General features: G+C 53.4%; 37 protein-coding genes (2 of these 37 cut by a window edge). 17 read left to right on the top strand and 20 right to left on the bottom strand.

The window, feature by feature from the left end; translation table 11 throughout:
* Positions 1 to 2,296 carry the 3' portion of a DUF7824 domain-containing protein gene (locus ABD971_RS13295; RefSeq protein ID WP_345322770.1) on the top strand. The gene continues 866 nt to the left of window position 1, outside the view, so the window shows 2,296 of its 3,162 coding nt (coding positions 867-3,162); the start codon falls outside the window, past its left edge; its stop codon occupies positions 2,294 to 2,296.
* Between the two features lie 155 nt (positions 2,297 to 2,451).
* Here the strand turns inward: ABD971_RS13295 and ABD971_RS13290 are convergent, their stop codons facing one another.
* Positions 2,452 to 3,777: a hypothetical protein gene (locus ABD971_RS13290; RefSeq protein ID WP_345322768.1), complete on the bottom strand. Its 1,326-nt coding sequence runs from the start codon at positions 3,775 to 3,777 to the stop codon at positions 2,452 to 2,454.
* Positions 3,778 to 4,120: 343 nt separating this feature from the next.
* Here ABD971_RS13290 and ABD971_RS13285 point away from each other — a divergent pair, with 343 nt between their 5' ends.
* Positions 4,121 to 4,579 carry a hypothetical protein gene (locus ABD971_RS13285; protein ID WP_345322766.1) on the top strand — a complete coding sequence of 153 codons (459 nt, stop codon included), beginning with the start codon at positions 4,121 to 4,123 and terminating at the stop codon, positions 4,577 to 4,579.
* Here the strand turns inward: ABD971_RS13285 and treZ are convergent.
* The gene (gene treZ, locus ABD971_RS13280; protein ID WP_345322764.1) at positions 4,544 to 6,454 is read right to left on the bottom strand and encodes a malto-oligosyltrehalose trehalohydrolase; all 1,911 of its coding nucleotides are present in this window, start codon (positions 6,452 to 6,454) and stop codon (positions 4,544 to 4,546) included. The genes ABD971_RS13285 and treZ overlap by 36 nt on opposite strands.
* 179 nt (positions 6,455 to 6,633) lie before the next feature.
* Here treZ and treY point away from each other — a divergent pair, with 179 nt between their 5' ends.
* Both treY and glgX read left to right on the top strand, forming a co-directional pair.
* On the top strand, positions 6,634 to 9,564 hold the full coding sequence (gene treY / locus ABD971_RS13275; RefSeq protein WP_345322763.1) for a malto-oligosyltrehalose synthase: 2,931 nt from the start codon (positions 6,634 to 6,636) through the stop codon (positions 9,562 to 9,564).
* Positions 9,565 to 9,568: 4 nt separating this feature from the next.
* The gene (gene glgX, locus ABD971_RS13270; RefSeq protein WP_345322762.1) at positions 9,569 to 11,719 is read left to right on the top strand and encodes a glycogen debranching protein GlgX; all 2,151 of its coding nucleotides are present in this window, start codon (positions 9,569 to 9,571) and stop codon (positions 11,717 to 11,719) included.
* Between the two features lie 366 nt (positions 11,720 to 12,085).
* On the opposite strand, the gene ABD971_RS13265 is transcribed toward glgX, so the two are convergent.
* Entirely contained in the window at positions 12,086 to 13,882 is a 1,797-nt protein-coding gene (locus tag ABD971_RS13265; RefSeq protein ID WP_345322761.1) for a glycoside hydrolase family 15 protein, read from the bottom strand.
* A 359-nt stretch (positions 13,883 to 14,241) separates the two neighbouring features.
* Between ABD971_RS13265 and ABD971_RS13260 the strand changes: the two genes are divergently transcribed.
* Positions 14,242 to 15,312, top strand: a complete 1,071-nt coding sequence (locus ABD971_RS13260) for a hypothetical protein (protein WP_345322760.1) — start codon at positions 14,242 to 14,244, stop codon at positions 15,310 to 15,312.
* Between the two features lie 540 nt (positions 15,313 to 15,852).
* Positions 15,853 to 16,344, top strand: coding sequence for a hypothetical protein (locus tag ABD971_RS13255; RefSeq protein WP_345322758.1), 492 nt, complete (start codon positions 15,853 to 15,855; stop codon positions 16,342 to 16,344).
* 297 nt (positions 16,345 to 16,641) lie between these two features.
* Here ABD971_RS13255 and ABD971_RS13250 read toward each other — a convergent pair whose 3' ends face one another.
* The gene (locus ABD971_RS13250; RefSeq protein ID WP_345322756.1) at positions 16,642 to 17,730 is read right to left on the bottom strand and encodes a sialate O-acetylesterase; all 1,089 of its coding nucleotides are present in this window, start codon (positions 17,728 to 17,730) and stop codon (positions 16,642 to 16,644) included.
* Positions 17,731 to 18,024: 294 nt separating this feature from the next.
* Between ABD971_RS13250 and ABD971_RS13245 the strand changes: the two genes are divergently transcribed.
* Positions 18,025 to 19,980, top strand: coding sequence for a trypsin-like peptidase domain-containing protein (locus ABD971_RS13245; RefSeq protein WP_345322754.1), 1,956 nt, complete (start codon positions 18,025 to 18,027; stop codon positions 19,978 to 19,980).
* 362 nt (positions 19,981 to 20,342) lie between these two features.
* Here ABD971_RS13245 and ABD971_RS13240 read toward each other — a convergent pair whose 3' ends face one another.
* Both ABD971_RS13240 and ABD971_RS13235 read right to left on the bottom strand, forming a co-directional pair.
* Positions 20,343 to 20,510 carry a hypothetical protein gene (locus ABD971_RS13240; protein WP_339939691.1) on the bottom strand — a complete coding sequence of 56 codons (168 nt, stop codon included), beginning with the start codon at positions 20,508 to 20,510 and terminating at the stop codon, positions 20,343 to 20,345.
* Between the two features lie 92 nt (positions 20,511 to 20,602).
* Entirely contained in the window at positions 20,603 to 21,808 is a 1,206-nt protein-coding gene (locus ABD971_RS13235) for a DUF1559 family PulG-like putative transporter (RefSeq protein ID WP_345322752.1), read from the bottom strand.
* A 1,998-nt stretch (positions 21,809 to 23,806) separates the two neighbouring features.
* On the opposite strand from ABD971_RS13235, the gene ABD971_RS13230 reads away from it, so the two are divergent.
* On the top strand, positions 23,807 to 24,802 hold the full coding sequence (locus ABD971_RS13230) for a nucleoside hydrolase (protein WP_345322750.1): 996 nt from the start codon (positions 23,807 to 23,809) through the stop codon (positions 24,800 to 24,802).
* 421 nt (positions 24,803 to 25,223) lie between these two features.
* Here the strand turns inward: ABD971_RS13230 and ABD971_RS13225 are convergent, their stop codons facing one another.
* From ABD971_RS13225 to zntB, 8 genes are all read right to left on the bottom strand, one after another.
* Positions 25,224 to 26,627: a polysaccharide lyase 6 family protein gene (locus ABD971_RS13225; RefSeq protein ID WP_345322748.1), complete on the bottom strand. Its 1,404-nt coding sequence runs from the start codon at positions 26,625 to 26,627 to the stop codon at positions 25,224 to 25,226.
* A 168-nt stretch (positions 26,628 to 26,795) separates the two neighbouring features.
* Positions 26,796 to 27,704, bottom strand: a complete 909-nt coding sequence (locus tag ABD971_RS13220; RefSeq protein WP_345322746.1) for a sugar phosphate isomerase/epimerase family protein — start codon at positions 27,702 to 27,704, stop codon at positions 26,796 to 26,798.
* Positions 27,705 to 27,805: 101 nt separating this feature from the next.
* Complete coding sequence (locus tag ABD971_RS13215; RefSeq protein ID WP_345322744.1) at positions 27,806 to 29,137, bottom strand: Gfo/Idh/MocA family protein; 1,332 nt, start codon at positions 29,135 to 29,137, stop codon at positions 27,806 to 27,808.
* 371 nt (positions 29,138 to 29,508) lie between these two features.
* The gene (locus ABD971_RS13210) at positions 29,509 to 30,777 is read right to left on the bottom strand and encodes a DUF1559 family PulG-like putative transporter (protein ID WP_345322742.1); all 1,269 of its coding nucleotides are present in this window, start codon (positions 30,775 to 30,777) and stop codon (positions 29,509 to 29,511) included.
* 87 nt (positions 30,778 to 30,864) lie between these two features.
* Positions 30,865 to 31,029: a hypothetical protein gene (locus ABD971_RS13205; protein ID WP_339939674.1), complete on the bottom strand. Its 165-nt coding sequence runs from the start codon at positions 31,027 to 31,029 to the stop codon at positions 30,865 to 30,867.
* Positions 31,030 to 31,432: 403 nt separating this feature from the next.
* Entirely contained in the window at positions 31,433 to 32,071 is a 639-nt protein-coding gene (locus ABD971_RS13200) for a response regulator (RefSeq protein ID WP_345322739.1), read from the bottom strand.
* 50 nt (positions 32,072 to 32,121) lie between these two features.
* Positions 32,122 to 34,185, bottom strand: a complete 2,064-nt coding sequence (locus tag ABD971_RS13195) for a sensor histidine kinase (protein WP_345322737.1) — start codon at positions 34,183 to 34,185, stop codon at positions 32,122 to 32,124.
* A 579-nt stretch (positions 34,186 to 34,764) separates the two neighbouring features.
* Positions 34,765 to 35,739 (bottom strand): zinc transporter ZntB, encoded by a 975-nt coding sequence (gene zntB, locus ABD971_RS13190; protein WP_345322735.1) that lies wholly within the window; start codon positions 35,737 to 35,739, stop codon positions 34,765 to 34,767.
* Between the two features lie 410 nt (positions 35,740 to 36,149).
* On the opposite strand from zntB, the gene ABD971_RS13185 reads away from it, so the two are divergent.
* Positions 36,150 to 37,202 (top strand): CvfB family protein, encoded by a 1,053-nt coding sequence (locus ABD971_RS13185; RefSeq protein ID WP_345322733.1) that lies wholly within the window; start codon positions 36,150 to 36,152, stop codon positions 37,200 to 37,202.
* Positions 37,203 to 37,591: 389 nt separating this feature from the next.
* A complete protein-coding gene (locus tag ABD971_RS13180; protein WP_345322731.1) occupies positions 37,592 to 38,908 on the top strand; it encodes a hypothetical protein in 1,317 nt (438 codons plus the stop codon).
* A gap of 614 nt (positions 38,909 to 39,522) precedes the next feature.
* Here ABD971_RS13180 and ABD971_RS13175 read toward each other — a convergent pair.
* Positions 39,523 to 39,681: a hypothetical protein gene (locus ABD971_RS13175; protein WP_339939662.1), complete on the bottom strand. Its 159-nt coding sequence runs from the start codon at positions 39,679 to 39,681 to the stop codon at positions 39,523 to 39,525.
* Positions 39,682 to 39,851: 170 nt separating this feature from the next.
* Between ABD971_RS13175 and ABD971_RS13170 the strand changes: the two genes are divergently transcribed.
* The 4 genes from ABD971_RS13170 (at position 39,852) to ABD971_RS13155 (ending at position 48,515) form a co-directional block, all read left to right on the top strand.
* Complete coding sequence (locus ABD971_RS13170; RefSeq protein WP_345322727.1) at positions 39,852 to 42,674, top strand: redoxin family protein; 2,823 nt, start codon at positions 39,852 to 39,854, stop codon at positions 42,672 to 42,674.
* Positions 42,675 to 42,709: 35 nt separating this feature from the next.
* Positions 42,710 to 43,084, top strand: coding sequence for a hypothetical protein (locus ABD971_RS13165; protein WP_345322725.1), 375 nt, complete (start codon positions 42,710 to 42,712; stop codon positions 43,082 to 43,084).
* A 165-nt stretch (positions 43,085 to 43,249) separates the two neighbouring features.
* Positions 43,250 to 43,804, top strand: coding sequence for a sigma-70 family RNA polymerase sigma factor (locus ABD971_RS13160; protein WP_345322723.1), 555 nt, complete (start codon positions 43,250 to 43,252; stop codon positions 43,802 to 43,804).
* A 175-nt stretch (positions 43,805 to 43,979) separates the two neighbouring features.
* Positions 43,980 to 48,515, top strand: coding sequence for a protein kinase domain-containing protein (locus ABD971_RS13155; RefSeq protein ID WP_345322721.1), 4,536 nt, complete (start codon positions 43,980 to 43,982; stop codon positions 48,513 to 48,515).
* A 704-nt stretch (positions 48,516 to 49,219) separates the two neighbouring features.
* On the opposite strand, the gene ABD971_RS13150 is transcribed toward ABD971_RS13155, so the two are convergent.
* From ABD971_RS13150 to ABD971_RS13140, 3 genes are all read right to left on the bottom strand, one after another.
* Complete coding sequence (locus ABD971_RS13150) at positions 49,220 to 50,368, bottom strand: C45 family autoproteolytic acyltransferase/hydrolase (RefSeq protein ID WP_345322719.1); 1,149 nt, start codon at positions 50,366 to 50,368, stop codon at positions 49,220 to 49,222.
* Between the two features lie 54 nt (positions 50,369 to 50,422).
* Positions 50,423 to 50,824 carry a hypothetical protein gene (locus ABD971_RS13145; protein ID WP_345322717.1) on the bottom strand — a complete coding sequence of 134 codons (402 nt, stop codon included), beginning with the start codon at positions 50,822 to 50,824 and terminating at the stop codon, positions 50,423 to 50,425.
* 114 nt (positions 50,825 to 50,938) lie between these two features.
* Positions 50,939 to 51,994, bottom strand: coding sequence for an amidohydrolase family protein (locus ABD971_RS13140; protein ID WP_345322715.1), 1,056 nt, complete (start codon positions 51,992 to 51,994; stop codon positions 50,939 to 50,941).
* A 562-nt stretch (positions 51,995 to 52,556) separates the two neighbouring features.
* Here ABD971_RS13140 and ABD971_RS13135 point away from each other — a divergent pair.
* Complete coding sequence (locus ABD971_RS13135) at positions 52,557 to 54,071, top strand: M20/M25/M40 family metallo-hydrolase (protein ID WP_345322713.1); 1,515 nt, start codon at positions 52,557 to 52,559, stop codon at positions 54,069 to 54,071.
* 30 nt (positions 54,072 to 54,101) lie between these two features.
* Here ABD971_RS13135 and ABD971_RS13130 read toward each other — a convergent pair whose 3' ends face one another.
* Complete coding sequence (locus tag ABD971_RS13130; RefSeq protein WP_345322711.1) at positions 54,102 to 54,245, bottom strand: hypothetical protein; 144 nt, start codon at positions 54,243 to 54,245, stop codon at positions 54,102 to 54,104.
* 221 nt (positions 54,246 to 54,466) lie between these two features.
* Positions 54,467 to 55,108, bottom strand: coding sequence for a DsbA family oxidoreductase (locus ABD971_RS13125; protein WP_345322709.1), 642 nt, complete (start codon positions 55,106 to 55,108; stop codon positions 54,467 to 54,469).
* 664 nt (positions 55,109 to 55,772) lie between these two features.
* Here ABD971_RS13125 and ABD971_RS13120 point away from each other — a divergent pair.
* Both ABD971_RS13120 and ABD971_RS13115 read left to right on the top strand, forming a co-directional pair.
* A complete protein-coding gene (locus ABD971_RS13120) occupies positions 55,773 to 55,943 on the top strand; it encodes a macro domain-containing protein (protein ID WP_345322707.1) in 171 nt (56 codons plus the stop codon).
* A gap of 445 nt (positions 55,944 to 56,388) precedes the next feature.
* Positions 56,389 to 57,671, top strand: the 5' portion of a protein-coding gene (locus tag ABD971_RS13115; protein ID WP_345322705.1) for a sulfatase family protein. Its footprint extends 55 nt past the window's final position; only the first 1,283 of its 1,338 coding nucleotides appear in the window; its start codon is at positions 56,389 to 56,391; its stop codon lies off the right edge, out of view.

Genomic DNA, 57,671 nt, shown 5'->3' with positions numbered 1-57,671 from the left:
CGCCGATCCGCAGGCGGTGGTCGCTGGCTTTGCCCTCGATCAACTTATTACGCTTGAGAAACACGGTTTACTCGACGCCAAGCGAGCCCTCCCCAAAATACCGGCCATTTTCCAGCTCAAACCCAAAGGGCACGCACTAAAAGCGGTGCAACTACTGAGCCGAATTGCCGTTAATAGTAGTCACCGCGAACAGGCCGTCGAAGGTCTCTGCGAAGCGCTCACGCATGCGAACAAAGACGTCCAGTCCGCTGCGATCGACGCGATCGCCGAGCGAATCACTTCTGAAGACGAATCGGTCATCCAAAAGCTGCAACATTGCGAAGCTGTGGTACCCGCAACGCTCAAACCCAAACTATTGCAATTGATTGCTTCGTTATCACCAGGGTCAGAACCTCCATCGACAATGGCAGTGCTCGATTCCCAGGCCCCCGTCGACCTCGACGAATTGCGACAACGAGCAAGCCGAATCGCTCCCTCGATCGTGCATCGATTTCAAATCGACGAAGCCCTTCAATCCGCTGCCAAAAAACGCTGGGAACCTCGCGACCATTGGCAAATGACGGAACTTTGCGTCACTAATATCCGCGAACCCATCGAACCCATTGATTCCGTCGAAACGTTAATCGAAGCGGCATCCCAAGCGGTCGAACACTGCGATTGTGGCGACACCCCCGATCAAATTGTCGATGCGATCGTTCGTCTGCATGCGGAACGGGATGACCACTTTGACGCAAAGACCGATTCGCTTCGATCGAGAGCTTGTGCCCACATTTTTGATCGTCCCAATCGTGGCTTGGTCGGAGGCATCCTGGGTGACGCTTTCTCGGATTTGATCGCCGCGTGGCTGGGCGTTTCCCCCGAGGACGAGTATGATGACATGGTCATCCCCGAGCGCTACCCGACGGGTGTGTTTCTACGACAACTGGCCAATCGTGTTCGCTCCGGAACCACTTACCCGCTGCTCTCGACGCCGACGCACCAAGGTGGCTGGATCGCTCCGGTGACATGGGTGCAGCGACTTCAGCATATTGACAGCGAACAAATCGATTTTATCGAAGACGACCTGACTCGCAGCATGCTGCGAATTGCTCCCGACGGACGTGACGAAGCGTGGCGACTGGCTTCGAGATCCGAGACACCGCTGTCGCCAAGGTTTTTAAAACTCGCCCAGTTCGTGCTCGACATGACGACGTCCAACACAGATTTGGCGCTGGACGATTCTTGGCCGCTGCAAGTTTGGATCGTCGCAATACGTGCTCGCGATCCCTGGGTGAACTTGGGCGACTATCTTCCCGACGGTGAACGGGCGCAGGTCCCCGACGAAATATGGCATTTGCCGGACGTCTTTCAGCCGGCAAATTACCAGTGGTCAGTCGTCTCGGCAAAAGACAAACGGTATCAACGCGGACTGGTTCACAGCAGCCCGATGCCCGAAGATCAGCCTAGCGATGCCTCGGATGAGCAAAACTTTTTATCGCAAATTCTGGGCGACGCTCCGCTGGAAGACAACTTCGAACAACTGTTTCAACTGATGACCAGCGGACAAAACTATAAGTTCAATGACGCGGGATTCTACACTGCCAAACTGAATCACCTTCACAGCTATCCCGCCCCAGCCTACGTCTATCCTTACTTGGCCACCCATTGGCCTGCGAAACTGACATGGTATTGGAGCGTGGCCAGCCATGCACTGTCGCAACGAGTGAATAGTGGCTCGTCGGTCGACGAGCGATACGATCACTACTTACTGCCACTGCTGGCGACGGACCAATGCGTCGATCGAATGGCCGCTCGCGCGTTATGGATTGCGACAACCAGCAAGGACGCGAACGCCAAATCGATGGCAATCGAGGTTTGGATCGCAATCATTGCCGAAGATCGCTGTAATGTCGAGACGATGACCGACGCTTGGCGGGACATCCTTGTTGGCGATTGGATGAAGATGAATCGCATCTCAGAATGTTTCGCCGAAGTCGCCGCGGTGTCGAGCCAGCATGCGCTGCTGATTGCCTTGTTGATCGAGTCTTTTCTGTCCACCCACGACTTGGGTAGCGACCTACCACGCGACACCGCCAAGCTGCTCGAGATCCTTGACGAGTGCAACGAACGATTGGGCAGAAAAGTCTGCGAGACGACGGAAACGGTGTTACAGACAATCAAAAGCGGAAAGGCAAAAAGTTTTGCAAAGTCGTTGCTTGCCCGACAAGACGTCCCGGATGGACCGCGTCAGGCTGCGATCCTTGCGGCGTTGGACGCCCGAATCACGCGAGCCGAGCGTCACGGTTCAGCATGCTGAGCGGACGAAACGTAGCCTAGGCTTCGAGCCTGGGAATCACAACAAACCCAGGCTGGAAGCCTAGGCTACGTTAAATTCAAAAATCCTTCCGTAGTACAAACGACGCCCTTGCAATCCTCGGTGAGAACGAAAGCCTTCCCAACCGGCCCCGCTCGCTATCCCGGCGAATCCACCAAGATCCTCGCCGCCAATATATGTTTGCACGGGCCTCGCTGGCCTTGATGTCGCGTGTACCAGACACAGGTGCATCGATCGCCGTCAGGGCGGAGTCGGACAAATTGAGTTGCTGTGCTTCCAGTGACTTCGATGTCGTGGCCGTCGCTGGTCGAACTCACGATCCTGGCCTGGCCTGTGTCAATCAGCTTTCTGGCACTTTTCAGTCGTGGCTGATCACGCTCGGCCAGCACGCCCCGGAAGGGAAGCTCGCGATGAAAATAATATCCCGTCGCGGCATCGAAACCCGCGATCCCGCGAGTGGACAGGATGGCCAGACTTGCCGCGGCATCTTCGGTGCGACAACCAAGTTGCACCGCCAACTCGGCCGGATGCAGTTCAGATTGCCAGCCAAGCAGGTCGTACATCTCGTCCGCAATTTGAACGGCATGTTCGCGGGTCAACGTTTGCAACAATTGACCTTCCCCTGAAAACCCTCGGTGCATCGCGGGACTTAACACGAACCAAAATCGTCCCACTTCCATTTCAATAGACACTGCGAACACACCTGAATCTTCATCGCTCCACAACCCAACTTCGCGTGCCTGCAGCAACAGCGGCGCAAGCGGTTTGAGTCGCTCGGCACCCCCGATGGTTAGACTGCCGGGGGTTTGCCGTCGACTCAGTCTGACCGCCGATCCACGTACCGTCAGGTGTTCGATGCCACGCGACACGGTGCCAAGGCTTTGAAGTAACCGCGACACAGCAACGGGATGCAATGTGTGCCGTAGTTTCAGCTTCGTCTGATATGCCTGTACTTCGCTCAGCCCCTTAATCCAACGCCGTGGCAGTGGCACCTTCCGCTCGACCACCTCCGCCTCGCCCGTGCTCAGCACGACCGCCTCGTTTGAAATCGAGAGTCGTGTTTCATCGTGTCGCCCGACTTTGGACAACTGGCTGATCATCTCGGAATTGAAATCGACATTGGTTGTCCCAAAGGTCTGTTCAGCATCTTGGAATGCACGCTGATCAAGATCGACCCTGGCGTACACTCCGCAGCAACCGCTGAATCCTTCCCATCGCACCAACTTGGGACTGCTCGTGACGATGGGGTCACGTTGGGGTGGTCGCGCATCAAAGAAATGCGTCCGTACAATACGATTAAGTACGAGCAGTGATTGCGACACCAAATCAGGCCGCTGCAATCCGCCTTGAAAGAACGTCGCGTGCTTATCGTGGATCGTAGTGCCGGCCAGATTCCAGCGTGAAGTATCCACCGCAGACGCAAACGGATACTGGTACGTGTACTCGATCGTCGATGCAGCCAACGGATTACTCCCTGATCCGACCGGCACGACTGGATGGACCGGGGGATCGCACGAGTGCGTTTGCGAAGGGGGCGGACGGAATCAGTTGCTTCGGTATCGATCCCGGTCCATTACGAGTCCGATTCTAACAGGTCACCAGGTCGCGTTGTTTACGGGGCCGATTCTAGCCAAATTCGCTATGATGAACTCGTCACAACAATGAGCGTTTTCTTATGTTTTCGCCGGTTTATTGGCTCATTCCGCGGCAGCCGACTGGATATATTTTCAGTGTAGGACCTGAGACATAGATTCATATCATGTTGTCGCTTGAATAAATACATTGCTCCATCGCTTGCAGATAGCCATGTCCAACGCCGACACGCGATTCACGATTCGCGACTTGCTTCATGTGACCACAAGCGTTGCGGTTTTCTTTTGTTTGGTTCCGCTCATTGATGCCCATTCGATGTTCAGTCCGTCGCCGACGCTAAGCGGTAGCATCGTTATGCTGCTGGCATGGAACATGATCATGCTACGCAAAAATCAGGAACGGGGATTTTGGATTGGCTTCTTCATGGCTGGGACGTGCTCACTGATGACAGCTCCGAGCCTATGGAAAGTGATTGCCCGTAACACCGATTTGATGGCCATGGGGCGTTCTTGGGGCATATTTGCTGAGTCAGAACTTGCCTTCGTCGCGTGGGCCGGATACTTGTTGGTCGTATCTGCCCTATCAATCATTGGCGGGTTGGCCGGAAAACACATGTGGGGATACGACGTGTCGCCACTACTTTCTCGGCTTCTGGACCGCGGTCGGGGTTAGCAAGATTGCAGAGTGGCCGGGGATGTGCCAGTTGGTTGTGTTCAGCAGTGCGGTACCCGATCCACCATACTCGGGATCTTCGCTCGAAAACTTGATTTGCCAATGAGTATGGATCGCGGGTGCAACCAGGGGTTCAGCCGAGGGACTCCAATGACAATCACGCCCCAAATTCACAAGCAGCAATCGATCCAGCTCGCCTTGCTCGTCCTGCGGGTTGTGCCAACGGATTAGCAGACAGTCCGCGTTGATCACCGCCCCCTGGATCATATTTTTGTCTTGTTTGGAAAACGTAGGGTCTTCACTGCGAAGTCGCAGAAGATCGCGATGTAACCGCAAATCTTGACAATCATCGTGACATTTTGACCAGTCCAATTTGCAAGCTGCAAAGGTCGACTCGTCGGCCGGATCCGGTAACGAAATCACGCGACCATCATGCCCAGCGATGCGAGGGAATTGACGCAGTGATTCCCAGCGTCCTTCACGCACCAATGTGGCCAACTCGACGTCGTGATCAGCAAAAAAACGGAACGGAGTGTGGGTTCCAAATTCTTGCCCCATGAAAAACATGGGGGTTCCCGGTCCGAGCAACCATAGCGTGGTGAGCGCGCGGTAGGTTCCCGGTGACGTCAATTCGGGCAACCGCGAACCATGGGCGGAATTTGCAACTTGATCATGATTCTGCAAATAGGTCACGAACCGCCAACCAGGAACATGCCATGCCGGTGTGCCTCGCCAGCGTTTTAATTCATGCGAGTATTGCCCCTGGAACAGGTATCCCCAGCGGGTCGCCGAGACAAGTTCTTGTGCCGTCCCCGCATAATCGGCGTAGTAGTATTCGGCATGCCCGGTTGCCGCGACGCGGCAAGCGTGATGGAAATCATCGTTCCATAATCCGTCCAAGCCGAAGCCGTTTTGGTCGATGCCTTCGACATGTCGAACTTCCTGAGTTTCATTTTCGGCAATCAAAACGATCTTGCGTTGCTCGCCTGATGCGGTGAATGCCGCACCGCGTGCCGCAGTTGAAAGATCCGCCAACAAATGCCGCGGCGAATCGTCATAGATGGTTTGGGTTGCATCCAATCGCAAACCATCCAAATGAAACTCGCGGATCCAATAGGCTGCGTTTTCAGTGACAAACTCACGCACTCCCGCCGCCTGTTCTCCGTCGTAATTGATGGCATCACCCCATTCGGTCGGATGACGCTGGGAAACAAAATGGGGCGAGAAGGCGCCGGTATAATTCCCCGTGGGTCCAAAATGGTTGTAGACGACATCCAAAATCACGGCTAAGCCGAGTTGATGAGCGGTATCGACGAAGTGCCGGAAATCATTGGGAGAACCGTAAAGCCGCGTCGGTGCGTACCATTTGACGCCATCGTATCCCCAACCGAATTGACCGTCGAAATCAGCTACCGGCATGACTTCGAGCATTGTGATTCCCGTCTCTGCAAGAAAGGGAAGCTTGCTTTCCGCTGATTTCCAAGTGCCTCCGTCGGTAAAACATCCGATGTGCATTTCATAGATCACTTGCCCTGGCAACTCAACGCCACGCCAATCACCATCATTCCATCGATATGATTCGGGATCGACCACTTGGGACGCCGCATGAACTCCGTCGGGCTGAAACCGCGATGCAGGATCAGGATAGTCGTAGTCATCGTCATCGAGTCGAAACGAATATCGTGCCCCATCGCCGATGCCTTCATAGAAAGCGCTGAAGTGACCATTGCCTTCGCTTTCGAGCGGAATCAATTCGCCGGACTCACTCAGTTTCACACTGACTTGTTTTCGCTTCGGCGCCCAGACACGAAAGTGGACACCGTTTTCGAGCACTTCGGCTCCGATTGGCATACGACGTTTCAACTCAGTTTGCATTGAATGGTTTCCGATTTCCAAAGTCCTAAAATCGTGCAACAGAACGTGACGACACCCTGTCAGTCACCGACCGCATGGCCGTGCCAAGTTGCTTAGCAAATTTGGTACCGGATTTGCATCAACGCCTGCCTTCGTTTTCGTCCCATCGCTGGGACATTCCATCCACGGAAGGCACATCCATGCCGCAAACTGCGACACACCCCGCGACCACCGCGATCGACCACGCAGCAATGGTCAATCGTTTGCCACGATCCACGTATCGTGTCCAATTGAGAAGCGATTTCGGATTCGAATCGCTTCAGCAATTGGTTCCCTATTTAAAAAACTTGGGGATCAGCGATCTCTATTTATCGCCCCTTTTTCATGCTCGCGAGGACAGCCAACACGGTTACGACGTCGTTGACCATGGTCGAATCGAATCAACATTCGGTGATCAGGATTCGCTTCGTCGGCTCGCCGATGCTGCGGGAAACGAAGGGATGGGAATCGTGCTGGACATTGTGCCCAACCATATGGGAATCAACGATCCCGACAACGCTCACTGGAACGATGTGCTCGAAAATGGACCAGCCGCTCGATCGGCAATCTTCTTTGACATCGATTGGAATCCACCGGGCACCGATTTTCCCAATCGCGTCCTGCTTCCGTTTCTTGGCAAACCGTTTGGCGAGACACTCGAAGCAGCAGAACTGCAGGTCGGGCGGGAAGCAGGCGGGTTTACGCTCCATTATTTCGACCGCCGGTTCCCGTTGACGCCGGCAAGTTGGGCAGTGATTCTCGAGCATGCAGCCGCAGCCTTGCCACAGTCCGTCGATCCCCAAGTGCATGAGGAACTGTACAGCATCGTCACGCAACTGCAGCGTCTGAACCAGCAATCAAACACGATCGAAGAACGCTATCGCGAGCAATCGGTTGCCCGACGACGGCTGACGCAGCTGCAAAACGACGATCCCGCGGTGGTCGCCGCGATCGAGGATGCCATCAAAGAGATCAACGGAACGGTGGGCGAACCACGTAGCTTTGACGCGCTGGAAGCACTGCTGAACCAACAGTACTACCGATTGGCGTTCTGGCAAGTCGCCGTGGACGAAATCAATTACAGACGATTTTTTGACATCAATGATTTAGCAGCAATCCGAGTCGAAGAACCTGCCGTGTTTGATGCGGTTCATTCGCTGACGTTTGATCTGATGAAACGTGGGATCGTGACGGGATTGCGAGTGGATCACCCCGATGGATTGCTCGATCCAGCCGAGTATTTCAAAGACTTGCAGACCGCGTTCAAAAAGTCGCAACCAGACTCTGAAAATCGCGATCTGTGGGTCGTTGCTGAAAAGATTCTATCCGGCGAAGAATCATTACCCGAAGATTGGGAGATCAGTGGGACGACCGGTTACGAATTTTTGAATCAATTGTCCGGTGTGTTAGTGGATCCCAATGGCGTCTCGAAGTTGCGATCGTTCTACCACAAGTTAACTCAAGCTCCGGAACATCCACGCGATGTTGCTTATCAAGGCAAGATGACGATCTTGCACGACGCGATGGCGAGTGAGGTATTCGTGCTCGCGTCGCATTTATTCCGGCTAGCCAGAGCCGATCGCCGCTCCTGTGATTTTACTCATCCGGTGTTAACGCGTGCACTACAGGAATGGATTGCATGTTTCTCGGTCTATCGCACCTACACACGTCCCGTTGGATGGGATGTGGGCAGCGAAGACAATGGTCGCATCCGCGACGCGATCCGCTGGGCAAAAATTCGCAATCCCACGATGTCACGCGCGGCGCTCGATTTCCTCGCACGCGTCTTGCTGTTGGAATTTCCGGTCGATCTTAGTGAAGAGCTAAAATCGCGGTGGCGAGCTTTGGCCGTCCGCCTGCAACAGGTGACCGGGCCTGTGACCGCCAAAGGAATCGAAGACACCGCGTTTTACCGCTATTATCCGCTGGTGTCGCTCAACGAAGTTGGGGCCGAGCTTGGGTCGACCGGCAGCACGACCGACGAATTCCACCGCCACATGCAGCGCCGTGTGAGCGATTGGCCAAGTAGCTTGTCGACCACCGCTACCCACGACGCCAAACGAGGCGAAGACGTCCGTGCACGTTTGCATGTGCTGTCGGAAATCCCCGAACGCTATCAGCAAGATTTCCAGCGGTGGGATACCGAGGTCAATTCGCTCGTCAAATGTCATGATGAGAAGCAAGTACCCGATGTCAATTCAAGGTATTTGATTCACCAAACTCTGCTGGGGACTTGGCCCATCGATCCAGCTGGCGATGCGATCGAACCGGCGACCTGGGATCACTACACCCAGCGAATGTTGGCCTATTTCAAGAAGGCGTTTCGCGAGGCCAAACAGCAGACGTCGTGGCGATTGCCATCGGAGTCATTTGAATCCGCCATCGATACGTTTGTGACCGAGATCCTGACCGATCGCGAAAACGATCGTTTCCGCCAAATCGATACGTTGGCTCGCCAAATCGCGGGTCCCGGGTATGTGAATTCATTGAGCCAGTTGATCTTGAAGGCGACGCTTCCGGGAGTTCCTGACTTCTATCAGGGCAACGAGTTCTGGGATTTTCATCTCGTCGATCCTGATAACCGGCAAGCGGTGGATTTCGAAACACGAACCGCCGTGCTGCGTGAGATTCAATCGCAATACAGCACGGGCCCGCTGGAGCTTGTTCGTTCGCTACGCAGCAGCTTTAGCAACGAACTGAAATTGTTCACCACGCTGCGGGCGCTGCACACGCGCCAGCAACATTGGGCTGCCTTTGCGTCCGGTGACTATTGTCCACTGCCGACCAGCGGCAAGTATGCAGAGAACGTTATCGCGTTCTCACGGCGATATCAAGATCGGTTGGTGGTCGTCGTGGCGCCGCGATTGCCACAGCAATTCCTGCAGTCCGAATCTCCGGTCGCGTCACTGGATCCATGGTTGTCGTCGGCTTGGGCCGACACGACCGTAATGTTGCCTAGCGATTCATGTGAACCGCTGCGTGATTCGTTTACGGATCAGATTTTTAATGTGACTGTCAATGAAAATGGCGGCGGACATCTGCGATTAAGCGAAGTGTTTGGTGAGTTTCCTTTTGGCATTTTAACGAACTAGGAAGATGATGCAGCCTCTACGTGTATGGCCGGGACGTCCTTATCCACTGGGTGCGACATGGGACGGACGCGGTGTCAATTTTGCTCTCTACAGCGAGAACGCAACCAAGGTGGAACTGTGTTTGTTCGACGATGTGGGCGATCAAAAGGAATCTCAGCGCTACGTGATGGCCGAACATACCGACATGGTTTGGCACATCTATCTGCCGGATGCTCGCCCAGGCCAATTGTACGGTTATCGAGTTCATGGTCCGTACGAGCCTGAAAAAGGGCATCGATTTAATGCCAACAAGCTACTGCTCGATCCGTATGCCAAGGTGATCGCTCGACTGCCTAAGTGGACCGACGCAATGCATGGTTACTTGGTGGGGGACGAACACGAAGACCTGTCGTTCAGCCCCGTGAATAATGCAGCCGATGCACCATTGGCGATGGTGGTGGATGAGGCGTTTACTTGGGGAGATCATCGGTTTCCCCAGATCCCGTCTCACCAGTTGGTAATTTACGAATTGCACGTGAAGGGTTTCTCGAAGCTGAACAAAGCCATACACGAACCGCATCGCGGTACCTATGCCGGACTCGGGTCGCACGAGTCCATCTGTTATTTGAAAGACCTAGGGGTTAACGCGGTCGAGTTGTTACCGATTCAAGTCCATAGCGATGATCGCTATTTACAAGAAAATGGGTTGGTGAATTATTGGGGATACAACACGATGGGATTCTTTGCCCCCGATTCGCGATATGCGGCGACCGATGAACCACTCGAGGTGATCCGTGAATTCAAAACGATGGTGCGAAACCTACATGATGCGGACATCGAGGTGATCCTTGACGTGGTTTACAACCATACGTTTGAAGGAAATCAAATGGGGCCGACGGCTTCGTTTCGTGGCATCGATAACGCGGCGTACTATCGTTTGGTAGCCGATGATCCACGCTATTACATGGATTACACCGGATGCGGGAACACGTTGAACGTTCGCAATCCGCGAGTGCTACAATTCATCATGGACAGTTTGCGGTACTGGGTGACGCATATGCACGTGGACGGGTTTCGCTTTGATTTGGCGAGCACGTTAGCAAGAGAATTACACGAAGTGGACAAGCTTGGTGCGTTCTTTGACATCATTCACCAGGATCCAGTGTTATCGCAAGTGAAATTGATTGCCGAGCCATGGGATTTGGGCGAAGGGGGCTATCAAGTTGGCAACTTCCCGGTGGGATGGTCCGAATGGAACGGACGTTATCGGGATTGTGTTCGACGTTTCTGGAAGGGTGACGGCGGATTGGCGTCCGAGTTTGCGACTCGGATCACCGGATCAAGCGATTTGTACCAGTGGAATGGTCGTCGTCCCCATGCCAGCGTGAATTTTGTGACGTGTCACGATGGCTTCACGCTAAACGATTTGGTTTCGTACGACCATAAGCACAACGAAGCCAATAAAGAGGACAACCGCGACGGAGCCGATCACAACGACAGCTGGAACTGCGGCGAGGAAGGCCCCAGCGAAGACGAGGCGGTTGTGCATCTGCGAGAGAAAAAGAAACGAGCAATTCTAGCAACACTTTTGTTGTCACAAGGCGTGCCGATGTTGTTAAGTGGTGATGAATGCAGTCATACACAACGCGGCAACAACAACGCCTATTGCCAAGACAACGAATTGACTTGGTTAGATTGGTCTTCTGATGAATCAAAAGATCAGTTGCGTGAATTTGTGCAACAGGTCATCGAACTTCGCAAGTCACAACCAGTGTTCCATCGCCGGCGTTTCTTTCACGGGCAAGCGATTCGCGGATTGGATAGTCTGGATGTCACCTGGTTGGACCCCGATGGCGAAGAGATGAGTGATGCCACTTGGAACGACCCAAGTGTCCGCTGTCTGGGTGTCCATTTTTGTGGTGGTAAGATCGACGTCGATGAATATGGTGAACCGATCGTCGGTGACCATATTTTGATGCTATTTAACGCCGATCACACGCAGGAGGTTGAATTCCGTTTACCCAAACTGGCAGCCGACATATCTTGGCAACGCGTGTTCGACACCGCACTGTTCGATGAAAACGGGACCGATATTTTGCAAAATAACTACACCCTTAAAACATGCTCACTGGTCGTGTTGAAGAGCCCTGTTGATGAGAACGAGGAAGAGAAATAGCCCTAGTACTGCGACTTCAAACCGCCGCTGTATCGGCTTAGGTGTGACTATAAAAAATTGGCACCACCGCCGATGACGAGGCGGGTTCAAGTTCCGCAGGAAAATTACGGCACTGCCGTTCCGTCGCTACGCTCGCCAGAGCGTGGATGGCTGCAAACATTGCGAGTCACACCTTCTGGCGAAGGTAGCTACCAGCGTTATTCTTTGTTGCTCTGATTCGCGGATGGGGTAGTCACGAAGTGACGTCATGCAGATTGAAAAAGATGACGTCGATTGCTTTATTGCGGAATTTGAATTTAGCGTAGCCTAGGCTTCCAGCCTGGGTTTGCTGGGGTTCCCAGGCTGGAAGCCTAGGCTACGCTGTTTCTAATCTTCTTCGTGGCCGCGTTCTTCGGCTGGGCCTCCTTCGCCGACCAAATTGCGGGCGGTGTTGACCAAGCCGACATGTGAAAAAGCTTGCGGGAAATTGCCGAGCATTCGTTTGTGATGCGGATCGTATTCTTCGGACATCAACCCGACATCGTTGCGAAGTCCAAGCAACATTTCAAACAGTTCGGTCGCTTCACTTTCACGTCCAGCTAGTGCGTAATTGTCGGCCAACCAAAACGAACACAACAAAAACGCTCCTTCGCCTTCAGGCAACCCATCGACGTTCGATTCCGTCAAATAGCGAACCACCAATCCATCTTTGACCAATCGATCTTCGATCAAACGCAGCGTGCCGATCATCTTGGGATCGTTAGCTTCGACAAATCCGACCAACGGCAACATCAATAGACTGGCGTCGGTATCGTCCGAACCGTAGGACTGAACAAAGCCGCCAAGTTTCTCGTTAAATCCTTTCGCACAAACTTCGGCGTGGATTCGATCACGTAACTTTCTCCAACGCGCAGCGTCGCCGGGCATCCCAAAATGCTCAACGTCTTTCACAGCGCGATCCGCAGCGACCCATGCCATTACTTTGGAATGGGTAAAGTGGCGTTGGTCGCCACGAATTTCCCAAATCCCTTCGTCCGGTTTCTCCCACTGTGTTTCCAGGAACTCCATGACTGCCGTCTGGACTCGCCAGGCGTCTTCGTCGGCATCCAATCCATAACGGCGAGCCAAGTGCAGGGTTTCCATGATTTCGCCTGGGACATCGAGTTGGTGCTGTCGATAGGCGGCATTGCCAGTTCGCACCGGGGACGAGTTTTCATAGCCCGGCAACCAATCAAGTTCCAATTCGGTCAATCGTCGCTCACCGGCAACGCCGTACATGATTTGCAACTGCGATGGATTCCCCGCTGCTGCATTGACCAACCATTTTCGCCATGCCTTGGCCTCTTCGGTGTAACCGCCGATCAAAAGTGAATAGAGTGTGAATGTCGAGTCACGAATCCAACAATAACGGTAATCCCAATTGCGGACGCCCCCGATATGCTCGGGCAGCGACGTGGTAGCTGCGGCGACGATGCCCCCGGTCGGTGCGTACGTCAACGCCTTCAGCGTGATCAAGGATTGCTGTACCTCCTTTCTCCATCGACCTTGGAACGTGCAGCGGCCTGACCATTCTTGCCACCACGTGGTAGCGTCCTCGAGTGTTTGCAGTACATTTTTTTCGAGCGGCGGTGGGTCTTGAGTGCGGGTCCACGTCAATTGGAATGCAGCTTGTTGGTGGGGGCCGAGGTGAAATTTCGAGAGCATCGTTTGTTCGTCGACCTGCACCTGTAGATCCGATGTGCAGTAGACACATTCGGGGCCGGCAATGGCACGGATCCCACGATCGGTGTGCTGGACCCAAGGCAAGATCCCGCCGTAATCGAACCGCAATGCCAACCGGCTCACGACCTCGACTTCCCCCTCAACGCCTTCGACCAATCGAAAAACATCCGATTCTCGCGTTTGTGGTGCCATGAAATCGGTCAGCCGGATCGTTCCCGAATCGGTCGTGATGTCGGTCTCGAGGATCAGCGTTCCCGGGCGATAGCGACGTTGAACCTTGCGGATGGGGTCGGTTGGCGAGATCTTCCAAAAACCGTGGCTTTCGTTGCCAAGAAGTGCCGAGCAACATGCGGCCGAATCAAAACGGGGAAGACATAGCCAATCCATCGAACCCGTTTTGTCGACCAACGCGGCGCCACGGCAATCGCCTAACAACGCATAATCTTCGATCTTTGAAACCACAGTCAATCTCTCCAAAAAAATCATTCAGGATTCAGTGCAATCTCGCTCGACGCGTTAATCGAGCGGAGTGGACAAACCCTACTTTTTACCAGGACCGCCGGCATTCGCCCCCTGCGGCCAACAATGCCCACGTTTTCGTGCAGTGCTAATTTCAGACCAACAGATTGGCTGCGCTCTCAGAAAATCGCCGGCCAGGATGTCCCCTCCGCAGGAAGGAGCCTGCGAAGCATCGGGTTCCCAGGCAAGGAGCCCGGGAACCAGCGCTCGTGAAGTCGAGTACAATGCGCACCATCGGCAACGAAACCAACCGGCATCGCTGAATGCTTTAGAATCTTTACGTCCTCTTTAGGAGTTGAAAGATGGAATCATCGGAAAACGCGGGACTCACACTGGCTCGCCGCGACTTCGTGCAACTATCCGCTGGAATTATTGGTGGTCTGGGGATTCCAGGTCTCTTTGATGGTGTCGCCGAAGCGGCTGACAACGACGAAACATCGACCAAATCATCCCTTGACGAGTCGTATCTCGAGTTAGGCCTGATCGGCATGGCGCGGTCCAATGGATGGTTCAATGCCCACTTGGGTGCCGCAGTGCTTGCTGGCTACTACATGTGCAACGAGAATCGGTTCAGCGATGCAATCGTGGACAGCATCAAGAAGCAACTCGATTCGTTAATCGCGACCCACCGCCAGCAATTCACTCCCTTTGAAAACATGTCTGCTGATGTTCCACTCGTCGAAGACGTCCCCCGCTCATTAGAACCCGCGGTTCAAGGAGGCTTGCGGGCACACGGCCACGCCGTCATCTACACCGCACTTTCGGTTCGAGCCCTACGAGATGTACCGCACATGGCTGACCCTCGACTGATCAAACTTTTGTGCGGTCACAACGCCCAAATCGCACAAAAAACGCCGAGCCAACCCAGAGTCGTTTCGGAATATGCCGACACTCAAGCAATGATCGAAGCGTTGTTTGACAGCCTCGCCCGATTCAAACCACTGTTGGGGCACCCAACCGTAAAACGTCCGAACTTTACTCACATGACAACGCACACCGAGGCGCTAATGAGTTTGGATGCAATGGGTTACACCGAATTAGCGAAGGCGGGGCAGTTGGGGCACCAGGCCCACATCGATGAACCCGTTCCCGATTTCGATCCGGCCGAGCACCCGTTGGATGAACGTGAATCGACACTGGCCGATATCATGAACAAGGATTTTTGGCAGAACGAAGACAACCAGAAGCAGTGGAATGGACCTTGGAATGTGAAGAATAATCCCAATGGCTATTGGTTGGCGTTTGGCCATCTGTTCAAGGTGCTGTATAGCTACCATCGACTCATTGGACGCATTCGAGACAAGGAAAAAGTGGCACTGTGCAGCCGAGTCCTTCTGGAGCGCTGTGTCAACCCAGAAGTACAGGGCGGTTAGACATCCGTCGCGGTTAGCGAATTACCAAAGAACCCGCCGCAATGTAACGCGTAAGCGAGGAACCGGAGACAGTTCAAGAAACCCTCGCTTACGCATTTTGAAGTTGCGCTTTTGTATTTAGGGGCAAAGCCCTGGACGTTTACCTAGCCCAGCCCAACGGGCTGGGACCAAGAAAACCAATGAATTGAAGGGCCAACGGCCCGGGCGTTTGCTGGGACTTAATGAGGGCGGCTAGCAAATGGCCGGGCCTTTGGCCCTTAGGTTTCTTTGCATCTAAAACCTGGCCCGTTGGGCCAGGCTAGGCAAATTGTTGGGCCTTTGGCCCGAAGAACGTCTAAACTTCATAACTAGCGCATTCGGGTTACAAAAAATGCTTCATAACGTTGCGTGTAGAAACGCCAGCGAGTACCACCTGCTCCATATGCTTGCCAAGCATGCGATTGAATATTTGACATGATTTTCGGCACCGTAAACGAGAGAGACGCTTGGCTACGTGATCTATCGTGTTAGTAGCTTGACTGCCCAAGAAACAGAACACCAATGAATGACACACACCCACACACGGATTCGGCTCGTCGTTTGCAACATGCCGCACGAGGACTCGCTGTAACAACAGGCTTAGTCTGTATTCTGATGTCGCTTGGGGTTCTGGCGTCAGGATATGATCTTCTCAACGATCGGCCGGTACCTGCCAGAATCGGACGCGCTTCCGTACTGATGTTGCCAGTTTTGGGTTGGGTCGTAAAACGTACTGTACTGGACACGCCAAGGAAGCAGTACTTGTTTGTGACTGTCGAGCACAGCATCTACGCCGTTCTGAGCGGTTTCATCTGGTGGGGCACGGTTAAGATGCGTCGCTTTCAGAATTTCCGGCTCTCCCTTTTCACAGCGAAACTGGCGATGTTTCCCTGGGTGTTCACTGGTTTTCCATTCGGTCTCGTATTTGGGTATCTCGCGTTACGGACTCTTAATCGTCCGGAAATCAAGGCAAAGTTTGCCGCGATTCACGAACCAACAACTCCGACTACCTGAGACCACTTGGTGCTACGTCATGCAGCTTAAGTGCAGATGCTGTGCTCGCGACTCGGCTCGACCACCGCGACGTCGATAGGCCGATCTATCATGTCAATCGATGGATCGTGGTTTCGATGATCGGGTCCACCGCCGATCGAATCAGCTCCAACAATTCTGGATCCATGGATCGGTAGTCATCCGGAATGAGGAATCCACAATGACACCGGTATTGAAAACCTATTCAGGAAAGGCAATCCATTCCCCGAACAGGTTCCGTTTGCACCAATGAATGATCAAGTCTGAATCCGAGCAACCCTATTTTTCCAGCATTTCAACCATCGCCTTGCCCATCGCTTCGCCGACGTTCATGTAGGTCTCGGCATTGCCGCCGTAGTGGCTGTTGGAGCTGCCACCCATACTGAGAGGGTTCGTGTACACGCAGGCGACGTTGCCCTTGAACTCAGGGTACTTGCCGCTAGCGACGGCTAGTTGGGCATCCAGAATGAGTCCCTCGTTGCCTTCGGCGCCCCTCACGGTCTGGCCCAGCGTGGCACAGACAAACTTTGCATTGGGCGCATCAAAATCCTTACGCAGCAGTTTGATCAGATGAACAAGATTCTGTTCGTATCGGCGGGCATGAGCCGCATTGTAGCGATCCTTGTCACCCTGCCAGAAGAAGAAACCTGCGACCTCATACGTCTTCGCCCCCGGGTAAACCTTGTCGAGTTCGGCTAGCACCTGCTTCGCGTTGGAGATGTCGCCGTCGTATTGCATGCCGGCGTACCAGTTGATCGCTTGCGGCTCGGTGCCCTTTTCCCACTTATCGGGCGAGTCCTTGTAGCCGGCATAGACGAAGGTCTTCGTTTCTCCCGTTTTCTTGTCCGTCTCTTCGACCTCGTAGCGTTCGCTGCCAGGCGGTAGCAGATCCCAGCCTAGGCTGCGGTTGCCGATGCAACTTTTGAGGATCAACACGGGCGCGTCGATGGCGTGACCGACGTAGTGTCCGATGCCGTGCTCGGGACCAATTTTACCGCCTTGGATAGCCATCCAATCATTGTTGAACTGCCGCATCGCTCCGGTGCCGCTTCCCATCACACGCACATATCGCACGTCCTTCCGCACACTCCATTTGCCTTCGTCGTCGACGAGGTAGGGATACTTGTTTTTTTGCTGTACCGCGTAGGTAAGCGAACCTTCCTTGTCCCCCGTGACCTTGCCGGCCCCCAGCATGTTGGATTGTCCCAACAGGATGTAGACCTGCACAGGCTTGGACATGTCGGCCGGCTTGCCGTCGGGATCTGGCAACGGAGCGGCGACCTCGGCGGCAACCCCAGAGACGGCGAGCACCATCATCGCAGCGGCGGTGCCGGACAAGAACGATCGAGCTGGAAGACGGAAGTTCATGAAATGCCCCTTCGAGTTGATAATCCAAATTGATAATGCAGCGTGACGACGTCGTCAACACTTTCGTTCGATGGTGTATGCCCCGCCGAAACTCTTGGCGAGTTTCACTACGAAAAAAAGGGGCGCGGCCGCATTCGCCCTTAGCTACCTTCGCCAGCATCTCGTACCGCCGCCCTCCTGCCCCAGGACGCAATCGCTTCGTTTCCTCAAATCGAACCATGGTCATCGAGTATCATCGGGGTAGACACTTAATCTTCCGACACAGCGAATCCACTTGACTAATCGAGTTGACGAATGACGGTACCCCAGCTTCGTGCCCTCCTCTTCCTGGTCTTTTCGACTCTCCTTTCACAGCCCTGCTCGGCAGGGGAGGTGCGTACCTGGACGACCAGCGACGGCAGATACTCAGTGGATGCGGAACTGATCGAAGCAAACGATACCGAAGTGACGTTGAAACGAGCCGATCGCACGGCAATCACAATTTCAATCATCAAACTCAGTCAACCGGACCGCGATTTAGTGCAAGCCTGGCTGCATGAACGGAAACAAACCGAGAAATTCAAACCTGGTATCGTGCCGGACGTGCTAGGCGAAGCCGTCGATTTGCTGGCGATGATCGACCCTGCCAAAGACAAACAAACAGGAAAGTGGCAGCGCGACGCAAACGCGATCATGTCGTTAGGATCATCGCGGGCCCGAATCGTGATCCCGCATCCCGTTTCCGGTTCGTACCAACTGCGACTCGTCGCGCAGCGTCAGATTGATTCGGGGTCGCTAAACATTGGTCTCGCGGTCGGCAATCGGCATCAAGTACTCGCCATCTTTGATTACGGCCGCCCGAAGAGATCCGGATTGGCCTGGATCGACGGAAAGAATGAACCTTCGAATTCGACGTTTTACCGGAAGCCTGTATTTACGACCGGGCGTGAATCCGAAATCGTTTGCACGGTTCACAACAGTCATCTCCATATCACGTGTGACGATAAAACGATTGTCGATTGGGCCGGCGATCCATCGCGATTGACTCTGCACCCCAATTTCAGAGTCCCCAGCGACCGACTTTTTATAGAAACACTATTCAGTAGCTTCCGCATCACCGAGCTGCAATACCAGTCGATTCACGAGTCTGAACTCAGCCGCTACAAGCCTCGCGGCAAACCAACACCGGCTCATTCGGTTGCCTTGATCGAATATCCACTTGGTCATGGCAGTGGGTTCCTTGCAGCTCCCAATCTATTGATTACGAATTATCATGTCATCGAAGACGCGGTCGCAAGTGAGCTGAAGATCGTGTTCCCCGAGCAGCGGGATTCGCCGAAGGTTCATGGCGTACTGTTGGGGGATGTTGATCGAGACCTCGCCATCCTCTCGGTTCAAACCCAGCAAGCCCCCTTGGCGGTGGCGCACGACGGACACTCGCCAATCGGTGATTCGGTTCAGCTGCGGGGAAACCCAACAATGGGTTCAGGGGTCACGCTTCGAGACGCGGTCGTAAAGGGGACCGTCCGCTCGATGGTCCGAGTGGAAGGATACGATTTTCTACAAGTCGATGCATCGATTGATTCCGGGTCCAGTGGCGGCCCCATTTTGAACGAACTCGACCAAGTCGTTGGTGTGATCGCGATGAAAGCGACCGACGAAGGAGAAAAGTGGATTCACGAAAGCCTCGCTCGACTCGACGACTCGTTCAAGAACAAACCAAGACACCAAGCTCACCAGGGAATCGCGTTTGGGATCCCTGGACAAGATCTGGTCAAGGCACTCGACCACGTGCGAGGTCTAACCGCGCAACAGGCCGGACGAAATGCTCAGCTGCATGAGAACCGCGTGGTGTTCAAGCGCCTTGCCACACTCGCGGGGATTCGATTACTCGAGGCCAACGTGAACGTCCCCGACGTGATGCGGCATCAGGCCGCGCGAGTCACTGCGACTCGGGGGGCCGACGATTTGCTCGAACTGATTCCCGCCGAGCCGGCGCGTCTGCTTCGCGCCGCACTGCAAAGCGAGGGACCTCAACACACCGTCACGTTGCTACAGCAGAACATGGACGAGCACTTGAAGACGATCCGCAGTAGTCCTTATCTGTCTCAATCGACCATTCGTGACTTCCATGCACTGTCCCAACGAATCAAGGCAATCGAGCAGGCAGCGGAGCGGCCGGGGACGGATTACCTGCGTTTCAGCGCGACGATGATGCGGCTGCAAAAGGACGTCACTCGTTTATTGTCCGAGGTCAAACAAGAACTGTAATGGACCTCTTCGGCACACCGTTCCATTAAAAGACGAGGCCCACCTCAAAAACGATCGCTCTGCTGCGGAACCAACTCGTTTCACCCTCACGGCGAAGACGGGAGGGTCGGAAAACGAGTATTCAGCGAGTTTTCCGGGGAGGGCACCGAGGCAGCGGAAACCGAGGTAACACTGAAAGGCCGTCAATCGTTTCGCAGGCGACCGGCGCGTGGTTCGAAACTCTTGACGAGTTCCGCTACGAAGGAAAAAAACCTCGCTCGCCTGCGTGGCGAACAAGGTTTTTTCGTGAATCAAGTCGTCGCTACCACCATTGCTGTCGAGCAATCCGCCGACGCCAGTGTAATGTCGTTGCAACCAACTGTTTACTCGACTGGCACCAAATCTTCCTCGGGCGTCGTTTGGTCACCATGTTCGTCCAAGTAAGCACTCAATTCATCCGGATCCGCGGTCGGTCCCGTGTTGCCAGCGCCACATCCCATCATGGGAACAAGCAAAAACAAAGCTGCAGAAAAAGCTGCCAATCGGCTCATAGAAAACACCTAATCTTAAGAATTGGGTTCACAAAAAAAGCTTCCGTCTCCAAACGATCGAAACGGAAGCCCGATAACAGTTTGTCGATCGATTAAAGTTCTTCGTCGATAACTTCCTTGGAAGCACGCGTCCCCAATGCTCCCCAAAAACCATACGGGCTCGGCGCACCTGGTACGGATTGAGGATCGTCGTGGTTGGCTTGATTCCCAACCTGGCCACGCCCCAAATTGCCTGTGTCAATCGAATCGGTAATAAATTTGACGGCTCCATCGGCCAACAACACATGGCATCCGCCTTGGTGCCGGCTGCCTGGCGGAACGATGCCTTGCGATTCGTGATTTGACCCCATGCATACCTCGCCGTTTGGCGGCAAGATGGTATTCATTTGGGTATACAGCGGGCGAGAAAATGCCCATTTGTATCCTCGCCGTTCTTCGCCACCACCGGTCAACGTTGCACCACTGGCCCAGAACTGAGGTCGTTGCGGATCACGCATTGCATCACAGGTGCGATTGTTTCCCATGCGAACAATGGGAGTCGAACCACTGTTGCCCGCATGCGTCCGAACATCGCGGTCACCCAAATCGGTAACAATCTCACCCGCACAGATCGTGTTCGCCAAACCGTCCAAGATGTCACGAAATTTCATGGCCTGTCGATGCACAAACACACCACGCTGGGCCGCTCGAACGCGTTGGGCAAATTGAGGATTCCCATCGCTATCGACTGGCCCGTCGGCCCCCATATCGATCGAGTCGCCCGAACAAACGGCGTAGTTTGTACGTCCTTGAGCCGGCAGCCCCACGCCGGGATCACTTGGACAACGGTATGATGCAATGTTGGTCAACCACGGTTCATATCGACCGTTGTTGTTGTGGTGCGCCAACGATCGATGCGGACTTGGACCCATCGACTGTACATCGACCGTTCCATCACCGTCTAAATCCCTGGGACTGGAAATCTGCTCCCACAACGCCTGTTGCTCTATGAACGGCGTCAAACCGACCAAGCAGCTGAGATCGCGTCGTGTATTGCCCCGCATGTTGAAACCGTCAAACGCCGCATTGGAAATGTTGTCGGTTCCACCACCGTGAATCGGCAGTTGGTTATAAGCGGAATGGTAATTGTGTAATCCCAAGCCGATTTGCTTGAAATTATTGCTGCAACTCATCCGCCTCGCGGCCTCACGAGCCGCTTGAACTGCTGGTAACAACAATCCAACGAGCACGCCGATGATTGCAATGACAACGAGAAGCTCAACAAGCGTGAAGCCTGTTCGATATCGAGGACGAAACATAAAAAACTCCTTGTACGCAAATGATAAGAACGAGAAGGTTTGACGAGTTAACAGGCATGCGTTTGCGGCACAGCCTCAGCGGATCACGCCGTGCTGATTACCGACGAGTGTCCTGCGGGATTTCGGATCAGCCGCATCACAGGACTTTCCAGCAACGGCGCAACGGACTTGCACCGCTGCCCCAATCGCACTCTCCCAAAACGAAGAAAAAATCATTTCCCGATGAACTGACTTGTGTCGATTCGCATCCCTTTCCGGCGGCTTCTATAGACTGTCGACACAACGGAAGCAATTCTAGCACAAGCGGTTGCATCCTGGCAACACTTCGGGAGATCCGCAACGGCCCGCGGGTGTCCTGCCCACTCTAGACGAGGTACCGGAGCGTCCTGGACTGCGAATTTTTGCGGCGTCTAGACTGGCTGTGGCAGCGGAGCACTAACATTGTGCTAGCTATATTTTCATCGTGCTTTTCCAAGGCAATCTGCCATCGTGAACAGGCATTTCCGTCTTTCCATTTGGCACCATTTACGTGCATCACGACATGAGACCTTGCTGTGACACCTCGCATGCTAAACGTTGCGTGCGGGCTAAAACGCGTCAATTCACCTCACGTAGCCTAGGCTTCCAGCCTGGGAATCACAGCAAACCCAGGCTGGAAGCCTAGGCTACGCTATTTTCAAAATCTTTTCGTCATACAAACGACGTCCCCAGAGAATTATTACGCAACGCGATCATTCGGATCTAAAACGAAAACAAGTTCGTCCATACGAAGACCAGAAGAGCATCGTGGACAGCTTTTTGATGACTGATGTCCAATAGTGAAGAGCGTACGGAAAGAGACTGGCATCGGATTGAACCCCATGTGAACATCCGAGCACACGACGCCGTTCACTTGTATGCCGCACCGCTAATATCCAACGAGCAGACGAGAAAGAGTCCTTTCCACCTTGGTCACGGCGAAAACACGCGGCGTGCGTGACTTTCGCTCGGTGGCGTATGCCCCGCCGAAACTCTTGGCGAGTTTCGCTACAAAATGATTCACCCACGTTAGTGGTGAATCCGCTTACCACCGCTGCGTGAGCTCAACGAAACGCACCTGCAGCATGTTCGCAACCAAAACCGGGGCTAGCGTGTTTCACCCTCACGGCGAAGACGGGAGGGTCGGAAAACGAGTCTTCCGCGAGTACTCCGGGGAGGGTACCGAGGCAGCGGAAACCGACGCACCAACGAAAGGCCGTCAATCGTTTCACAGGCGGCCGGCGCGTGGTTCGAAAGCCTTGACGACCAGGGCTTTCAACATCACTTTTCCTTGCGTTTATCGAGGATTCGTTTTGATGAGACATGCACAGACTTCGTTTCGTTCGTTCGCTCAGGGCGTGTCTTCTTAGGGCCACGATTCGATTTCCGGTAACGACTCAAATCAATTCCGCTGTCTGCCCAGGTGAAACGAAGCATCAGAGAGCGCACCGCCCGCACCGAGCACTTGAAATCCCAAGTAAAACATACGGGCCGGAACGTATTGCTTTCGATACGTTTTGCGAAAGCGAACGGTACCAGTCGAATCGACAAGGGGGCGGCAAAAGCATTTCGATGTGCTGCTAAAGGGGCAAACTACTGCAGAAACTAGCGATGAAGAACCCCACGTTGGTCGTGGTGACCGAACGCAATGAACTGGACGGCCAACTGTACCAACAGTTCTGCATGGCCAACGTGCCGGAATGCCTCGAAAACATGTCCGCTGCCGCGTGAGAGTGTGCGAACGTGCGTTTGCCCGGGGGCGATCGGACGCGACTGCCACGTGATGACGCTGGAGTGATTGGGAAACGTTGCGATTATGGCGCCACCCTCGGCTCTCTCATCTTGATAACGCCTCTCTGCGAAACAAGAATGGGACCGAGTGATACTTCTGAAATAAGTCGCCAAAGTGCGAATCGGTCCGCGGAGCCTACTTTGTCGATGTCAAACCCAAACGCCAACGAAAACGAAAAGAACGCTAGAATGAATCGAATCAAAAGCAGCATTTTAATCACACTGTTTTGGGCTGCGATGATCTCCGTCGCCAGTGCCGATGACGGACCGAAGATCCGGCTGCTGATCGACTCGGACGCGAACAACGAAACCGATGACCAACACGCGATCGCCTATGCGTTATTGAGTCAAGACCGTTTTGACGTCGAGGGCATCACCGTCAACAAAACGCACAATGGCGGGGATGTCGACGAGCAAATGGCGGAGGCTGTCCGCGTCGTCAAACTGTGCGGCTTCTATCCTCAGTTGCCCATGTTCAAAGGAGCCAACGGCAGATTTGCGGAAATCCTGCCGCACATTCATGAAGCGTCCTACGACGGCAAAGAAGCGGTTGATTTCATTATCGCCCAAGCGAAGAAACCATCCGATCGCAAACTCGTGCTTTTGCCGATTGGAAAGCTGACCAACATCGCGTTGGCGCTTGCAAAGGATCCCTCGATCATCCCCAACGTCAGGATCGTTTGGCTCGGGTCGAACTATCCCCAAGCGGGCGAGTACAACATGACGGCGGATTTGAACTGTATCGACTACGTGCTGTCACTGCCGGTCGACTTTGAAATGGTGACGGTGCGTTACAACGATCCATCGGGAAGCTGGGGCGTGAAGGCTTTCCAGCAGGACATTTTTGACAAGATGCCTGGAAAAGGCCCCAAAGTCGACTTAAAAATTGAAGGACGTCATGGTGGGAGTTTTGGCAACTTTGGCGACTATTCGGTCAGCCTGTACCAGCACGCACCGCAGCATGGCGATCCGCCGTTCCGTTCCTTCTTCGACGCCACGGCGGTTGCTGTACTGAAAAACCCAGGATTGGGCAAAGCCGTCGAAATACCTCGCCCGGCGCTACACAATCGAGGTTGGTTGGACCGTCCAAAGAACCCGCTCAAGATGGTGCTTTGGGAAAACTTTGACTCGGCGGCCATCATGACAGATTTTTTCAAGGTGATCGACGCCGCGACGCCAGAATGATTGCCAAACCCTCGCTTCGCAGCTGATTCGCTTCGCAGGTTCTTCGTTTCGCTGTTGATTCGTTTATCGGAGCAACCGCAAGCCTGCGAGTTAACTCCGCACGGCGGTGGCCTCATGCCATCTACTTTTTGGGCACCGGTGCGGTGCTCCGCTGAAAGCTTGGGTATTGCCGCAATTTTTAGTTGCGCTGGTTTTCTGCCACGTCTCCACCACCTTCGGTGGAGAGGTAACTGCAAAAGAGGCCTGAAAAAAACTCACCCCCAATATCCAATAGCAAACCCAATTGTTTATCGAACCAAGCTTGCGCCGCACCGCTAGAAAGGCCTCCCGCTTGGTTCCAACGTAGATGGTATTGCCAGTTCGCCGCGAACGAATGCGGTCTAATCATCTGAGTGGATCGAGAATTTCAGCGACGTGACGTTTACAGTTTGAGTGGTCTACGCCAGCTTGGGCCTGTCGTTATCGCAAGATCACGGATTGTGACAGGCGTGCTTGGATCATCACAACCTGCCAGATCCGAATTGCGAATTTCCCCGTCGATGTCAGTCTGAACATCAGACGGTTGATCACTGTGCAAGGATTTCGAGTCCGACGGCCGGAGAATTCCATCCTTTCCTCGCGCCAGCTTGATATCCACGCGTTCAATCTCTACCAGATCCGCGCCACGGGTCGTTTCCAATTGACACTTGTTGCCGATCCAGCTGAATTGACTGGGCTCGTTTTGCACGCGGAACAGTTCCCATTTGCCAGGCAGAAACGCGTTGTGGCTAACGCGACAATCCGAAGGAACAACGGTGGCCTTTTTCTTGGAACTGACGCCAATTTCCATCGAGACCTTACAATCAATGACGGTGTTGTGTGCGATCAGAGCATTGCGAACAGGCGCGTAGCCGTTCAGCGGACCGCCTTGAATTCCGTTCATCAAGCAGATCGCAGCACGCTCGGCGTCGCCGCGTAAGCCTTCGAAGTAGTTATTGGTTACGCGATGATCGCTACCGATGATCCGCACGCCCCCAGTTCGATTTTCTTCGTGACCTAGAAAGACATTGCCATCGACGACGCATCGATGTCCATGACGCAGCGTCAACGCGCCCTCGCACCGCTCGAAAAGGTTATGTCGATAGATATTTTCGCAGGACTTGTTGGAGACAATTTCTGCCTCGCCGTTGCAGCGTTCGAAGTAGTTCTCCTCCACAATCGTCTTGTTATTAAATTCGGAAACATCGCTTGTCCCGATCCGAATCGTCTCACCGCCGTTTTTGCCGAGCTCGGGCCGTGGACCGAAATGGTTGTGATCGATGCGGTGTGATCCGGGCGTTTCGGCGACCCACACGACCAGCGTTGTGCCCGCGTTCGTTTTCCCAGCAAAATAGCAGTGGTCGACCCGGTTGCCGGTCCCGTAAATATTCATCCAACGCGATTCCTTGTCGCTGCCGGGTTCCGTCTGCTCGAACGAACAATCGGAAATTCGACAATCATGCGCATGGACCGAGCTATGGGTGCGGAAGTCAAAGACGTCGCTCGTGCCGCTGGGATTACGAATCGATAACCCGGACACCGTCACGTGAGTTCCGGACACGCGAAACTCAATCGCACCAGTGAGCACCACTTGGCCCGCTGACTCAGCCCTGATCCGAATCGGCTGCTCCGCCGTACCCGAGAGTGATTCAAACTTCAGTTTTGGATCCGTCCAGGTGCCGTTGGCCAGCACAATCACATCCCCAGCTTGGACCTGTTTAAGCACGGGTTTTAAATCGGAATCAGGAGTGATGCGAATCTCGACGGCGGAAACATCGCCCGCCAAGAGAACGAAAAGTACGCACATCAAAGTTCGGGACAATCGCGTGCCGATATCGTTAGGCGTTTTTAGCTTCGCGAGAGTACGCAAACACGCAGTTTTCACGGAGCTAAAGGCGACACTTGTTGGCATGGGGAATAGTTCCAGGAAGCCATTGCTGGGGATGTAGTAGGTTACTTGTACTGAACGCGAACTTTAGCTGAGCCAATTTCGCAATACCTTGAGGTCACGTCGCAGTGCCTCGATGTTAGCCTGCGTGCCCTCTTTGTCGAGATACTCCACATGCAGCGAAATAGGGCCATCGAATCCATCTGCTTTGACGATGTCGAAGAATTTTGGATCAACACGTCCCGTTCCCAACGGCACATGTTCGGCCTTGCGGCCATCCCACTGGAAATCTTTGACAAACAGAGCGCCGACATGCGGCTTGACGACATCGTAAATCACGGGCCAGGACAGACCGGCTTCGACAGTGGCGTGGCGGATATCAAACGCGAGTCCGACTTGATCCTTGGGAATGCCCTTGAGCAAACCGAACATGTCCCACAACGTGGCGCCAACATACTTTGCATCCGAATGGTTTTGATAATACGCTGTCACACCTAATTCGCGGTTAAAAGCTGCGAGCTCATGCACCTGCGGCCGGATCTCTGCCAACTGAGGAAGGATTCGTTTGTTGAGATCATATTGGTAAAACCCCATTCGGTAGGAGTTGATCCCTAACGACTTGGCAGTACGTAATACTTTTTCACTCAACGGCTCGGACGGATTTAACACGTCCGTCGCCATCGTGGTTACTTCCAAATCGCGTTTCTTCAGTGCTTCCACCAGCTTGGGCAGGTCTTCTTCGACGCGTTCGGGCAAAACGTGACCTTTATTGCGAACCGTTGCCTCGATACCGACAAAGCCGAGTTCCGCGATCACATCAGCGAGCTCGTCGTAGGACAGGTCCTGAAGATACTTTTCAAACACGCAAATTCGGTATTCATTTTTTGCTGCCTCCGCCGCATGAGCCAGCGGGCCAGCGGCAACGGCAGCCAATCCCGTTAGCAACGATCCAGAAATGAATTCTCGACGTCGAAGTCCTATTTGTTCTCTTTGCACGATGATGTTCCTTTGAAAGCGAATTGCCGCCCCGGCATCAGTCCGAATTGAGGAGGCCTAAGAGTTGTTTGCTAACTGAAAAAATTCCGCACAAGCTAACGCTACGAAAGGCTGTACGGCGCTCGATAATCTTTTGTAAGCCATTTTGCCCCATCCGCGTCACCGACAATGGTTTCGGTTTGTGGATCCCAATTGATCTTCTTCCCCGATCGCACGGCGATGTTTCCGAGATGGCAAACGGTGGCGCTACGATGCCCGATGCTGATATCAGCGGCCGGCGTCTCGCGTGTTTTGACACAATCAATAAAATTCTGAACATGCGCGATGTTCGCGTACCTTTTTTCAGCGTCTGGAAGTGTGACAACGCTGCCGGTGTGGACCAGAGGCTTGGGCACTTCGACCGATTTCAAAATCTCAGGAGAACTCGCTACCAACCCGCCTCGCCAGACAAACACACTTCCCTTTTCGCCAATAAACTCCGTTCCTTGTTTATTGCTTTGGGTACCAGGAGTCTGTCGACAATTCATCGTCACTCCATTGGCGTATTGGTACTTCATGACCGTTTGGTCCGGCGTCTCGTACCAACCATTCGGATTGTAAACCGCGGTTCCTTCCACACTGATCGGACCACTGTCATCCATCCCCAGACCCCACTGGGCAATATCAAGATGATGAGCGCCAAAGTTCGTCTGCTGGCCACCACTGTAGTCCCAATAAAACCGGAACAGATAATGAACGCGATTCTTGTTGTAAGGACGTGCCGGAGCAGGGCCCAGCCAACGGTCGAAATCGAAGCCACTCGGCGGAGAACTATCGGGTACCGACGACTTCGCATGATCGATCCAGTTGGGTCCCGGCAGGGTGACGTTGACCTCCTTCACTTTGCCAATCGCGCCTGATTGCACCAGGTTCGTAACCAATTCGAATTCAAGTCCACTACGCTGCATCGAACCGGTCTGCACAACCCGTTTGTGTTTGCGAGCCGCTTGGATCATCGGACGGCCTTCGCCGATCACCAGAGTCAGAGGTTTCTCGCAGTAAACGTCTTTGCCAGCCTGACAGGCCTCGATCGTCATCAACGCATGCCACTGATCAGGCACTGTCACGACGACCGCGTCGAGTTCTTTCGAATCCAGTAGCCGACGGTAATCGTCGGTCATCACCGCAGACCGACCCGCTTTCTTGTCAAGATACGCTGCTGCTTCGGTGAGAAAGTGTGTATCCAGGTCACACATCGCCTCGATGTTGTTTATGAAATAGTTCATGTTGTTTCGCGGACCGCCTTGATTGCCAACACCAATCATGCCCACGCGAACCCGCTCACTCGGTGCTTCAGCAGCAAAAGTTGCATTGTAGCTCTTTGCGGAAATCCCCATGAACATTCCCGCGACGGCAGACTTCTTCAAAAATGATCGACGCAACATCTTTGACATAACGAAACACTCCAAATGGTTGTGCAATAAAATAGAGTTTAAATTTCCTACGACGCATTCCTAATTTAACTTCAATTAGAGACGCGTTATCAACGCACCGATCCGATGCACCGGTAGCGGAGATCACGCGTGACTTTCGTTCAACCCGCGATCGCGGCCGAAATTCTTGACGGCTTGTTAATTTAATCCAAATGCAAATCGCAACAGTGAGCCGTGGGCCGTAAGGCACCGGGTAGTGCGTGGGACCCGGACGCTGACGCGCGAGCGGCTCACTAAATCAACAAGCCGTTGACGAATTCCGCTACGTCAAAAAGGGCCATCGAGTAAGACACCCAATGGCCTCGTAAAAATCAACGTCCAAGCTTGACGCACTAAAACTCTGCCGAGATTGTTTCTTTGTTTGCACGAGTACCGAGTGCGCCCCAGAGTCCAAATGGGCTGGCTCGCCCCGCATCCAAGTACGGACCGGTCCAAATACTATTGACACGTTGGACCATCGAACTGCTCTGGTCTCCGGCATCGATCGAATCGGTGATAAACTTCACCGCACCGTCGCCCATCAACACATGGCAACCGCCCTGGTGACGACTACCCGCTGGTACGATTCCCGGACTGGTGTGAGAGCCCACTGACAGAGCACCGCCGGATGTTGCCGACCCCATGCAAACTTCTTGATTCGGTGGACGAATGGTATTGAACTGAGTGTACAGTGGTCGCGAGTAGGCCCACTTGTAGCCTCGCTTATTCTCGGCCGTGCCGGTCAGCGGTGCCGTTGACGACCAGAACTGAGGTCGCGTGGGATCCGTGAAAGTAGAACAACTCAAAGCACCACCGGCGACGGCAAGGTCACCCGTGATGGCCGCCGCGTGCGTTCGCTTATCTTGATCCCCAAGATCGGTCACAATCTCGCCCATGCAGATCGTGTTCGCTAGTCCGTCCAAAATATCTCGGAACGACATTGCCGAGCGGTGCACGAAAAATCCACGCTGACATGTGCGAACGTCCTCCGAGGTACCACTGCTTGGTTTGCCCGTTACGGAGTTCGGAATACCTGAGTTGCCCATGAATACCGAATCACCAGCACACACGGCATAGTTCGTACGCCCCTGAGCAGGCAAGCCAACACCAGGATCGCTGGGGCAACGCAGTGAGGCAATGTCAGTTTCAAAGGGAGCATAACTACCGCCCACCGCATTGGTAATATTGCTAATGCTGCGATTTGGGTCAGGCCCCATGGGTTGGAAGACACGACCGATGGCAGCACCAGAGGTCACCTGATACGGATTGACGACTTGCTCCCAAACAGCCTGTTGCTCGAAGAATGGGGTGAGTGCAACTAGGGAAGAAAGATTTAGTGCGTTACGGCCTGCGGGTGCAGCGGACGTCCCGCTTTCCCATGCATTGCTGGTACCGATATCGAGCGTGCCTCCGCCGTGGATCGGCAACCGATTGTAGGCAGCGTGATAGTTGTGAACCGCGAGGCCAATCTGTCTAAAATTATTACTGCAACTCATCCGCCGAGCCGCTTCTCGAGCCGCTTGCACCGCAGGCAACAACAGCCCCACGAGCACACCTATAATTGCGATCACTACCAGCAGCTCAACAAGCGTGAAAGCCTGTCGTTTTACACGAAAAGACATAGTACAAACCCCTACAAAAAAGTGACAAGAAAACTGCGTGAAAGAACAGTCGCGCCAGGACATGCAATCGTTTCAGTCTTGCGACGATTATTCTGGCGGATCCTCTACGTGGATCGCCGCCTCAGGATGCTTTGCAATGTAAGCGTCGTAGTCATTCGCAGCTGGCGTTGAGTTTTCTCCGCCGCCACCTCCACAGCCAACGACGACCAATGGAAAACAAACCAACAGCGAGAGGGCTAGTTTTTTAAACATTGATTGAGAATTCGTTCGTGTAAATTTGAAGAAAAGGAACCCAATGCGGGTGTCCCGTAACCATGCCGCCAAACACCGAAAGCTGCCGTAGGGAGATCGCTTGTGGACAGGAATAAAGTAGCCACTGCGAAAAAGCACTTTCATTGCCGGGACTGCATTCCCGAGATGCTCGCTACGGTGCCGGTGTTCTCACTAATGTACGGATACGGGTAATCGCGAAACTATTGGCCGATCGGCCAGTATCGCGCAATTTCCAGAGAATTTTCGGTGAACCACAGCATGTTCACCCACACGGCGAAGAGATCGAGCCGGCTTTAGAAAATGTTTGCCACCGGGCAATGATGTTCGGTCATCTTCTTCAATCGAAAGGAAGTGAAATTGCTGGCGTTTTCAGAAAACGCTGTCAGGGACGAAGCAGCCCGAGTTCGAATCCTCGGGCTACGGCGGCGGCTCGGTCGTGTGCTTCGAGCTTAACCAGAATGGCTGCCACGTGAGCCTTTGCGGTGCGAGGTGTGATCTGCAGCGTCATCCCAATATCAGGATTACTCATTCCTTTTCGCAGCAAATGTAAGACCTCGGTCTCTCGAGGTGTCAATGTGGGCGCGTTCGAGTAATTCTCTAACTTTCGCAATATGTGATTCGCAAACGACCTCTCACCTCGCCCGACAGCCAAGATTGCCGAGACTAATTCGGCAGGCAGAGCGGACTTGGTGATGTAACCACTCGCCCCCAATGCCATCACCTGATGCATGTCAGCTTCGATCTCGGATGAACTCAATATGATCACCTTGGCGTCGGAAGTCCGCTCCCTGATCCGTTTCAAGCATTGAATTCCACCGATGCCAGGCATTGTAATGTCCAGTAGTGTCACATCCGGTGCATGCTGCTGATGCAATTCCAATCCGGTTTCGCCATCCCCCGCCTCAGCCACCACTTCAAATTCAGGCCGCACGTTGAGCATGTTTGCCAATCCCGCTCGCATCACGGAATGATCGTCAATCAGTAGCAGGCGTAGTGGCGTGATTGGTTCTGGCGTGGACATAATGATCTGTGTGATGTGAGTACGCCAACGGCGTTAATTAACCTAGCACTTCATGCAATTGCGGGGTCGAACTCTTTCAGTGGAATCGACACACGAAGCGTCGTCCCGGCACCTGGCTGACTTTCAATGGTCAATTCGCCCCCCAGTCGTTGCACCCGCTGCTCCATGCTCACGAATCCAAAGTGTCCCTCGCAGCGACCGAGATGGTTGGCGGTATCGAACCCGACCCCATCATCGCTGACGCAGACGGCAATATGATCCGCTCCAGGTGCCCAAGACAATTTGACGTCGACACGCGTCGCACGGGCGTGCTTGATAGTGTTGTGAATCGCCTCTTGAATGATCAATAACAAATTTCCAGCAATGAAGTCGGCGAGCACTGGGAAGGGTTCGTCGTACTGGACGTACACCTCCGTGTCATGTTCAACGGTTTGTTTTCTAGCAAGATGATTGACAGCATCCACAAACGTTCCGTCCTCCAGCGGCATACAGTGTAGCGCCCAGACAACGTTGCGCAAATCATTCTGGCCTCGTTGGATCATGCGTTTCGCGGTTTGCAAATGGTCATGGTCATCCGGCGAGTCGTTGTTGGCCACCTGACCGCAAGCATCGATCTGGTAGGCGATCCCAGCGAGTGTTTGTAGGACGGTATCGTGTAGGTTTGCCGCCAAACGAGTGCGTTCGCGTATCGCTGCCTGGAATTCGAGCGAGGCGTCGTGACGAATGCGCATCTCGCGGGCCAGTCGACTTGTCTGATGTTCCAAAGATCTTCGCAGAGTAAACGCCCACAGAAATGCAGCAAGCGCCGCGATCGTGATGATCGTCAAGGCAATGAATGTTCGCTGCGGCGTCCACCACGACGGCCGCTCCAAAATCGAAATATCACGTGCATCCCGTAGCAATAAATCCAAGGCCGTTGGCATGGCCAAATTCGCTGACGTATCAGGCGGTGCGAATGTCATGTTGGCGATCCCGGTCATCATGACCTTCGTCCCCGGCAGCAGAGGCTTGACCTTGCCTGGCAAAAACGCTGTCGTCGTCGATTGACCACAGTCAATGACAAGACGATTCTGCCAATTCCCAATACCAGGCTGGAAACTAAGTACTTCACCCTCCAAGTGAACCAAGCGTCCTTCATAATTGACGACTTCTTTGGTGTCGCCCGCAACAAACCGAGTCCGTTCTGCGAATATTTCGGGCAAATCCGCCAGCACCGATACGGTTGCCTCGCGATCGCCCAGCGTGCGTACCAATCCGCCACGAAGGCCAGCGAAATAACGACTGTTGTCGATAAAGCCAGACACTTCGACTCGCTGACCGATCTCGATCGAAGCCAAGTCGCTTGCGATAACCCGCACTCCAATTCCTTCATCCTGTATATACAGAAGAGAATCGCCGTCGCAGTACGTCACCGTGCCCTGAGCACAGAGACGATGCAAAGGACGCCCTTCCGGCTTAAAGCCATCCAAATCCGCCAGCGAAACCCTGTCCACTGAAAACGGATCCTTAGGTGCGGGCTTGAGTACTTGAACGTGTTCGCGGCGATCAATGATCATGCGAGGACAAACAAATTCCGATCTCCAGTTTCGCGAAGCGCCGGCAAGACCTGTGATTTCCAGTTCCGCATCAAGCATCCGGTCAGGCCCGTACTGATCCTCTAGTGGCAATCGCACCAAGAAGTGACCGACGCCCGTTTCGACACGCAGCAGCCAATAGTTTTTTGTCTCTTTGGTGACGTTTTGGACGACCCCTCGGACCCGGACACGGCGAATGTTTTCTGCTCCATTGAGGAATCGCTTCATGTCAGGCTGATTCGCATTGGGCAAATGTCCCTCGCCCGAGTTCGTGATCTGCATCGGCAGCAACACAGGCGAGTAGCCGCCCGCATCGAGCAGTCCGACAAGGTCAATTTTTGTACCGTAGGTAAGTGACGATAAAAAATCGGCGTCCTGAAATAGCTGTTCGTCCAAAGCCAGGCTCGATCGCACCCAGATACCTCCTGTGTCATCTTCCAAACAAAATGATTTTGCCGCGCCAGCGTGAGAGGGCCAGGTAATGATTCCATCGCCGACCGACGAGATTGTCGCCTGGACTCGAACCATATTTCGATTCACCGCTTCGTGCCTCGGTGTATGCAACAGATCTGCAATCTTGCTGATCGGCAGGCTTGTCGGTTCGGCACAGTAAACCGGGGCAGCCAATAATAGTGGGCACCACAGACAACAAATTAAGCGTGAGCAGCGAAGCGCCGCTGACGCGCAGATTAAGAAGAAGGAATTGCCATGGTGTAAAGGTTCAAAATTCATGACGATTAGAAGAGTGAATTACGGCACGGATCGATCAGTATTGCTCCACGTCAGAGGTTGGGGGGCAACCACGATTAACACGCACCACGACGCTTCGACGCAAACCTATCTCCATCCTAGCCTGTACCGCGGGTGGTTGCATCAAAAGCCATCCCCACTGCTTGAATCGCCCGACGTTGCTTTGTACACAGCATTTTGCGATGCGGTAGCGAACCTGGCCAAGAATTTTGACCAAGCGGTGAATTGACGAAAATCTCTGCGATTTTCGCTACCGCCCGAGCCGAATGATGAAGTTGGATTTGAGTCGCCAAATTGTTTATTCGATTCATTTGATCTCACGGTCACGAAGCGTTTGGTTCGCGGACGTCTTGGCTCAATTAACGCCCCTTACATCCAATGTTTTCGCTTGAAGAGCCACACCTGCCCACCCGCAACGACGAGCAACAAGACGCAAAAGATGGTGAAAGCCCAGTGGTTCTCCGTTCCTGGAATGCCGCCGATATTAATGCCCAGCAGCCCCGTTAGCAGGCCCAGTGGCAAGAAGATTCCCGCGACAATGGACAAGATGTACATCGTCTTGTTCATCTGCTCCGCCAAGCGACCGTTCAGTTCTTCCTGCGTCACGGTTGCCCGATCTCGAACCGAATCAAGATCCTCAACATATCTCGTTGTGCGGTCGGCGATTTCCCTCAGACGCATGCGATCCATCTCGCTAAGCCATTCCACTTTTTCGCTGTGCAGATGTGCCATGACGTCGCGCTGCGGAGCGAGATAACGGCGCATGCCGATAGCGACCCGGCGAATAGCGGCAATTTTCTGGCGAAGTTCGTAGGTTTGCTCTGCGATCACTTTGTCTTCGAGTGCGTCAACGCAGTCGTCTACGTCGGAGATGACCGTCCCCATTCGCCAGACAAGACGATCGGCCAATTGCTCCAGAAACTCGCCTGAGTTCACGGGGCCACTCCCTTCCTCAACCGCCCGACGAAGATCGTCAATTGCCATCACTCGGCGGTGCCGTAACGTGACGATGCGATTTGAGTCGATCCAAAAACGAATGGAGATCATGTCTTGCGGATCATTACCCGGATGGAGATTTACACCGCGCAGGATCAACAGCATGCCCCCCTTGTGCATTAAGCTCCGCGGACGTGTCTCTTCTGCCGTCAGTGCCTGTACGATGACAGGCTCGATCTCGCTCGAATTTTCCAGCCACTCTCTCGCGGCGCTCGCGGTGTAGTCCAGATGTACCCAGAGCGTCCCGTCCTGCGGACGCCACTGTTTCACCGCATCCAAGGTGAGTGGAGTGCCGCCGCCATTACCATTGAGCGCAAAGGCAAAGATAAGTCCGTCGCTGTCACTCATAGTCTCACTTTTTGCCTAATGGTCGGTGATCGAGCCAGCTCGCGGATGGTGATGAACCGATCGGGCGCCGAACTTCGTCGCTGTTTGCGACTTGGAGTATAGACAGAGTCTAGACGCGCGGGGTCGCAGAAGGCAAGTTTCGGCAATCAACGTGATGCCGACATACGCATGCTGTTAACCGAGTCCCCTAACAAACCGTCGATCCATCGTGGATGCTGATCACAGCCACGCACCACATTCAAGTGATGGTAGCTACAAGAATATGCTTCACAGCGTTACGCAACACAAATCGAACCAGAGACGATCGGAGAAACCCGATTTCGGTTCATCACGCCGGAAGCGGCCCTACTCAACTGACACAGCCAAGTCGGCTACGATGTGTGATGTTATCCCCATTTCCGTCGAAAAGAATGAAACGTCCGATCCTGTGTCATCATCGTCGTTGCGATCGTGGGTTGCCCAGCAGCTTCGGTTGCCCAGCAGCATCGGCTGCCCAGCAGCTTCGGCAATTCTGTCTGGACCACGATCCGGGTAGCCCGTCTGTGCTCAGACTGCATATCTTACCGGCCCCCCAACGAAAACGTTCCCCATCACTTCGCCCCCGCATTCACGAAACCAATGGCAGCCCCAAAATCATGATCAAAATCGGCAGCACGTATGATTTAGAAGTGGTCAAGCAGACTGAATTCGGAGTCTATTTAGATGCCGATAATCTCGGCGAAATCTTGCTCCCCACCAAGCATACTCCGGACAACTTGAGTGTCGGTGATACCGTCGAAGTCTTTCTGTACCTCAACTCCGAAGATCGGCCGATCGCGACCACTCAAACTCCCAAAGCCGAGGTTGGCGAATTTGCGTATTTAAAAGTGAAAGAATATACTCAGTTCGGTGCGTTCTTGGACTGGGGATTGGACAAAGACGTCTTGGTTCCGTTTGCGGAACAACATCGACCGATGACCGTGGGTCATTCCTACATCGTGTTTTTGTATCTCGACAACCAAGATCGGATCACCGCGACATCCAAGATTGACAAAGTCGTGCAGGAGGATGATCAACACGATTTCTATCCGCAGCAAAAGGTTGACCTGATTATCGCAAACAGTACTGAACTGGGCTTCAAAGCGATTGTCGACCAAAGCCACTGGGGCTTACTGTACAAAGACGAAGTCGATCAACGGCTCAGTTTTGGACAGAGCATTGAAGGCTATATCAAATACATTCGCGAAGACGGCAAAATTGATCTGAGTCTGAAGAGTGGTCAGCAAATTCGCGACAACTACAGTCAAGTGATTCTCGATTACTTACGAGATCACAACGGGTATGCGGCCGTTCATGACAAGTCTCCCCCAGCCCAGATTGCGGATCTGTTTGGGATCAGCAAAGGACAATTCAAAAAGGCGATAGGAGGCCTCTATAAACAGAAAGTCATCACGATTGAGAAGGATGGAATACGCTTGGTTTGATCAATTACAGGGTGTGACCGTTCTTGGTCAAGTAATGTTGGCGTACCGAATTTGCAATTGCCCAGGGACAGCTGACTGCGGAGCGTTATACGTCGAACTTCTCTGACATGCGCACTGGTGCTGATACGACGAGTAGCCCAATGAATTCGTTGAGAGTCAGATCGCGATCGTCCGGTGAATCGACTCGCCGCGTTTTGGCCTGATTTCCCCAACCACCGTTCCGCCAGCGAAGCGGTTTGTCAACTTGTCATCCGCAATCCAAAAACCAGCCATATGTCGGCAGGTTACAAACCTGCCCCACTGTCTCCGCTTCAAATTTCTTCCAGGAACCCAAGATGCGAACCAACCCAATAACCTCTCGTCACTTGCTTTCTCTGATCTGTAGCTCTTTGCTCTTTAGCTCAGTGATCTCGGCCACAGCAACCGCCGAGCCGCCCGCACCATCCAACGCCATCATGTGTATCCCCGGTGACCTCATTTTCGCGGATGACTTCGACCCCGCCACCGTCAGCAACCGCTGGTGGTTCAAGGCCGAGTTCGCTCTGCGTGACGGGGCGTTGTTGCGCACGGATGTGGATCCGACGGAGACCAAACGCGTCTTTCTCAAAGACCCTTCCTTCCACAACACCATTATTCAATTTGATTTCAAACTTTCCGGCCAAACAACCGATCTGCGACTCGTGACTGGCAGCGGCGGGCATTACAACAGCGTCACCCAAATCCACCCCGATTATTTCCAGATCACCACGCCCGTCGATCACGATGCCGGTTTTGTTCCCGCCCAACTCGGCGAATGCACCCGCGAACCTCGTCCCGATCAGTGGCAGACCATGACGGTCGAATACTGGGGCGACGAAATCGTTGCACACCTGAGCGACAACGAATGTGTCCTCGGCCAACACCCGATCATTGACCGCACTCGCCAGTACTTCGCCTTCCAGTTCGATCTCCCCGGTGCCTCGATTGACAACGTCCGCGTCTGGAATGCCACTGGCAAACGCGGTGACTGGACCGAGATTCGCAAAAAGCTTGCGATGGCTCAAGGCAATCGCGAGCCTGTCAGACGCAACCCGGCCGAGCGATACAAACTCAAGTACATGAACCTCAAGTCCCGCCTCACTCTAAATGACCCAACCTACCGGGACCTCGTGGCCCGGCATGAAAAGCTCGAAGCCGCATTGCACGCGGACTACCCAGAAGCCTTCATCACCCACAAGCAACTCGGCAAACTCATTGCAAAAAAGAAACAGCACATCAAGGAGACCGACCCCGACTTCAAGATCATGGAAACTCAGGTCCACAAAGCGAGTCACGCGGAAGACGATTACGTCCTCTCCACAAAGCCCGAACTTGCGCGTCTGAAAAAGGATGGAGTCAGCAAAAACCGGTTCCCGTCGGAACTCGGACAGATCCGTGCCCAACTCAAAGCCGCCAATGACAAGCAACTCGCTGCCCTCGTCGCCGAAACGGCCCGTCGACAAGCCCAGCTCGAAGCCCGCTACCCCGAAGCCTTCCAAAGCGTGGACGCCGCAGTCGAAAAACGCAACGCCATCCGCAAATCCTTGAACCACGATCCCGAGTTCCAGGCTCGCAATCGAGCTGTCGTTGACGCCGGTAAAGCGATCAAGGAGTACATCGACAAAGCCGACCCGAGTCTCGCGAAGCTCGAAGCCGAAGCCAAAGCCAAGGCGTACGAATCGAAATAGAGTGGGCAGAATTTCATCCTGTCATTTTGCGATACAGCTAAAACAGGCAGGTAAAAAACTTGCTCCATGATCGGGACCTGCTCATGAAACTTTTAACTTCGATTGCGATGCTACTGTTCGTTGCTACTGCCCAGGCACCTTTACAAACTTTGACGACTACTCGATCCGCCTCTACCAGCAACAAGCACTAAACCGTTGCAAATCAATTCGATTGACAGGTCGCGGCCCGATTCAATCGACATGGGTGGCGATCCATCAACCGTAATCATTTGTCGTTAAGAGTTGAACCCACAACAAGCGATGGGCCCTGGGATCCAGTGGTTTCTCAGTGTCGTATATCCTGCTGTCAGAGGGCGGCGCCAAGTCGCGTTTTCCCACACGTACGTCGTGAGAAAATTATCGTGAATGAGACACCAGATCCCTGTGAACCTGCTGGCATCCATCGGCAGGTCGACGGTCTGGCCTCTACTGGTCAACAAGCCCCACTAGCAAACGATAGTGGGCATGTAGTTCGTTCATACAACCATGGTAGAAAACCCAAGACAGCTGGGACGGCTGCCACTAAAATCGACGAAGAGCCCAGTAGTAATGAACGTTTGGGTCACGAATTACCACTAATCGCCGCGTTTGGAATAGGCATTTTGGCAGTCGCCAGCAACGTGGACGTTGGGGCGGACCACCCCAATCGGAAGCGAGTCGCAATGATTGCTGGATTCGCGAGCTTCGCTGGATGCGTTGCTGTCATAGCGTTCTGGTATCTGCGTCTGATTCAATAAGGCCCTTTCGTCCGTCACCGCAGAATTGATTGACCGACTGAAGTCTCACAGAGAAATCCTGAAAAAATTTGACCGGTCGCCTAAATTCGCGCGTCATCGATGAGCCAAGGGGCTCGCTTTATGGTGAGTAGGTTGTCGTTTCACTCATCCCTATGGACTTGCGAACAATGAATTTCAGTAGTCGACTTTTCTGCGCCGTGTTGTTCGCCATTACGGTGACTCCGGTTCATGCTGCCGATCATGTGTATGGAACGGTTTCGCCGTGGGGGCAAATGGTAGATCCTGATGGTGATTGTTCGTTCACTGTGAATCGCGACGCTATCACGATTGGTTTTAGCGGAACCGTGCAGGGGCTGGACGCGGAGCAAGGCCGAATGAATGCTCCACGAATACTACGGTCAATGGAAGGCGATTTCGCCGTCGAAGTGACCGTGGATGGAAACTTGCCGCTGCCAGACGACGAATCCGCGAGGGCGTATGTTAGCGGCGGATTGGTGCTGCTTCAGGATGATCGCAACTACATTCGCTTCGAGCGAGCCAGTTTCACCCGAGCCGGCGTGGTCAATCATTACGCCAACTTTGAGCAACGCATCGACGCCAAGCGGACCCGGATGGGGCTATTCAAAGATTTCCCCCTGCCCAATGACCAACCGGTCGATTTGCGTCTAGAAGTATCAGCCGGGACGGTTCGTGCCCTGGTTCGGCTCGCCGATCAATCGTGGCACGAGATGGGTACGGCAAAACTTGACGATGAATCGACCTATTCTGTGGGCGTCTCGGGCGTGAATACCTCTGGAAAACCAGTCAACGTTTCGTTCCGAGGTATTAAACATCAACAACCGTTGGTCGCCATTGAGGCCAAATCCAGGTCGAACTTGGACCTTTCTGCGCCGGCGAAAGTGGTAGCACTTCCAAGCATAACGACTTCGGGGTTCAACAAGTTCATGGGCGAAATCATGAAGCTGCAACAACGGAGCAAAGACGTTGATTCAATGGACGCTCAGGCACGCCAACAGTGGATCGATGATGCCAAGAAAGTTGTGAAAGAAGGGGCCGGGCCAGCAGCCATGCGTTTCAGTCCGCTGTTGGTCTCTGGATTAAGTCGATCGTTTCAGGAAGCAGGTGATCATGACCTTGCCATTTCTGTTTTCAATCAGTTCATCGAAGTGTTCAATAATATGGAGGACGACGATGCTGCTCGTGTTGCAAAGCAATTAAAAACGACTCGCGATCAATTAAAGGCAAAGCTGGAGATGATCGGAAAGCCATTGGAGATAGAAGGTGAAACTCTCTCCGGCGGCGCGCTCGATTGGCAGAGTTACAAGGGCAAAGTCGTGTTAGTTGACTTTTGGGCTTCGTGGTGCGGCCCTTGCCGTCGTGAAATTCCCAACGTGCTGGAGCAGTACAGGAATTTCCACGACCAGGGTTTCGAAGTCGTGGGGATTTGTTTAGATACCGATCGTGACAAAGCAGAGAAGTACAATGCAGACGAGAAAATTCCATGGCCTTCCTTGTTTGCAAAAGACGCAGGCTGGAAACATCCGATGGCGACAAAGTACGGGGTCACTGCGATTCCGACAGCAATCTTGGTCGATCGAGATGGCAATGTCGTTTCATTGTCGGCCCGGGGCGAAAAGTTGGGCGAACTGTTGACAGATCTAATCGGCCCCGTTGACCCAGTGATTTCCGCCGGCGAATCAGCTGCATTGCGACAACAATGGCTTGATGCGTTACAAAACTTCGAACGGATTTTGCAAGACGACGCAAACCATATATCGGCGAGGCACGGAGCAACTTTATCGGCTTATATGCTGCAGGATACCGACCGATACCTTACGCATGCGAAAGCGGCATATCAACTCACCAAAGAATTGCGAACAGAGAACATTGGAGTCAGCGCTCGGCTAGTGGGGGCAGCCAGTCTCATGCCAGGTGCATTCGACGATTTTGACGCGGCCATCGAGCTTACGCCCCCGTCGTGGAAAGAAGGAAAGCAATTTCGCGACAGTCGTAACCACTTGCTCGTCTTGAAACGCGCGGAGCGGTTTGAAGAACTGCTTGCCACCTGTGACAAATTGGTTGGAGTCGCAGATGGGCCGCACGATAGAAGCATGTTGTTGCATTTGAAGGCCACCTCGCTTTATCACTTGGATCGAATAAACGAGGCCAACACGTTGCTACTGCAAGCAAGGAAAATTTTCGCTGAAAGCATGCCGGCGATTGGGGCAGGACGCCAAATCCCTGGCGAGCATTACGACTGGTTTGTAATAGGCGTCTCAGCGCGTAACGACGCTAACCAAGTTGCACTTGAAAAGCTGGATGACGCCTTGGCGGCCAATCCTGATGACATGGATTTACTAGCAACGCGGGCCCAGCTGCATTTCCTTTGGCATCGCTGGGAAGCGGCGACACGGGATTTCCAGAAGCTTGCCCAACATAAGCCTCTAGATTTAAAGACGCTGGAACATGCGGCGGTATCAGCCGTGTTGGCCGGTCATGTCGAAGAATATCGAAATCTGAGCAATGAATTGGAGCAATTGCTCGATAAAGTCGAGAATTCGGAGTCTGCGTGGCGGATTGCGAGGATTCTCGTTTTGGTACCGAATACGATTGGCAATGAAGATCGACTGCTTACGGCAGTTCGAGAAAATGCGAAACAGCGTCGATTTTGGTGGAGACATCAAGCGTTAGTCAGCGTCCTCTACCGTAGTGGCAAGTATGAAGAAGCCTCCGCGTTGATCACGCCGACCTTGGCCGTCGCCCGCGCTCGGCCTCAGCGGGATGAACTGGTAACGCGGCTATGGCAGTCCATGATTCAGTGTCAATTAGGCGATCAAGCGATGGCGAAGAAAACGTTGGTAATGGTCACTACATATATGGATGAGAACCCCAAGACGGCTGGGGTGCATATTCAAGGGAGTGAAGTCACTGAATTGATGGTATTGCGTCGCGAAGCGGAAAACTTGATTGGAAAGGGTGACGACATCTGACCATTAAGATGGAATTCCTCACACGAGTGCCGAGCATGTCTGAACCCTATCGAACACCGCGCGTCGAAGTGGAGCAGATCGCGGTGACTCCCAGCAGTGGAACCCACATTCTATCACGTGTGGCATTGGTTGTATCCGGCTTTGCATGTCTGTTACCCATCGTCATTGCGTGCCTGGTTGACTTCGGGGTTTTAGAAGTTCATTGGGATTCTTCGTTGCTACCAATTGGGACGGTTCTTGCAGGTTTGGCGTCAGCGATGGTCGGCTTAGGATTGTCCATTGGTGCGTATATCAAGTCGCGACGCTGGATGTCGCTCCTTGGAATCGTCTTGGCGGTGCTCGCCATCCCCTGCACGTTATTCATCGGATACATGCTAGCGATTTGCGGATTAGCCACGATTCCGATTTAATTCATCTTGAATGAAACAGTATCGGCGACGAAGGCACTTCGTCAGAGATCAATGACTCGATGTACAACTGAAAACTTTGTTGCGCAGCATGAGTGCAATAACAGGCTCCCTACAAAAGAATGAGCTCGAATTAATGGACGCGACTTATATGAACATGTGAACACAATGATTGAAGAAGATTTCTGGGCGGAACGTCATCGTGACTACTTGCGATTGTTGGGATTGGCGCAACTCTCACCGGGAGCCCAAGCAAAGATCGACCTTTCCGGCGTGATTCAGACCACGATGCTGGAGGCTCACCATAATGAGAAGCTCGCTACAAATGCAGTCGAGCATCAATTGCCTTGGCTGCGGCGTGTGTTTCTCAATAACTTGCTTGATGCCCTTCGTAAGCGCCGGGCAAAAAGGCGGGATATGCGACGCGAACGTTCACTGGAAGATCCAATCGAACAATCGGCGTCGCGATTGGAAATGTATCTTCAAGTCGCTGAGTCGTCGCCATGCACGAAAGCGATCCAGCAAGAGCGAGCGGAATTGTTGCTGCAAGCGATTGCTGGCCTGCCCGACGATCAGCGAACCGCGATTGAACTACATCATTTGCAAGAATTGCCGCTGGAGCAGATCGCGGCGACGATGGATCGACCGAAGGGTGCCGTCGCTGCGCTGATTTATCGTGGAATGAAGAAACTGAGGGCAACCATAGACGAATCATGTGATTAGGGAAGAGTGGGCAAACGACACGATTGTGAAATCTTAGACCGCCTGCCGGACGCTTACGTTGCTTCCCTCCGCACGATTCTTAAAGCGTTTTCCGCGAATCGCGTCATCACGCCAGTCTGCTTGACGCTTAATTGATTGGGCCGAAGTCTATCACCAAAATCTTAGCGTTTTGAATATGCCTGATCCATCTCAAATCGATGCCGACGAATCATTTCAGAAGCTACTCGCGGACTGCCTGGAAGCGATCGAACGTGGCGAGTTGGTCGATCGCGAGCACCTGATGCGAGAGCACCCAGACCATGCTGCATCGATCTGCGAATTCCTTGACAATCATCAACTCGTTGGTGATGCAATCGGTGAACTTCGAGCCCCTGATCAAAAAGGCGTTTCAGATTCCGCATTTGCGCAAACCGTCGACTCCCAATCGGCAAGTTCATCGAAAACGTTCAAGATTGGCGAATCACTTCGGTACGTAGGCGAATACGAAATCGTAGATGAAATCGCGCGTGGCGGAATGGGGATTGTATTTCGTGCAAGGCAATCAAAATTGCGGCGTGACGTGGCGCTGAAGATGATCTTGTCGGGAAGGCTCGCGACTGAGGCCGACGTGGATCGTTTTTACCGGGAAGCTCGCGCGGCCGCGGCGCTAAACCATCCGAACATCGTTGGGGTTCACGAAGTCGCCGAGCATGAGGGACATCATTACTTCACGATGGACTTAGTTGCGGGCCGAAGCCTAGCATCGATTATCAGTGAAGGGACATTATCGCCCCGGAAGTCCGCAGAGTTAATCATAGCGGTGGCGTTGGCAATCGAATACGCACACGAGCATGGCGTACTCCATCGCGACTTGAAACCCGCCAATATTTTGATCGATGACGATGGAAAACCGCACGTCACGGACTTTGGTCTGGCTAAGACGCTGGCGGGAAACGCCGCGGACGAGGACCTGACAGCGTCAGGACAGATTCTTGGGACGCCGACCTATATGTCTCCGGAACAGGCAAGCGCGAAGCACGACTTGGTCGGCGTGGCCAGCGACGTGTATTCGCTGGGCGCGATATTGTACGCCTGTCTTTCGGGGCGTGGTCCATTCGTGGCGGACTCAGTTGTCGACACGATTCGCCAAGTGATTGAAAAAGAACCGCTCTCCCTGCGATTGCTCAATCCACAGGTTCCCAAGGATTTGGAAACGATCTGTCTGAAGTGTTTGCGGAAGGAACCACATCGCCGGTACGGCACAGCGGGGAAACTTGCGGATGACCTGGGAAGGTTTATTGAAGGCCGTCCCGTGGTCGCTCGTCCTGTACCGGCAGTTACGAAAGCATGGCGATGGTCTCGACGCAATCCTGGGATCGCTCTCTTGAGTGCGCTTTCGGTTTTGTTGCTGTTGGTCGGTTCAAGCGTTTCGACGTTCTTTGCCATCCAGGCTGATGACCGTGCAAATGCGGAAGCAGCCCAGCGGCAGCGTGCTGATGAGGCCGCGATTGCTGCCAATCAGGCCCGTGCCGACATGGCATCGGCGCTTGAGCGAGAATCGGAGGCGCGACTCCGTAGCGAGGAATCGCTTGCCAACGAACAGGTAGCACGAAAACAGGTTGTCGAGCGTGAGCGAGAAGCGAGATGGAGTGAGTACGTCGCAAGGCTGACGGTGATTCAGCGACCATGGCAAGATCGCGAGTTTGGCCAACTCAGCCGAATGGTTGACGAGCTCGTTCCTAAGGCTGGCGAGCCTGACTTCCGCGGATGGGAATGGAGTTACTATCACGATCTCTCCCAGCAAGTAGCGAGAAGCATTCCGGTCAGCGCAAATACGGTTCGCGGATCATGGAGTCCCGACGGGAACCAGATTGTCACTGCCGGAGCAAAGCTGCAAATTTGGAACTTCGACGGGATGAAACTCGTCTCGGAACATGACCTAAAGGATCGACTTTACAACAGCGTATTCAGTCCCGATGGTAAAACGATAGCCTGCGGATTGCGTTCAGGTGCGATCGTCATTTTCGATCCAGTAAAAGAGCAGGTTGTTCGAGTCTGGCATGCTCATGGTGGCGGAAGCCCCTATCTCAGTTTTTCGCCCGATGGATCGCAATTGGCCAGTGGCAGCATGGACGGTTCCGCGGCCGTATGGGATATCGAGTCGGGCCAACGACTTCACCAGCTTTGCCAAGCCGACAAGGACAACTACCTTAGAAACGTTGGCTGGCATCCGTCCAAGTCGCTAATCGTCACATCAGATCGTCAAGGATACGTTCGGGTTTTCGATGCAAAAACAGGTAAGCGAAAATTCAGCAAGCGGACATGTGCCGTCTCGTGTAATGTTGGTCACTGGAGTCCCGATGGCAAAACCTTGGCCGGTGGGGGGGCCTTTCCCAATTTTGAAATCAGGTTGTATACGGACACAGGTGAGCCGAAAGGGGTCCTGGAGAAACCAGGGAGATCCGCGTCCTGGAGCCCAGACAGCACGCGACTGGTCGTTGGTGACGACGATCATGAAATTCGCATCGTGGACGTTCAGCGGGACGCGGTGGTTTCGACACTACGATTCCACGGCGATCCAGTCGGCCATCTTGCTTGGTCGCCTGATGGAGATTCGATTCTGTCGATCGACGACTCGGGCGTCGCTAAGGTTTGGAAAGTCAACGGCGATGTGCCTGACTCTCTCGTCATTCATCAGGACTCGCTCGACATCCGAAGGGTTCGGTACAGCAACGATGGAAAGCTGATTGCCGGCTGCGGAAACGATCGAAAGATTCGCATTTGGCGTGCGATGGATGGTAAACTTTTGGAAACTTCTGCAGAACTTTCCGCTGCGGTCAAAGATTTTGCATGGTCGGAGGATAGTAGCAAACTGGTTTCCCTTTGCAAGGATAACAATGTCTGGGTTTGGGAACGAGATCGCAATTCATTGCGCAAGCTATTTAAAACTGGCTCACGGCCAGTCATCGTACATGGGTGGCTGGATTGGCGTCCCGGAACTAGGCAAATTGCCCTTGGCGCGTATGGGGAAGACACGAATGTTTTTGACTTGGACACCGGGCGAAATCTCTACAAAAGCCCGATTCGCACTGCGTTCGCACGCTGGAACCCAAGCGGCAATTCTTTGGCAGTCGGGGTGAAGGTCGTTGATGCGAAATTGGCTCCCCTATGGACCATTCCGATACCGTGGCAGGAGAATGGTGGCGTCGCGTGGTCACCCAATGGGCGGTTGCTTGCTGTAGTACTCCGCGATGGCAGGGTCAAGGTTACGGATCTGAGGGCCGAATCACTTGAACCAGCAGTGGCACGCGGCCACCGCCACGCCGTTAGTTCGGTGGCGTGGCATCCAAGCGGCACGAGGATCGCCACCGGCGACTTCGACGGAACACTCAAGCTGTGGGATGCTGCGACGCTCGACGAGGTTTGGTCGACGAAATTGCCTCATCGAGTTTTGTCGCTGGATTGGAGTCCCGATGGTCGGCACCTTGTTTCCAGTGATGGCGTCGACGTTGGAACCTATCCCACACGTGCGAAAGAGGGAAATGTTTACAGCATTCGAATTTGGGGATCACAAGATTTTGAATTGTTAACTAGCGCGACCGAGATGTTGCCAACTCCGTTTGGTCGCGTGTTAACTCGCGATCCTCGGGCGAGCACCATTGCACAAAGAGTGATAAATTCTGGAGGACGAATCACGATCTATCGAACCGCTGAGAATCAAATGATCGACTCTCTTGGTGGGATTCCCAGCGAAGAGTTTCAAGTAAACGAGATCGATTTAGCCGACTCGGGCATAACGGACGAACAACTCACCCAACTGCACGGGTTATCAACGCTTACGAGCATCAATCTTCGGTCAACGGAGCTCTCCGACGCAGCTGTTCGCAAGCTGCTACATTCCTTCCCCGGCGTCAATCCAACGAAGCTCGACACCAGACATCGCGAGTTTCGAATCACAGCCGACGGCGACATCCAAACGGTGCAGACGCCTGAGGAAGAGCTGGCCGAATTGACTGAGGCGATTGAGAAGTATACGAGTGAACACGCCCATCTGTTTACCCGAGCAAAGTGGTACGCAAAGCATCTTGACTGGAAGAACGCTTATGCTGACATCGACCGGTATTTGGTGGCATCGCCGATTAGCGGCTGGTGGAACTGTGCCGCAGCGTATGCCGCATTTGCAGCGGGCAATGTCGCCGCGTACCAAACACACGTTCATCGGAATCTGAGCAAGCTTCCCGCATACGACTATGCCAACGAACCGGGGACAGGGGCCTACTTGGTTTGCGCTGTCTGTTTGAATCCTAATCCGGATGTCGAGCTAAGTTCGCTCATGCCACTGGCCGAGAATCTCCGGATTCAGAACCCAGGATCATTCTATCACTGTAAAGCAGACATCATTTTACGATTCCGACTGGGCGAATACGACCAGGTACTCACAAGGTGCGAGCCATTCCGCGATCGGGGTAAATTTCACAACGAGCAGATACTCGTCCATTCGCTACGAGCGATCACACTCCATCGCCTCGACCGAACCGACGAAGCTTGGGAGGCACTGCTGAACGCGGAATCACTAGCTCGAGACACCTGGCCAGAGCCAAAGCAAAATTATGAAGCCGATTACGGAGATCTCGGTTCCTACGTCGAAGCTTTGTCATTATTAAATGAAGCTCGTCAGTCAGTTCAACCAGCCCAGGCCTTGAACGACGCTGGGGCAGGCGAAACGCAATAACGCAACAAATCATCTCCTAGTTTTGAGCCAGCCGTACACCATTTACCGAAGGAACCAGATTGTCATAAAAATAAAATCGTATCTCGGCACCGCTCTACTGATTTTAGCCTCAATCGTTTTGCCATCGTCTGCCCATGCGGAACGAGCCTGGGGCGGCTCGATTCACTTCGTCGATGTCAATGTGCGGTTTAGTTTTGGCGGAATGGAATACGGCTATTGGACGGATGTTGGCTAATTAGATTTTCCTGAAAATTGTGGGTATATCGGTAAGGAAGCGGACATCTACTTTTCGCTTCTGCCGGATCAAGACAATCCTCTGCGTTCGACCATCAAAGGCACGATTCGTTTAGAGGTCGACCGCAAGAAAGCAGAGCTTCACAAGTTGGTGTTCGTCCGATCAAGCCGTCACGGCAATTGGCGGATCGATCCTGAGATCATTAAGAAGTTGGAGAAAATCGAAAAAGCGAAGCGAGACGCAGCATCAAAGGCGAAAGCGTCTGTCACTCCGCCGCCAACGAACGGCGGAGGATCCCCAGGCAATGAATGAAACTTTCAACCGCAACTTGACAATAGATGCGAAGAAAGCTTTGTGTTCCGAAACTGGTGGTGGTTGTCCGTACCGAAAACAGGGCCAAGAATCTCACCAATCGACTCGAATAAGACGCCTGTAAGTTGTCACTAGATTCCCGGAAGTACCGTTTTCATCAACAGTCAAATTCTTGGAATTTCGCGTTGCATGCGTTGGAAAAGGACGCGCGAAGCTTTCGCTCTTTCGACTGCAGTTGGACGCAGGCGGTGGTGTTCCAATAGTTGCTGTGCATGCAAACACTGTCTTGCGACGGTCCGTCACCGTGGTCCGACATGACGGTGTGGAGGGTCTCTAGGTCGAAAACAGATTTTTCATCTAGCCTGCATTGAAGGTCGACGCTACGCATGTCTGCGGATTGATGTACTCGCGTGCCACGCAATGCGCGAGGTGCGTTCTTCTTGTAGTGTGCCTGGTCTTCGAGTTCAACGCTCGCGATTTTTGATCCGCGGATTCGGTTCGTATGATGGGTGATCTCGCGGCCAGGTAAAGGAGCAATTTTTTGTATCTGCGTATTGGACAACTCGAATGATGCAATGGTGCCGTGTTCATCCGACAGCATTAGTAGGCCTCCACCCGCTCGCTTTCGATTCGCGAAGAACTGATACGCTTCGTCAACCGTTCGCACGCATGCAAGTGCCTCGGCAATCAACATGGTGATGGATGGAGCTGGACTGATCGGATCGGTAACATAGGCGTAGTTACAAGTGATCGCCAAACCCGCTTCATTGACTCCGTCGATGGCCCCCGCGAGCGGCGAAACCGCGAATTCAACGGAACGCAGTTTTCCCTTTGGTCGACTACGTCGCACGAAATAATAGGGCTGCACTACTGGAAGATAGTCAAAGTTGTGCGCAATGATCGGATGACCCGTTGAAGATGCGTTTCCAGTCACCGCAACGGCGGAACATCCGGCCTGAAGCCCGTTCGGCCCGGCAGTGACTAAGGGATCGAGATCGCTAAGAGCTACTTCCAGGAGGCTACAAATCGCCAGCTTCGAATACGGAATCTTTGCACCTTCAGAAATTCCCTGTAAGCGGTCTGCGGCATCCAAAGGCGTCGATCGGAATGCTGCGTTCAAGAATCGGGCGGCACGATATTCTGCTATACGGCGAAATACTGGAAATGGAATGTAACTTGGCTTCATCAAGCGAAATGCTTCCAAGTTCCCGACAGCTTCCAACGCATCGTAAATGTTGGTTGACAGGGCAGCCCCCTGCGCGATCCCCATCTCCTTGGCGGTGCCCACGCAAACGACTTCATTCATGGCGGCTTACTTTCCAATTTGTAAGTGAGTCAATCAATGTTCGCGGTGCTTCGCTTATCGCTTTGTTAAATCGATCAGCCGGACAGGCGACGCCCACCGATCGTTACAATTGCGGATTCGCGCATCAAGAAACACACCATCAGAATCGTATCGCAATTCGATAACCATGTGATTCTTGTCATTCACGATGTTCGTGTAGGAGAGTCTTACCCGCGCGTCATAGCCATCCGGACGGCGATGGAGAGAGTCCAATGCTACGCCTTCCACAGGTGCTGCACCGATGCGTTCAGGAAACGCTGCATTCACAATTTCCTGTGCCCGGTCATTGATTCGGGCAACAGCGTCGGCGCCTATCGTGTATCGCGGCCTGAATTGCTTGTAAGTCACCAGGGATATCGCCACGACCGCGATGAACAACATCAGACCCGCGATTGTAGATTTCGGTTTCCAATTCATGGCATCGGTAACTCGTTTTGGTACGAGCCAAGCAACTCTCGATTCCCCTATCACTGAGATCGCTCTGTCGTCTCCTCGCAAGTCCGTGTTCTTTCAAACACTTAAATAATTTGCCTAGGCTATTACCACCCGATGCGAACGTAAGGCACTCGCTTCACCAATTCCGAGATGTTTCTTGAGTGCGAAGTCACGCTGAATCAGATTCTGTAACTCAGCTGTTTTCAGTGCAGTGTCCTGGCCGATGCGGTCTGCAAACACCACGGGTGAGGCCGGAAAGGGGAAGTCGCTGCCATGCAGCAATCGATCCAGCACATCTTTACCGGAATCAAGCAAAAGACCGAAATCCTGAGCGCGAAAAGCGGTTCCCAAAACCGACGTGTCTCCCCAAAGTTCCGGAAATTTGTCGAGCAGTTGAAGAAACTTGCCAAGGTACGACGGTGAATCACTAAACCAACCGGAGCCAGCATGACACGCGACGACTCGACAGCCCTCGTCCAACGCGGCACGCAGCTTCCGCGGAGCAGCTAGTTCATGCGAGAAGATCGGTGCACTGTGCTCATGCCCCGTGTGCACCAATATCGTCATATCCAATTCACGGCACCGGAAGAAGAACTTGGTGTGTTTAGGATCCATCAAGTCAACGTTTTGTGTCGGTGGATGAATTTTAAGCATTCTCGCTTTCCGATCATGGCATCGCTCAAGTTCATCGATGGCGTCAGCACGATTTGGATTGATCGAAGGACAGGCGATCAGTTGCTTTGGGTGTCTTCCTACAACTTCAAACAAATAGTCATTAGGAACGTAGAATGATGTCGCCGTCAAATCGATTTTGCCGTTCGCGCCGTAAACGGCGTCCTGAGCAAGCACAGCAGCCATCGAAAGCTCGGACTCCGCAACCTGCCTAACCATTGTTCGCTCGTATTGTTGGTCAACGGTTCCGTTTGTAGCGTCATTCAATTTCAGCATCGTTTTTAAATGACGAAATAAAAAACCTCGCGACACCTTTTCAGCGACGTGACAGTCAGAGCCGCTGTCCCCTACGCCGAACAAATGGACGTGTATATCAAGCGTCGGATTCACCATCGACACAGCCGCCACCGGCTTGCTTAAGCCTAACATGGCACCGGTCGCGACCGCTGAGAAAAATCGTCGGTTGACTTGGCTGTTCATGGCTTAACACGCCTTTTCTTGAATATTCAGGGTGATCGTGGGGCAACGGCTGCCCGTTCCAATCTAAGCGTAAATCAACGAACCACCATGACGCGCAAAACCGCAAACATCCATTTTCCCAGCGATTTGCCTGGTCGTCTTGAAGTGGGATGCCTGCAAACTCGAGAAACTGCGTGCTTTTTACGCGGCTGGACGAAGCGATCAGATCAGGTTTTCAGGCATCGTCCAGGCCAAGCCTCCGCGCCAGCGAACTCGTCAGCCCAACAGCGTCATTGTAACCTGCGACTCGGCAAGGCAATTTGCTATGCTGCCTACTGGTACGATTTCAACAGTCCACCCTGCTCCATATAGCACTCGATTTTAGTCGTCTTCAGTTCAATTGTAGGCACTGAGCAGTTTTCTTGCACCGGAGGCAAGTGCTCGCTGGCTGAATGGCCACGACGCAGGTCGTACCAATTTTGCGATACCCTACCGCAGCCATGACGTGCCAACTACGATCTCGCTTGAATCAATTCATGGCGAGACCCCAGCGGCATCGTTTGCTTCATGGATACAGGTTCCGATGAATCAATTAAAGAAATTCGCTCGTCGCAGCAGTTATGTCCTCGCGGGGCTTCTCGTCATGCTGCTGATTGTCCTGGGCTGGAATTACCTTTGGTTCTCAAGCAAACAACTGCAGGTTGTGCCCGCACAGCAGATCCTCTGGAACAACGAGTCGCTTTACAAGCATTTCCAGGGGGCGATCCAAATTCCGACGGTGTCCGAACGTCCGTCGACGTTGACGGAGGACTCGCCACTGTTTCAATTTCGAGATTACCTAGCGGAGACGTTTCCCGCCCTGCATCGCCCTCCGTTTGTTCGCCGGACCGGTGTCGATTTTGGAGACCCGTTGATTCCCAGCGTGCTGCTCGAATGGCCGGGTCAAGACTCCAGTTTGCCGGGAATCTTGTTGATGTCTCATTTTGATGTCGTCCCCATTGAGACGAACACCCGCTCGGAATGGACGCACGAGCCATTCAGCGGCCACATCGACGGGACATTTCTGTGGGGACGCGGAACCTTGGACTGTAAACACGGAGTCATGGCGATCCTTGAAGCCATTGATCGACACGCCGCCGACGGTTTTCAGCCGCAGCGTACGATTTATGTTGCCTTGGGACATGACGAAGAACTCGGCGGCCAAAATGGCAACGGCAAAATGGCGGAATGGCTACGCAGCCACGGCCGCAAGCTGCATATGGTTCTCGACGAAGGTGGCTGCATCTTCACCGAGTTCCCCGGTCTCGACCAACCCGCTGCTTTGATCGGAGTTGCGGAAAAAGGAATGCTGAACGTTCAACTAAGCGTCGAAGTCTCGCCTACAGAAATCGGGCATGCCTCGATGCCACCCCCGGAAACAGCAGTCAGCATTTTAGCTTCAGCAATTGACCGGGTGCAAGCGTCTCCATTCCCTGCCCGCATCGACAGTGGGCTGCGTGACACTCTCCGTTTTCTTGGTCCCGAAATGCCGTCTTTTAATCGGCGACTCGCAATGGCCAACCTGTGGTTGACAGAGCCCTTGATTAAAAATCAATTGGCCGGGAAGCCTAGCAGCAATGCACTGCTGCGTACGACCGTCGCACCCACGCTGATTCAAGGTGGCGTCAAAGCCAACGTTTTGCCGCAACATGCTACCGCAACCCTTAATCTCAGACTGATCCCGGGGGACTCGATCGAAGAGGCTACGGAGCATCTCCGTCAAAGTATCGACGACGCACGCGTGGAGGTTTCTCCGCTTCCTTTTGGCAAAGCGGCTTCGCGAATGTCGAGTACCGAATCGATTGCCTTCAATGACCTACATCGCACTATTCGCGAGGTCTATCCGGAGGTTGCGGTCGCACCCTTTGTCTTGGTCGGCGGTACTGACAGTGTGCACTACAGCGATTTTGCTGCAGACATCTATCGTTTTATCCCGGCCCGGATCGCCGAACGTGACACACAACGATTTCACGGAATCGACGAACGCATCGCGCTGCAAGATTACACGGAGATCGTACGTTTCTTTTATCAACTAATTCTAAACCAAACGGGCCCTTAAGCACTTTCGACTGATGGCTTTGGCTGATCCTTACAGCAGCGTGAGCTCGTGGTCGTCCAGTTCGAACAGGTTACCACGCAGTTCTACGGCGAACTCGTCAGCCCGCGGCCCATGTTCTGGATCAGTGCCTTCGTTGATATTGCGTGAGTCGTGAAGCACAGCGAACAGTGACACGACTTCGACATTGGCTCCAGTTACTTCCGCCTGCCTCAGCCCAATTCCGAGGACTCAGGCCCAATGTGCGACGCCATGATCACCGCCCAGTGGAAGAGAGTAATCTTCAAGGACGGCTTGGAGGATTGGCTTCAGGTTCATGGACTTACTTAGAAATCGCTTTGATCTGACTCAATTAATTTCTTCCGTTTTCGCATACAACGCTGCCGGTATTTTCCCTGTCACGGTGAAGAATTCATCACCCGTCTGAACGCCTCAAGGAATGTTTCCGCCTGTTGTGCGCCGGACAACGTGATCTTCTGACCAATGATGAAAAATGGAACCCCTGTGACCCCATGCCGCTGCGACAGTTCGCTGCCGTTTGAGATGGCTTCCATTCCATCATCGCTGTTCAACATGGTGTCGGCAGCTTGCCGGTCCAGTCCGGCCTCAGCAGCCACGTCAATCAGTGTCTGACGATTGCCAATGTCTTGCCCCTCGCTGAAATACGCACGGAACAGTGCCTCAACAACCGCATCTTGACAATCATTCTGATCGGCAAGCCAGATCAGCCTGTGAGCATCCACAGTGTTTGGTGTTGTTTCAGATTTGTCGAAGGCAAAATGAATCCCGTCGGATTCCCCAGCAGCAATAACTTGAGCATCCAGTTCCATCGAGCGTTCCCAACTGCCGAATTTTCTGGTGCGATACTCCTTGCGACTGATGCCCGCTTTCGGCATTGTCGGGTTCAGCTGGAACGGATGCCAGTGGACCTGCACGGCGTGCTGACCATCGAGAGCAGCAATCGCCTTCTCGAGTCGTCGCTTGCCGATATAGCACCACGGGCAGATGACATCGGAAACCACGTCAACCGCTAGATTCATCGCAACTCCTTAGGAACAACAGTGATGTGTCTTTATTGGCATCCCTGTTCAACGGCAAACACCCTCTTCAACGGCAAACACCCTCTTCAACGGCAAACACCTTCGACAACACTGACATCGGTACGATTCGTATTCAATCGACCTCAGCATTGTCATGAATTTCTCGACGCTCGTCTGCGGTACGTACCATCCCACCGAGAATCAGCGCCATTTTGATGTTCCAGGGAAGCTAAATTCTATCGAGGCGAGAGCAGCGGGGATAGAATTGATGAGAGAATTATCTTGAAGATGTGAATGACGTTTCGAAGGCTTCACGATAAATCGTAAGATACCGAAATGGCGGATTGATTGTATCATCGCCGCGGAGCATTTCGCAGGTCGGGTCGTTGGATCAAGGTCGTTGTTTGAGGAATCCGGTTAAACATTAATGACAAGAAATCCTTTGCGTTGAGTAATCTGTTGCCGCAGTTTACGGTTTTTGATTGGAAATAGAAAACAATGCCCCTCTTTCAATGCCCGAAATGTGGAAGGCAATATCTCGTTCCTCTGGCAATCTGCGAGTCGTTTCTTGACGACACACCCATGACCACGCCAGAAGACAGCACTGAACCGGTATTTGTGCTTCCATGTCCCGATTGTCCGCCGCACAAAATTCGTGTCGTTGATGGCGACCTACCTACTCGACCAAGACGTTGATGTGATCGTCAATGCGTGGCATCGGAATATCATCCCGTGGTGGCAGTTACTTCCCCAAGGTGTCTCGGGTGCAATCAAGAAACGTGGCGGCCATGGTCCATTTAAGGACGTAACGCGTGTTGAATTCAGACGACGCTAAATGACCTCTGAATCGAAGGGCATCATGGCGGCACCTTTACAAACTTTGGCGACTATTCGGCCAGCCTTTGACGGAGCGAATCGGGATTTCGGTCGGGCGAAGCGGTCCGAACGATGGAGTTGTTACGCATGTCACGGCTAACAACAACAGAAAACTCACTGCGACGGCTAAGATTTCGCAGTCCAACGTCAGCCCTGGCAAGACCCCCGTAGCGGAACTCGTCACGAATTTCGGGGGGACTCGCCGTGCATCGAAAATCTTGACGATTTCCGCTACGAAGACAAGCCGCCCTTTGATGGCAACCTTTTTATTAGCGACGCGCGGATGGGGAGCCGCGATAAATGATACAATCGACTTTCAAAAATTGATGGTCGACGGCAACCACGCCTCTGGTGACCAAAACAATTCGCACAGCACCCTATCATACACATGCAGAGGAAAGTCTATGAAGTATCCTGCCCAATTCCTCGTGCAATCATGCTTGGTTTTGCTTTTCTTAGGAAACGCAGTTCAGGCTGAAAATAGCAAACCGAACATACTGCTGATTTTCGCCGACGATGTTGGTCAGGAGGTATTGGAGTGTTATGGAGGCCAATCCTACCGCACTCCGCACTTGAACGAGTTGGCTCGCACAGGCATGAAATTCAATCATGCTTACAGTATGCCCGTCTGCCATCCTTCGCGGTTGACATTGATGTCGGGTCGTTACCCGTTTCGCCACGGCCACGTCCCATGGGGAGACTACCCCAAAGACGCCGAAGACCAAACGTTTTCGCGATTGTTGCAAACCGCGGGGTACACGAATGGAATTGCGGGCAAGTGGCAATTGTGTTTGTTACGAGACGATCCGCTTCATCCCCAGCGGATTGGGTTTGACCAGTCAGATTTGTTCGGCTGGCACGAGGGGCCGCGGTACTACGAGCCGATGATCTACACCAACGGCAGCGTACGAGATGATACGCTCGGTCACTACGGCCCGGACCTCTACCAGCGCAGCTTGATTGAATTTATGAAAGCGAATCGGGATCGGCCGTTCCTGGCTTACTATTCCATGGCGGTTGCGCATGAAGTCACCGACGACCTGGATCCCCCCGTCCCGCACGGTCCCTTTGATCGGTATGATAACTATGCGGAAATGGTCGCCGAGATGGATCGCGGAGTCGGCCGAATGGTGGCCGCACTGGACGCCTTAAAACTTCGTGAAAATACACTGATCTTGTTCCTCGCGGACAATGGTACTCCGCCGGAGATTATCATCCGTGCCGATGGCAAGGAGCTCGTCAGAACTCCGGTGGTTTCGCGTCGCAACGGGCTCGATGTGCCGGGAGGAAAAAAGCAATTGACCAATGCCGGTACGAACGTCCCTATGATTGCCAATTGGCCAGGCACGATTTCGCCGGGGCAGCAAGTCGATGACCTCGTGGACTTCAGTGACATCCTGCCGACGTTTCTCGATTTGGCCGGCGTGCCGCTGCCGTCAGAACTAAAGTTGGACGGCGTCAGCTTCGCCAACCGGCTTCGCGGCCAAGGGGCCTCGCCACGTTCTTTCGTCTACTGCGAGGAAGCCGTGCTTCCAAAGCCCGGTGGCGTCGAACCCGACGGTGAAAGCTCGGGTCTGAAATGGGTGCGAACGCAAGCCTGGAAACTGTATAACGACGGTCGGCTGTTTCACATGGCCGAAGACCCGGTCGAACAATATCCGCTGGCGGCCGAACAGGATAATTCGAC

This window comes from Novipirellula rosea, assembly GCF_039541335.1.
Lineage (GTDB): Bacteria > Planctomycetota > Planctomycetia > Pirellulales > Pirellulaceae > Novipirellula > Novipirellula rosea.
This window is presented reverse-complemented; position numbering and strand designations above follow the sequence as displayed.

Bases quoted from the DNA above. Each gene is read 5' to 3' on its own strand.
- ABD971_RS13140 (WP_345322715.1), bottom strand. From the start codon at position 51,994: ATGAACAGCCAAGTCAACCGACGATTTTTCTCAGCGGTCGCGACCGGT.
- treZ (WP_345322764.1), bottom strand. From the start codon at position 6,454: ATGCAAACTGAGTTGAAACGTCGTATGCCAATCGGAGCCGAAGTGCTC.
- ABD971_RS13150 (WP_345322719.1), bottom strand. From the start codon at position 50,368: ATGAATGAAGTCGTTTGCGTGGGCACCGCCAAGGAGATGGGGATCGCG.
- ABD971_RS13245 (WP_345322754.1), top strand. From the start codon at position 18,025: ATGACGGTACCCCAGCTTCGTGCCCTCCTCTTCCTGGTCTTTTCGACT.
- ABD971_RS13170 (WP_345322727.1), top strand. From the start codon at position 39,852: ATGAATTTCAGTAGTCGACTTTTCTGCGCCGTGTTGTTCGCCATTACG.
- ABD971_RS13240 (WP_339939691.1), bottom strand. From the start codon at position 20,510: ATGAGCCGATTGGCAGCTTTTTCTGCAGCTTTGTTTTTGCTTGTTCCC.
- ABD971_RS13160 (WP_345322723.1), top strand. From the start codon at position 43,250: ATGATTGAAGAAGATTTCTGGGCGGAACGTCATCGTGACTACTTGCGA.
- ABD971_RS13155 (WP_345322721.1), top strand. From the start codon at position 43,980: ATGCCTGATCCATCTCAAATCGATGCCGACGAATCATTTCAGAAGCTA.
- ABD971_RS13120 (WP_345322707.1), top strand. From the start codon at position 55,773: ATGGCGACCTACCTACTCGACCAAGACGTTGATGTGATCGTCAATGCG.
- ABD971_RS13185 (WP_345322733.1), top strand. From the start codon at position 36,150: ATGAAACGTCCGATCCTGTGTCATCATCGTCGTTGCGATCGTGGGTTG.
- ABD971_RS13260 (WP_345322760.1), top strand. From the start codon at position 14,242: ATGGAATCATCGGAAAACGCGGGACTCACACTGGCTCGCCGCGACTTC.
- zntB (WP_345322735.1), bottom strand. From the start codon at position 35,739: ATGAGTGACAGCGACGGACTTATCTTTGCCTTTGCGCTCAATGGTAAT.
- ABD971_RS13125 (WP_345322709.1), bottom strand. From the start codon at position 55,108: ATGAATCTAGCGGTTGACGTGGTTTCCGATGTCATCTGCCCGTGGTGC.
- ABD971_RS13200 (WP_345322739.1), bottom strand. From the start codon at position 32,071: ATGTCCACGCCAGAACCAATCACGCCACTACGCCTGCTACTGATTGAC.
- ABD971_RS13230 (WP_345322750.1), top strand. From the start codon at position 23,807: ATGAATCGAATCAAAAGCAGCATTTTAATCACACTGTTTTGGGCTGCG.
- ABD971_RS13225 (WP_345322748.1), bottom strand. From the start codon at position 26,627: ATGTGCGTACTTTTCGTTCTCTTGGCGGGCGATGTTTCCGCCGTCGAG.
- ABD971_RS13215 (WP_345322744.1), bottom strand. From the start codon at position 29,137: ATGTCAAAGATGTTGCGTCGATCATTTTTGAAGAAGTCTGCCGTCGCG.
- treY (WP_345322763.1), top strand. From the start codon at position 6,634: ATGCCGCAAACTGCGACACACCCCGCGACCACCGCGATCGACCACGCA.
- ABD971_RS13235 (WP_345322752.1), bottom strand. From the start codon at position 21,808: ATGTTTCGTCCTCGATATCGAACAGGCTTCACGCTTGTTGAGCTTCTC.
- ABD971_RS13165 (WP_345322725.1), top strand. From the start codon at position 42,710: ATGTCTGAACCCTATCGAACACCGCGCGTCGAAGTGGAGCAGATCGCG.
- ABD971_RS13205 (WP_339939674.1), bottom strand. From the start codon at position 31,029: ATGTTTAAAAAACTAGCCCTCTCGCTGTTGGTTTGTTTTCCATTGGTC.
- glgX (WP_345322762.1), top strand. From the start codon at position 9,569: ATGATGCAGCCTCTACGTGTATGGCCGGGACGTCCTTATCCACTGGGT.
- ABD971_RS13135 (WP_345322713.1), top strand. From the start codon at position 52,557: ATGAATCAATTAAAGAAATTCGCTCGTCGCAGCAGTTATGTCCTCGCG.
- ABD971_RS13255 (WP_345322758.1), top strand. From the start codon at position 15,853: ATGAATGACACACACCCACACACGGATTCGGCTCGTCGTTTGCAACAT.
- ABD971_RS13250 (WP_345322756.1), bottom strand. From the start codon at position 17,730: ATGAACTTCCGTCTTCCAGCTCGATCGTTCTTGTCCGGCACCGCCGCT.
- ABD971_RS13145 (WP_345322717.1), bottom strand. From the start codon at position 50,824: ATGAATTGGAAACCGAAATCTACAATCGCGGGTCTGATGTTGTTCATC.
- ABD971_RS13210 (WP_345322742.1), bottom strand. From the start codon at position 30,777: ATGTCTTTTCGTGTAAAACGACAGGCTTTCACGCTTGTTGAGCTGCTG.
- ABD971_RS13285 (WP_345322766.1), top strand. From the start codon at position 4,121: ATGTCCAACGCCGACACGCGATTCACGATTCGCGACTTGCTTCATGTG.